Source organism: Rhizobium sp. NLR8a (genome assembly GCF_019685235.1).
In the GTDB taxonomy this organism is placed as follows: domain Bacteria; phylum Pseudomonadota; class Alphaproteobacteria; order Rhizobiales; family Rhizobiaceae; genus Rhizobium.
In genome coordinates, this window is record NZ_JABDWI010000020.1 from 1 (window position 1) to 56,012 (window position 56,012).

The 56,012-nt window shown below is 61.8% G+C and carries 55 protein-coding genes and 1 tRNA gene (1 of these 56 running past the window's edge); 36 read left to right on the forward strand and 20 right to left on the reverse strand.

Annotation, left to right across the window (positions count from 1 at the left end):
* The 4 genes from HJC04_RS29750 to HJC04_RS29765 all read right to left on the reverse strand — a co-directional run.
* Positions 1-214 (reverse strand): porin (locus tag HJC04_RS29750; protein WP_221147729.1); only part of this gene is annotated, 214 nt, incomplete at its 3' end.
* A gap of 567 nt (positions 215-781) precedes the next feature.
* Positions 782-872: transfer RNA gene (locus tag HJC04_RS29755), tRNA-Ser, on the reverse strand.
* A gap of 191 nt (positions 873-1,063) precedes the next feature.
* Positions 1,064-2,281, reverse strand: coding sequence for an NAD(P)/FAD-dependent oxidoreductase (locus tag HJC04_RS29760; RefSeq protein ID WP_210628519.1), 1,218 nt, complete (start codon positions 2,279-2,281; stop codon positions 1,064-1,066).
* Between the two features lie 87 nt (positions 2,282-2,368).
* Positions 2,369-3,484 (reverse strand): Gfo/Idh/MocA family protein, encoded by a 1,116-nt coding sequence (locus HJC04_RS29765; RefSeq protein ID WP_210628520.1) that lies wholly within the window; start codon positions 3,482-3,484, stop codon positions 2,369-2,371.
* Between the two features lie 209 nt (positions 3,485-3,693).
* On the opposite strand from HJC04_RS29765, the gene HJC04_RS29770 reads away from it, so the two are divergent.
* From HJC04_RS29770 to HJC04_RS29805, 8 genes are all read left to right on the forward strand, one after another.
* On the forward strand, positions 3,694-4,569 hold the full coding sequence (locus HJC04_RS29770) for a MurR/RpiR family transcriptional regulator (protein ID WP_210628521.1): 876 nt from the start codon (positions 3,694-3,696) through the stop codon (positions 4,567-4,569).
* 92 nt (positions 4,570-4,661) lie between these two features.
* Positions 4,662-6,596, forward strand: coding sequence for a bifunctional 5-dehydro-2-deoxygluconokinase/5-dehydro-2-deoxyphosphogluconate aldolase (gene iolC / locus HJC04_RS29775; protein WP_221147730.1), 1,935 nt, complete (start codon positions 4,662-4,664; stop codon positions 6,594-6,596).
* Between the two features lie 198 nt (positions 6,597-6,794).
* Positions 6,795-8,645 carry a 3D-(3,5/4)-trihydroxycyclohexane-1,2-dione acylhydrolase (decyclizing) gene (iolD, locus tag HJC04_RS29780; protein ID WP_221147731.1) on the forward strand — a complete coding sequence of 617 codons (1,851 nt, stop codon included), beginning with the start codon at positions 6,795-6,797 and terminating at the stop codon, positions 8,643-8,645.
* A 68-nt stretch (positions 8,646-8,713) separates the two neighbouring features.
* On the forward strand, positions 8,714-9,631 hold the full coding sequence (gene iolE, locus HJC04_RS29785) for a myo-inosose-2 dehydratase (RefSeq protein ID WP_210628524.1): 918 nt from the start codon (positions 8,714-8,716) through the stop codon (positions 9,629-9,631).
* A gap of 238 nt (positions 9,632-9,869) precedes the next feature.
* Positions 9,870-10,667 (forward strand): 5-deoxy-glucuronate isomerase, encoded by a 798-nt coding sequence (iolB, locus tag HJC04_RS29790; RefSeq protein WP_221147732.1) that lies wholly within the window; start codon positions 9,870-9,872, stop codon positions 10,665-10,667.
* An 88-nt stretch (positions 10,668-10,755) separates the two neighbouring features.
* Positions 10,756-10,983: a DUF1127 domain-containing protein gene (locus tag HJC04_RS29795; RefSeq protein ID WP_210628526.1), complete on the forward strand. Its 228-nt coding sequence runs from the start codon at positions 10,756-10,758 to the stop codon at positions 10,981-10,983.
* 72 nt (positions 10,984-11,055) lie between these two features.
* Entirely contained in the window at positions 11,056-11,895 is an 840-nt protein-coding gene (locus tag HJC04_RS29800; RefSeq protein ID WP_210628527.1) for a helix-turn-helix transcriptional regulator, read from the forward strand.
* Positions 11,896-12,002: 107 nt separating this feature from the next.
* Positions 12,003-12,164 (forward strand): hypothetical protein, encoded by a 162-nt coding sequence (locus tag HJC04_RS29805; RefSeq protein WP_210628528.1) that lies wholly within the window; start codon positions 12,003-12,005, stop codon positions 12,162-12,164.
* Between the two features lie 45 nt (positions 12,165-12,209).
* Here HJC04_RS29805 and HJC04_RS29810 read toward each other — a convergent pair whose 3' ends face one another.
* Both HJC04_RS29810 and HJC04_RS29815 read right to left on the reverse strand, forming a co-directional pair.
* Positions 12,210-13,577, reverse strand: coding sequence for an MATE family efflux transporter (locus HJC04_RS29810; protein ID WP_221147733.1), 1,368 nt, complete (start codon positions 13,575-13,577; stop codon positions 12,210-12,212).
* An 86-nt stretch (positions 13,578-13,663) separates the two neighbouring features.
* Positions 13,664-14,098 (reverse strand): glyoxalase superfamily protein, encoded by a 435-nt coding sequence (locus tag HJC04_RS29815; protein WP_210628530.1) that lies wholly within the window; start codon positions 14,096-14,098, stop codon positions 13,664-13,666.
* 105 nt (positions 14,099-14,203) lie between these two features.
* Between HJC04_RS29815 and HJC04_RS29820 the strand changes: the two genes are divergently transcribed.
* Both HJC04_RS29820 and HJC04_RS29825 read left to right on the forward strand, forming a co-directional pair.
* The gene (locus HJC04_RS29820) at positions 14,204-14,425 is read left to right on the forward strand and encodes a hypothetical protein (protein ID WP_221147734.1); all 222 of its coding nucleotides are present in this window, start codon (positions 14,204-14,206) and stop codon (positions 14,423-14,425) included.
* A 27-nt stretch (positions 14,426-14,452) separates the two neighbouring features.
* Positions 14,453-14,785: a hypothetical protein gene (locus HJC04_RS29825; protein WP_210628532.1), complete on the forward strand. Its 333-nt coding sequence runs from the start codon at positions 14,453-14,455 to the stop codon at positions 14,783-14,785.
* On the opposite strand, the gene HJC04_RS32000 is transcribed toward HJC04_RS29825, so the two are convergent.
* Positions 14,736-14,984 carry a hypothetical protein gene (locus HJC04_RS32000; protein WP_247241666.1) on the reverse strand — a complete coding sequence of 83 codons (249 nt, stop codon included), beginning with the start codon at positions 14,982-14,984 and terminating at the stop codon, positions 14,736-14,738. The genes HJC04_RS29825 and HJC04_RS32000 overlap by 50 nt on opposite strands.
* Positions 14,985-15,073: 89 nt before the next feature.
* Between HJC04_RS32000 and HJC04_RS29830 the strand changes: the two genes are divergently transcribed.
* Entirely contained in the window at positions 15,074-15,940 is an 867-nt protein-coding gene (locus tag HJC04_RS29830; RefSeq protein WP_221147735.1) for a LysR family transcriptional regulator, read from the forward strand.
* 53 nt (positions 15,941-15,993) lie between these two features.
* Here the strand turns inward: HJC04_RS29830 and HJC04_RS29835 are convergent, their stop codons facing one another.
* Positions 15,994-16,440: a host attachment protein gene (locus tag HJC04_RS29835; protein ID WP_210628534.1), complete on the reverse strand. Its 447-nt coding sequence runs from the start codon at positions 16,438-16,440 to the stop codon at positions 15,994-15,996.
* A 415-nt stretch (positions 16,441-16,855) separates the two neighbouring features.
* Between HJC04_RS29835 and HJC04_RS29840 the strand changes: the two genes are divergently transcribed.
* Together HJC04_RS29840 and HJC04_RS29845 are read left to right on the forward strand one after the other, a co-directional pair.
* Entirely contained in the window at positions 16,856-17,281 is a 426-nt protein-coding gene (locus HJC04_RS29840; RefSeq protein ID WP_184453433.1) for a PilZ domain-containing protein, read from the forward strand.
* Positions 17,282-17,451: 170 nt separating this feature from the next.
* Complete coding sequence (locus HJC04_RS29845) at positions 17,452-18,564, forward strand: pyridoxal phosphate-dependent aminotransferase (RefSeq protein WP_221147736.1); 1,113 nt, start codon at positions 17,452-17,454, stop codon at positions 18,562-18,564.
* Positions 18,565-18,626: 62 nt separating this feature from the next.
* Here the strand turns inward: HJC04_RS29845 and HJC04_RS29850 are convergent, their stop codons facing one another.
* Both HJC04_RS29850 and HJC04_RS29855 read right to left on the reverse strand, forming a co-directional pair.
* Complete coding sequence (locus HJC04_RS29850) at positions 18,627-19,064, reverse strand: VOC family protein (RefSeq protein ID WP_221147737.1); 438 nt, start codon at positions 19,062-19,064, stop codon at positions 18,627-18,629.
* Between the two features lie 196 nt (positions 19,065-19,260).
* Positions 19,261-19,530, reverse strand: a complete 270-nt coding sequence (locus HJC04_RS29855; RefSeq protein ID WP_210628537.1) for a sel1 repeat family protein — start codon at positions 19,528-19,530, stop codon at positions 19,261-19,263.
* Between the two features lie 438 nt (positions 19,531-19,968).
* On the opposite strand from HJC04_RS29855, the gene HJC04_RS29860 reads away from it, so the two are divergent.
* The 3 genes from HJC04_RS29860 to HJC04_RS29870 all read left to right on the forward strand — a co-directional run bounded on the left by HJC04_RS29860 (position 19,969) and on the right by HJC04_RS29870 (position 22,289).
* Positions 19,969-20,307: a DUF2147 domain-containing protein gene (locus HJC04_RS29860; protein ID WP_221147738.1), complete on the forward strand. Its 339-nt coding sequence runs from the start codon at positions 19,969-19,971 to the stop codon at positions 20,305-20,307.
* Positions 20,308-20,521: 214 nt separating this feature from the next.
* Positions 20,522-20,701: a hypothetical protein gene (locus HJC04_RS29865; protein ID WP_064809967.1), complete on the forward strand. Its 180-nt coding sequence runs from the start codon at positions 20,522-20,524 to the stop codon at positions 20,699-20,701.
* A gap of 85 nt (positions 20,702-20,786) precedes the next feature.
* The gene (locus HJC04_RS29870; RefSeq protein WP_221147739.1) at positions 20,787-22,289 is read left to right on the forward strand and encodes an AMP nucleosidase; all 1,503 of its coding nucleotides are present in this window, start codon (positions 20,787-20,789) and stop codon (positions 22,287-22,289) included.
* Positions 22,290-22,298: 9 nt separating this feature from the next.
* Here the strand turns inward: HJC04_RS29870 and HJC04_RS29875 are convergent, their stop codons facing one another.
* Complete coding sequence (locus HJC04_RS29875) at positions 22,299-22,514, reverse strand: hypothetical protein (RefSeq protein ID WP_210628540.1); 216 nt, start codon at positions 22,512-22,514, stop codon at positions 22,299-22,301.
* Between the two features lie 156 nt (positions 22,515-22,670).
* Here HJC04_RS29875 and HJC04_RS29880 point away from each other — a divergent pair, with 156 nt between their 5' ends.
* Genes HJC04_RS29880 through HJC04_RS29895 form a run of 4 tightly spaced genes read left to right on the forward strand, consistent with a single transcriptional unit; the run spans position 22,671 to position 25,013 of the window.
* Positions 22,671-23,027: a YciI family protein gene (locus HJC04_RS29880; RefSeq protein ID WP_210628541.1), complete on the forward strand. Its 357-nt coding sequence runs from the start codon at positions 22,671-22,673 to the stop codon at positions 23,025-23,027.
* 10 nt (positions 23,028-23,037) lie between these two features.
* Positions 23,038-23,397, forward strand: a complete 360-nt coding sequence (locus tag HJC04_RS29885) for a YciI family protein (RefSeq protein WP_210628542.1) — start codon at positions 23,038-23,040, stop codon at positions 23,395-23,397.
* Between the two features lie 2 nt (positions 23,398-23,399).
* Complete coding sequence (locus tag HJC04_RS29890; RefSeq protein WP_210628543.1) at positions 23,400-23,759, forward strand: YciI family protein; 360 nt, start codon at positions 23,400-23,402, stop codon at positions 23,757-23,759.
* Positions 23,760-23,771: 12 nt separating this feature from the next.
* Positions 23,772-25,013 carry an RNA polymerase sigma factor gene (locus HJC04_RS29895; RefSeq protein WP_210631664.1) on the forward strand — a complete coding sequence of 414 codons (1,242 nt, stop codon included), beginning with the start codon at positions 23,772-23,774 and terminating at the stop codon, positions 25,011-25,013.
* Here HJC04_RS29895 and HJC04_RS29900 read toward each other — a convergent pair.
* Complete coding sequence (locus HJC04_RS29900; RefSeq protein ID WP_221147740.1) at positions 24,981-25,943, reverse strand: lysylphosphatidylglycerol synthase domain-containing protein; 963 nt, start codon at positions 25,941-25,943, stop codon at positions 24,981-24,983. The two genes, HJC04_RS29895 and HJC04_RS29900, sit on opposite strands and share 33 nt — an antisense overlap.
* A gap of 184 nt (positions 25,944-26,127) precedes the next feature.
* Between HJC04_RS29900 and HJC04_RS29905 the strand changes: the two genes are divergently transcribed.
* The 4 genes from HJC04_RS29905 to HJC04_RS29920 all read left to right on the forward strand — a co-directional run bounded on the left by HJC04_RS29905 (position 26,128) and on the right by HJC04_RS29920 (position 31,773).
* A complete protein-coding gene (locus tag HJC04_RS29905; protein WP_221147741.1) occupies positions 26,128-27,621 on the forward strand; it encodes a glycosyltransferase family 39 protein in 1,494 nt (497 codons plus the stop codon).
* A 138-nt stretch (positions 27,622-27,759) separates the two neighbouring features.
* On the forward strand, positions 27,760-28,776 hold the full coding sequence (locus HJC04_RS29910; RefSeq protein WP_221147742.1) for a glycosyltransferase family 2 protein: 1,017 nt from the start codon (positions 27,760-27,762) through the stop codon (positions 28,774-28,776).
* Between the two features lie 12 nt (positions 28,777-28,788).
* Complete coding sequence (locus tag HJC04_RS29915) at positions 28,789-30,288, forward strand: glycosyltransferase family 39 protein (RefSeq protein ID WP_221147752.1); 1,500 nt, start codon at positions 28,789-28,791, stop codon at positions 30,286-30,288.
* On the forward strand, positions 30,289-31,773 hold the full coding sequence (locus HJC04_RS29920; RefSeq protein WP_221147743.1) for a glycosyltransferase family 39 protein: 1,485 nt from the start codon (positions 30,289-30,291) through the stop codon (positions 31,771-31,773).
* A 6-nt stretch (positions 31,774-31,779) separates the two neighbouring features.
* On the opposite strand, the gene HJC04_RS29925 is transcribed toward HJC04_RS29920, so the two are convergent.
* Complete coding sequence (locus tag HJC04_RS29925; protein WP_221147744.1) at positions 31,780-33,147, reverse strand: aspartate aminotransferase family protein; 1,368 nt, start codon at positions 33,145-33,147, stop codon at positions 31,780-31,782.
* 83 nt (positions 33,148-33,230) lie between these two features.
* Here HJC04_RS29925 and HJC04_RS29930 point away from each other — a divergent pair, with 83 nt between their 5' ends.
* Positions 33,231-34,583, forward strand: a complete 1,353-nt coding sequence (locus HJC04_RS29930) for a glutamine synthetase family protein (protein WP_210631666.1) — start codon at positions 33,231-33,233, stop codon at positions 34,581-34,583.
* A gap of 17 nt (positions 34,584-34,600) precedes the next feature.
* Here the strand turns inward: HJC04_RS29930 and HJC04_RS29935 are convergent, their stop codons facing one another.
* The gene (locus HJC04_RS29935; RefSeq protein WP_210628549.1) at positions 34,601-35,545 is read right to left on the reverse strand and encodes a diacylglycerol kinase family protein; all 945 of its coding nucleotides are present in this window, start codon (positions 35,543-35,545) and stop codon (positions 34,601-34,603) included.
* Between the two features lie 303 nt (positions 35,546-35,848).
* On the opposite strand from HJC04_RS29935, the gene HJC04_RS29940 reads away from it, so the two are divergent.
* Positions 35,849-37,075, forward strand: coding sequence for an MFS transporter (locus HJC04_RS29940; RefSeq protein ID WP_221147745.1), 1,227 nt, complete (start codon positions 35,849-35,851; stop codon positions 37,073-37,075).
* Positions 37,076-37,337: 262 nt separating this feature from the next.
* Complete coding sequence (gene mgtE / locus HJC04_RS29945) at positions 37,338-38,711, forward strand: magnesium transporter (protein WP_210628551.1); 1,374 nt, start codon at positions 37,338-37,340, stop codon at positions 38,709-38,711.
* Positions 38,712-38,923: 212 nt separating this feature from the next.
* Here mgtE and HJC04_RS29950 read toward each other — a convergent pair whose 3' ends face one another.
* Complete coding sequence (locus HJC04_RS29950; protein WP_210628552.1) at positions 38,924-39,397, reverse strand: Lrp/AsnC family transcriptional regulator; 474 nt, start codon at positions 39,395-39,397, stop codon at positions 38,924-38,926.
* 145 nt (positions 39,398-39,542) lie between these two features.
* Between HJC04_RS29950 and HJC04_RS29955 the strand changes: the two genes are divergently transcribed.
* Positions 39,543-40,445, forward strand: a complete 903-nt coding sequence (locus HJC04_RS29955; protein WP_210628553.1) for a DMT family transporter — start codon at positions 39,543-39,545, stop codon at positions 40,443-40,445.
* A gap of 75 nt (positions 40,446-40,520) precedes the next feature.
* Here the strand turns inward: HJC04_RS29955 and HJC04_RS29960 are convergent, their stop codons facing one another.
* Entirely contained in the window at positions 40,521-41,135 is a 615-nt protein-coding gene (locus HJC04_RS29960; protein WP_210628554.1) for a L,D-transpeptidase, read from the reverse strand.
* Between the two features lie 136 nt (positions 41,136-41,271).
* A complete protein-coding gene (locus HJC04_RS29965) occupies positions 41,272-42,936 on the reverse strand; it encodes an electron transfer flavoprotein-ubiquinone oxidoreductase (RefSeq protein ID WP_221147746.1) in 1,665 nt (554 codons plus the stop codon).
* Positions 42,937-43,178: 242 nt separating this feature from the next.
* Here HJC04_RS29965 and HJC04_RS29970 point away from each other — a divergent pair, with 242 nt between their 5' ends.
* On the forward strand, positions 43,179-43,967 hold the full coding sequence (locus HJC04_RS29970; protein WP_210628556.1) for an SDR family oxidoreductase: 789 nt from the start codon (positions 43,179-43,181) through the stop codon (positions 43,965-43,967).
* A 6-nt stretch (positions 43,968-43,973) separates the two neighbouring features.
* Here HJC04_RS29970 and HJC04_RS29975 read toward each other — a convergent pair whose 3' ends face one another.
* Positions 43,974-44,855, reverse strand: coding sequence for a phosphotransferase family protein (locus tag HJC04_RS29975; protein ID WP_210628557.1), 882 nt, complete (start codon positions 44,853-44,855; stop codon positions 43,974-43,976).
* A 273-nt stretch (positions 44,856-45,128) separates the two neighbouring features.
* On the opposite strand from HJC04_RS29975, the gene HJC04_RS29980 reads away from it, so the two are divergent.
* The 6 genes from HJC04_RS29980 (at position 45,129) to HJC04_RS30005 (ending at position 52,590) form a co-directional block, all read left to right on the forward strand.
* Positions 45,129-46,448, forward strand: coding sequence for an efflux RND transporter periplasmic adaptor subunit (locus tag HJC04_RS29980; RefSeq protein ID WP_210628558.1), 1,320 nt, complete (start codon positions 45,129-45,131; stop codon positions 46,446-46,448).
* Positions 46,445-49,567: an efflux RND transporter permease subunit gene (locus HJC04_RS29985; RefSeq protein ID WP_221147747.1), complete on the forward strand. Its 3,123-nt coding sequence runs from the start codon at positions 46,445-46,447 to the stop codon at positions 49,565-49,567. The genes HJC04_RS29980 and HJC04_RS29985 overlap by 4 nt, the downstream gene beginning before the upstream one ends.
* A 206-nt stretch (positions 49,568-49,773) precedes the next feature.
* Positions 49,774-51,066 (forward strand): Hsp70 family protein, encoded by a 1,293-nt coding sequence (locus HJC04_RS29990; protein ID WP_221147748.1) that lies wholly within the window; start codon positions 49,774-49,776, stop codon positions 51,064-51,066.
* 68 nt (positions 51,067-51,134) lie between these two features.
* A complete protein-coding gene (locus HJC04_RS29995; RefSeq protein ID WP_210628561.1) occupies positions 51,135-52,028 on the forward strand; it encodes a uracil-DNA glycosylase family protein in 894 nt (297 codons plus the stop codon).
* A 132-nt stretch (positions 52,029-52,160) separates the two neighbouring features.
* Positions 52,161-52,352, forward strand: a complete 192-nt coding sequence (locus HJC04_RS30000) for a hypothetical protein (RefSeq protein ID WP_168294200.1) — start codon at positions 52,161-52,163, stop codon at positions 52,350-52,352.
* Positions 52,353-52,443: 91 nt separating this feature from the next.
* A complete protein-coding gene (locus HJC04_RS30005; RefSeq protein ID WP_210628562.1) occupies positions 52,444-52,590 on the forward strand; it encodes a hypothetical protein in 147 nt (48 codons plus the stop codon).
* On the opposite strand, the gene HJC04_RS30010 is transcribed toward HJC04_RS30005, so the two are convergent.
* Both HJC04_RS30010 and HJC04_RS30015 read right to left on the reverse strand, forming a co-directional pair.
* Positions 52,570-53,463 (reverse strand): hypothetical protein, encoded by an 894-nt coding sequence (locus tag HJC04_RS30010; RefSeq protein WP_221147749.1) that lies wholly within the window; start codon positions 53,461-53,463, stop codon positions 52,570-52,572. The genes HJC04_RS30005 and HJC04_RS30010 overlap by 21 nt on opposite strands.
* A 230-nt stretch (positions 53,464-53,693) precedes the next feature.
* Positions 53,694-54,632 (reverse strand): DMT family transporter, encoded by a 939-nt coding sequence (locus HJC04_RS30015; RefSeq protein ID WP_210628564.1) that lies wholly within the window; start codon positions 54,630-54,632, stop codon positions 53,694-53,696.
* 415 nt (positions 54,633-55,047) lie between these two features.
* On the opposite strand from HJC04_RS30015, the gene pepN reads away from it, so the two are divergent.
* Positions 55,048-56,012 carry the beginning of an aminopeptidase N gene (pepN, locus tag HJC04_RS30020; RefSeq protein WP_221147750.1) on the forward strand. 1,684 nt of this gene lie beyond the right edge of the window, so 965 of the gene's 2,649 nt are visible here — the first part of the coding sequence; the start codon lies at positions 55,048-55,050; its stop codon lies off the right edge, out of view.

The window sequence follows — 56,012 nt, forward strand, 5'->3', positions numbered from 1 at the left end:
GATCACCAACGTCGACCTGGAAACGGATGTAGCCTTCGATCTTGAGGCAAGTTTCGGTGCCGGGGATGTAGAAGTAGCCGGTGCCGTAAGCGTCGCAGACGCGAACATATTCAACCGGTTCCGGCTCGGCAGCAACAATAGCGTCAGCAGCCTGAGCACCGGAAACTACTGCGAGAGCAGCAGCGGAGCCGAGAAGAAGGCTCTTGATGTTCATAAATGACCTCCAATTCAAAGTTTCGATCGGGTTTGGGATCTTTCGCTGAGCAGCGTTCCCTGCCCCATCCCCGTGTTTCAAGAAGTGGACGATCCGTCGCCCTTGCTTCCGAGGGTGAAAATACAAGACGGCGACCGTCACGCAATCACCAACTTACTCGAATGGGTGGTTTGCGGGAGCCTTCCCGACATTCTGTTGCCGAAAGGACACAAGTCGGGCAACCGGCCCCGATTTCCTTTATGCTTTGTTAAGAAAAGCCTGGTTTTGCGGCTGCTTAGCGGAAATCGACAAAGAACTGGACAAGCGCCTTCCGACGCATTCGCGACACCTTTTCGACAAGATCCGGCAGTTACGGGAGAGATGGCAGCTCCCGAAAGCGTAACCGCACGTTCACGGATCCGCTATCGGCGCTGCCTGAGGCAGAAGAGCAAAACGTGATTCCCGCCGACGATTCTCTCTCGTCGAGACGAAACGATTCTCCTGCGCGCGACTTGGGGGCGATAGCCGACTAAGCGGCCGTGATTCGCCAACAGAAGATAAGACTTGGATGCGTTGCGGAAATCGAAATGGCGGAGAAGATGGGATTCGAACCCACGATACGCTTTTGACGTATACTCCCTTAGCAGGGGAGCGCCTTCGACCACTCGGCCACCTCTCCGGTGCCGCCTAACTAGGGTGAGCGGTCTGTGAATGCAAGGGTTTTTTGAGTTTTCACCAGAAGAAATGCAGCGGCGGCCTTTCGGCTTTTTACGGCCAGACGAGAAAAATCGCTCGTCTGCGCCCGCCTCCAAAAGCTCGGCCGATCGATCCTTCAGGCGCACACGCCTTGCGGCGCGCGCGCTCGCGGACTCAGCTCAATAGGCTCTTCAGATCGGCTGAGGGGTCGGCGAGGATCGCTCGATTGGGGTTAGTGCCAGATTCCAGCAGTTTTTTGCCGGTCACATAGGCCTTCGCGTCATTGATCGCGTCGACAGCGATCAGCCGGCCTTCCCTGAAGTACCAGATCGAGTGAGCCCCTTCGCGGGCGCCCGGACGCAAAAGCGTGTCGTCATAGCCGAGATTGAAGCCGGCGATCTGCAGCTTGACGTCGTACTGGTCGGACCAGAACCACGGTTTCGGCTCATAGGGCTCGTCGCCACCAGCGATGACGGCTGCCGCAGCTTCAGCCTGGTCGACAGCGTTCTGCACCGATTCGAGCCTGATGCGCCCACCCTGCCATGGAAGTGCGGCGCAATCGCCGGCCGCAAAAATCGCCGGATCGGAGGTGCGGGCGAATTCATCGACAAGGATGCCATTGGCGACTTCGAGACCGGCTTCCTTGGCAAGCTGATCGTTCGGCACGACGCCGATGCCAACGACGACGAAATCGACATCGATGACCGAGTCGTCGGAAAGGGCGGCGCCGGAGACGCGGCCATTCTTGCCGATCAAATGCTTCAGGCCGGTCTTCTCGCGGATCACCACGTCGTGGCTCTCGTGAATGGCGCGCATGAGGTCGGCCGTTTCCTTCGCCGCGACACGCTGCAGGATACGATCGGCCATTTCGATGACCGTGACCTCGAGGCCACGATGGCGGGCGACGGCCGCAGCCTCGAGGCCGATGTAACCGCCGCCGATGATGAGGACGCGACGACCCGGGCGCATTTCATCGGCCAGCAGATCGGCGTCGCGCTTGTCGCGGGCGACATAGACGCCTTCGAGATCACCGCCGATTGCTGCCGGCAGCCGGCGCGGCGTCGAGCCGGTGGCGAGCACCAGCGTACCATAGTCGAGAACGGAGCCGTCCTGCAGCAGAACTTGCTTGCTGTCCCGCTCGATCTGTTCGGCCCAGGTCGAAAGGCGAAGATCGACGTCGTTGTCGGCATACCAGTGTTCCGGGCGGAACAGCAGGCGATCGAAGCTCATTTCGCCGAGCAGATATTTCTTCGAAAGCGGCGGGCGCTGATAGGGGGCTACATCTTCGGCGCCGATGAGCGTGATCGGGCGCGTATCCTTCAAAGCACGCAGTTTGGCCGCCAAGGCGAAACCCGCCTGTCCCGCGCCGATGATCACCACTCTATCCGTCACGATCTCACTCCTGAAACTAGGCTCGACACTTACGCCAAGGCCTATCCCCTGCCCTATGCGCCGTCAACGGAAAGCGGCTTCTTACATTCAGCCGATTTCGATCCAGCGACGCTCGTGGAAGGACTGTGCCATGGCATGCACCGACTTTTCTATCCTGAGACCGTCTTTAAATGTCACGATCGACGACGGCTCGCCTGATATTGCCCGGATCAGCTCGCGGCACTCGATGATCTTCAGATCGTTGAAGCCGAGGCCATGGCCAGGAGCCGGGATGAAGCGATCATAGGGCCGATGGGCAGGCGCCGCCAGTATCTTGCGAAAGCCCTGCTCCGAACCCGGCCCTTCTGCCTGATAGAGTTCGAACTCGTTCATGCGCTCCTGGTCGTAGAGGATCGAGCCTTTCGAGCCGTAAATCTGCAGGGCGATGCGCCCCTTGCGACCCCAGGCGGCGCGATTCGCCATCAACACAGCGGAGATGCCGCCGCCGAAGCGCATCAGCACGTTGGCGGCATCGTGATTTTCGACGGCGCGGCGGCCACCCTCGCTGAGCGGACGGTCGGCATAGGGCTTCACCATATCCGTTATGACGGCCTCGACATGGCCGAAAAGATACCAGAGCAACGACAGCGGGTGCACGGCGAAATCGTCAAGTGCACCATAGCCGGCGGAAAGCTCGCTTTTCCAATAGAAGAAGACGTCGGGATCAGCCATGAAATCCTCGTCCATTTCGACGCGGACATGGTTGACCGTACCGATGGCGCCGTCGCCGACAAGCTTCCTGATGTGCCGCATGACGGGATTCTGAATGTAATTATAGCCGAGAGCGGCAATCTTGCCGGACCGCTCCGCCGTCGCCAGCATGCGCTCGGCATCGGCATAGGCGGGCGCCATCGGCTTCTCACACCAGACATGTTTGCCGGCTTCCAGGGCAGCGACCGCCATTTGGGCATGGAACTGATTGGGCGTGGTGACGGAAACGACGTCGACCTCGGGATCGGCGATCAGCGCCCGCCAGTCTGCCGTTGCCTTTTCGAAGCCGAACTCACCGGCACGGGCCTCGGCAAGCCCGGCATTGGCTTCAGCCAGGTGCACGAGCCGCGGACGCTCGACATCGCCGAACACGGTCTTCACCGCATTCCAGGCCAGTGCATGGCACTTGCCCATATAACCGGTGCCGATCAAACCGATGCCAAGTGGCTTCATTTTCCATCTCCTCCAGAAGTGTGCGCGGATTTTTGGAATATCTGGATCATTTTGGCAAGAGACCGTTGGCAGGCATATGGCCTTCATTCTATCGGTGCGATTGTACAAAACCCTTCAATTACAGGCGATTAAAAACAATTAGGCGCGCCGTTCGAAATCGTCTATGCTCGGCAATATGGAATATTTGTTTCATCCCGTGAGCCGCAAGCATGGATAATGATCCCCAAAGGCACGCGCGCGTGCCGCGCGATTTCGAAAGCCTGCGCAGCACCATCATCGAGCGCAAGGCGAACATGCCTAAGCGGCTGGCGCAGGTCGCCGCCTTCGCGCTCGGCAATCCCGATGAAATCGCCTTTGGCACGACGGCGAGCATCGCGGCCGCCTCCGACGTCCAGCCCTCGACGCTGGTACGCCTCGCGCATCATCTCGGTTATGGAGGCTTTTCCGATCTGCAGAGCATCTTCCGCGAACGGCTGCGCGACCGGACGCTGAGCTATGAAGAGCGGCTCGTCACGCTGGAGCAAACGAGCGGCGACGACGAAGACGCCAATCTGCTCTCCGGCTTCATTGCGGCGGCCAGCCAATCGGTCAACCGGCTGGCGGCGACGGTGCAGAGCGATACGTTCACGAAGGCAGTCAATCTCCTTGCCGGCGCCGACACGATCTATCTGATCGCCAAACGGCGCTCCTACCCGCTGACGGCGCACATGACCTACGCTTTTTCCAAGCTCAATATCCGCCATCAGATCGTCGCCTCGCCGAACGGAGTCGACCCTGAGATGGTGCAGTTCGCAACACCCAGGGATGCGGCGATCGCGGCGAGCTTTTCGCCTTACGCGGCCGACAGCCTCAGCCAGAGCCAGGAACTTGCCGACCGTGGCGTCCCCGTCATCGCCATTACCGATTCGGCCTTCTCGCCCCTCGCTGCCTGCGCCACGCACTGGTTCGAAGTGGCGGAGGCCGATTTTGCCGGCTTCCGCTCGCTGTCGGCCTCGATGGCGCTGACCATGGCGCTGCCGGTCGCCATCGCCGAACGGCGTCGAAAACGTCAGCATTCAAAAGCTGTAAAAGCCAAAATGGAATAAACATTCCGAATTGACAAAATATCGGAACCGATGTTTCATTATTAAATATTCGCAGGCACTGGAAGCCGCGCAAAATCTAGCGGGAGGACATCATGATACAATCGAATCCGGGATTACAGCCGGAGCCGGCGCTTGATGTAATCACCATCGGCCGCTCCTCGGTCGATCTTTACGGCCAGCAGATCGGTTCGCGACTGGAGGATATCGCCTCTTTCGCCAAATCCGTCGGGGGCTGCCCGTCCAATATCGCCATCGGCACGGCGCGGCTCGGCCTCAAGTCCGGGCTCATCACCCGCGTCGGCGACGAGCAGATGGGACGCTTCATCCGTGAGCAGGCGGCGCGGGAAGGTGTGGCGACGGACGGCATCGTCACCGACAAGGAACGGCTGACAGCGCTGGTGCTGCTTGCGGTCGAGGCCGAAGGCGTGTCGCCGATGATCTTCTATCGCTCCGACTGCGCCGACATGGCGCTCGAGGAAGGCGATATCGACGAGAATTTCATCAAGTCGTCGCGCGCCGTTCTCGTTTCCGGCACGCATTTTTCGCGGCCCAACACCGAGGCCGCGCAGCGCAAGGCGATCCGCATCGCCAAGGAGAACGGCCGCAAGGTGATCTTCGACATCGACTACCGGCCGAATCTCTGGGGCCTTGCCGGCCATGCGGAAGGCTTCGAGCGCTACGTGAAGTCCGACCGCGTCTCTTCGAAGATGAAGGAGACGCTGCCGGATTGCGATCTCATCGTCGGCACCGAAGAAGAAATCCTCATCGCGTCGGGCGCGGACGACGTACTCGGCGCGCTGAAGGAGATCCGACGGCTGACGCCGGCGACCATCGTGCTCAAGCGCGGCGCGATGGGCTGCATCGTTTATGACGGGCCGATCGCCGACGACCTCGAAGCCGGCATCGTCGGCCAGGGCTTCCCGATCGAGGTGTACAACGTGCTCGGCGCCGGCGACGCCTTCATGTCCGGCTTCCTGCGCGGCTTCCTGCGCGATGAGCCGCTGAAGACCTGCGCCACCTGGGCCAATGCCTGCGGCGCCTTCGCCGTCTCCCGACTGCTCTGCTCGCCCGAATATCCGACCTGGGCGGAACTCGACTTCTTCCTGAAGACCGGCAGCAAACATCGGGCGCTGCGCAAGGACGAGGCGATCAACCATATCCATTGGGCATCGACCCGGCGCGGCGAAATCCCGCTTCTGATGGCGCTGGCGATCGACCACCGCTCGCAGCTTGTCAGCGTCGCCGATGAACTCGGCGTCGGCCACGACAAGATCGTCGCCTTCAAGCGGCTCGCCGTCGAAGCCGCCGCTCGCGTTTCGAACGGCCGCGAGGGCTACGGCATGCTGATCGATGAACGTTTCGGCCGCGACGCATTCTTCGATGCGGCGACGAAGAATTTCTCCTGGATTGGCCGGCCTGTCGAACTGCCGGGCTCGAAGCCGCTGCGCTTCGAATTCAGCCAGGATATCGGCTCGCAGCTTGTCGAATGGCCGCTCGACCATTGCATCAAGTGCCTGTGCTTCTACCACCCCGACGATCCGGCCGAATTGAAGACGGAGCAGCAGGAGAAGCTGCGCACGCTTTTCGAGGCCGCGCGCAAAGTCGGTCGCGAGCTGCTGGTGGAAATCATCGCCGGCAAGAACGGCCCGCTCGCCGACGATACGATCGCCACCGCGCTGGAGGAACTCTACGCGCTCGGCATCAAGCCGGACTGGTGGAAGCTGGAGCCGCAGGCTTCCGGCGAAGCCTGGAAGAAGATCGATGCGGTGATCGCCAAAAATGATCCATGGTGCCGTGGTATCGTGCTTCTCGGGCTCGAAGCGCCCGCAGAGGAACTGATCTCCTGTTTCGAGGCGACGCTGGCGGCTCCCTCGGTGAAGGGCTTCGCCGTCGGCCGGACGATCTTTGCCGATCCGGCGCGCGCCTGGCTCTCCGGCGAAATAAACGACGAGGCGGCAATCGCCGACATGGCCAGCCGTTTCCGGCAATTGACAGAGGCCTGGCTTCAGACGCGCGGGCTTCACTGAGAATTAGACCCCTCCCCAACCCCTCCCCACGAGGGGGAGGGACTTAACTTGAGGAATCGCTTCACGCCACAAACGAGCTCTCTTGCGGACGCAACGTTGCGGTGAAATGCGGCGAGCCCCCACGAGTTAGCCCCTCCCTTGTGGGAAGGGGTTGGGGAGGGGAAACCAGACAAAAAGTTAAAAGTTCGGGAGGCCCCGATGGGCAAGACGATACGGTTGACGATGGCGCAGGCCATCGCGCATTTCCTGAAAGTACAGATGACTGTTGTCGACGGCAAAAAGGTGCCGATCTTCGGCGGCGTCTGGGCGATCTTCGGCCACGGCAACGTCGCCGGCATCGGCGAGGCTCTCTATCAGGTGCGCGGGGAATTGACGACCTACCGCGCTCATAACGAACAGGGCATGGCGCATGCCGCGATCGCCTATGCCAAGGCAAATTTCCGCACGCGCTTCATGGCCTGCACGACCTCGATCGGCCCCGGCGCGCTGAACATGGTGACGGCCGCGGGTGTCGCCCATGTCAACCGCATTCCCGTTCTCTTCCTGCCTGGCGACGTCTTCGCCAACCGCGCGCCGGATCCGGTGCTGCAGCAGATCGAGGATTTCGGCGACGGCACCGTGTCGGCCAATGATGCCTTCCGCCCGGTTTCGCGTTACTTCGACCGGATCACCCGGCCGGAGCAGATCATCACCGCGCTAAAGCGGGCCATGCAGGTGCTGACCGATCCGCTCGATTGCGGCCCGGTGACGCTGTCGCTCTGCCAGGACGTTCAGGCCGAGGCCTTCGATTATCCGGAAAGCCTGTTCGAAGAAAAAGTCTGGACGACCCGCCGGCCGCAGCCGGATGCCGACGAACTGGCAAATGCCATCGCCCTTATCAAGGCATCAGAGAAGCCGGTGATCGTTGCCGGCGGCGGCGTGCTCTATTCGCAGGCAACGAAGGAACTCGCGGCCTTTGCCGAAAGCCACGCCATTCCCGTCGTCGTCACTCAGGCCGGCAAGTCGTCGATCAACGAGACCCATCCGCTGGCGCTCGGCTCGGTCGGCGTCACCGGCACATCGGCGGCGAACGCGATCGCCGAAGAGACGGATCTCGTCATCGCCGTCGGCACGCGCTGCCAGGATTTCACGACCGGCTCCTGGGCGCTCTTCAAGAACGACAACGTGAAGATGGTCGGCCTCAACATCGCCGCCTATGACGCGGTGAAGCACGACAGCCACCCTGTGGTGGCCGATGCCCGCGAAGGGCTGAAGGCGCTTTCGGCAGGGCTTTCCGGCTGGAAGGCGCCGGCAGCGCTTAGCGAGAAGGCAGTTGCGGAAAAGAAACTCTGGATGGAGGCTGCCACCAAGGCGATGGCGGCGACCAACACCGCCCTGCCCTCCGATGCGCAGGTGATCGGCGCGGTGGCGCGCACTCTCGGCGGCGAGAACACGACAGTGCTTTGCGCCGCAGGCGGTCTGCCCGGCGAGTTGCACAAGCTCTGGCCGGCGACGGCGCCCGGCAGTTATCATATGGAATACGGCTTCTCCTGCATGGGCTACGAGATCGCCGGCGGGCTCGGCGCCAAGATGGCGCGCCCCGAACGGGATGTCGTCGTCATGGTCGGCGACGGTTCCTACATGATGATGAACTCCGAGATCGCGACCTCGGTCATGCTCGGCCTCAAGATCAATATCGTCATGCTCGACAATCGCGGTTATGGTTGCATCAACCGGTTGCAAATGGGGACCGGTGGCGCCAACTTCAACAATCTGCTGAAGGACTCCTATCACGAGGTGATGCCGGAGATCGATTTCCGCGCGCATGCCGAAAGCATGGGCGCCATCGCCGTCAAGGTCAGCTCCATCGCCGAACTCGAGCAGGCGATCGTCGATTCGAGGAAGAATGATCGTACGTCCGTCTTCGTCATCGACACTGATCCCTTGATCACCACTGAGGCCGGCGGCCATTGGTGGGATGTCGCGGTGCCGGAAGTCAGCCCGCGCGAAGAAGTCAACAAGGCGCGCAGGGGTTATGTCGAAGCCCGCGGCTCCCAGCGCATCGGCTGAACAGGTTTAGCCCCATTTTTCCGGAGGAGCGGACCCGCTCCTCCGCAATGTCTTCAAGGAGAATATTGATGAAGGCCAAACTCGGCATGTCGCCCATCGCATGGTGGAACGACGACCTTCCTGAGCTTAGCGACGATGTGTCGCTTGAAGAATGCCTGCGGCAATCGCGCAGTGCCGGTTTCACCGGCATGGAGCAAGGCCGCCGTTTCCCCAGCAACCCGGAGGAGATGCTGCCCATCCTGCGCGCCGCCGACGTGACGCTCTGCGGCGGCTGGTTCTCCGGCACGCTTGTCAATGAGGAGCTTGCCGCCAACAAGGACCGCATCGCGCCGATGATCGAGCTTTTCAAGGCGGTCAATGCGCCCTGCATCGTCTATGGCGAAGTCGGCCGCTCCATACAGGGCGACCGCTCCAAGCCGCTCGCCACCAAGCCGCGCCTCACCGACGACGAGATGAAGGCCTATGCGCGCCGCGTCACCGAATTCGGCGAATGGTGCGCCGAGCAAGGCATGCCGCTCTCTTATCACCACCACATGGCGGCCGTCGTCGAAACCGAGCCGGAGCTTGACGCCTTCATGCGCAATTCGGGCGAAGGTATTCCGCTGCTGCTCGACGCCGGGCATCTGGCCTTTGCCGGCGGCGATGTGCTGCGCGCCATCGACAATCACCACGCCCGCATCAACCACGTCCACGTCAAGGACATTCGCCAATCCGTAGTGGACGGACTCGATCGCAGCCGGCAATCCTTCCTCGACGCCGTAGCGCTCGGCGCCTTCACAGTGCCAGGCGATGGATCACTCGATTTCGGCGCCATCGTCCAGCGCTTCGCCGACCACGGCTATGAAGGCTGGTTCGTCGTCGAGGCCGAACAGGATCCGCGCAAGGCGCCGCCGCAGAAGATGGCCGAGATCGGCCATGCCGAACTAATGCGCGTGATGACGGCGGCTGGTTATACGGTGGAAACGGAAGGTTTCCCGAAGCGGTAACGGAAAGAAGGCCCCTCCCCACCGGTGATGGGTTGAACGAACTGCCGGAGCAAGGAGCCCCCTCATCCGCCCTTCGGGCACCTTTGCCGGGGTTGAGCCACGGGGCTCAACCCGTCCTTCGCCCCCCAGCGGAGAGGGGGAAACGAGGCAGCGCGGCATACACCTTCTCCCCTCGGGGAGAAGGTGCCGGGAGCCGGATGAGGGGGCTGCGCCCATCAACATACGAGGAGAAACACCAATGCCAAACCTCAAGGTGAAACCATCAGGCACGCATGGCTGCGTCACGCATGTCACCCCGGAAAGCGCCGGCTGGACCTATGTCGGGTTCGATCTGCACCGGATCAAACCGGGCGAGACTGTTTCGGGAGAGACCGGCGAGCGCGAGGTGTGCCTGGTCTGGGTCAGCGGCAAAGGCAAGGCTTCGGCCGGCGCGAAGGATTTCGGGACGCTCGGCGATCGGATGAACCCCTTCGACGGGGCTCCGCACGCGCTTTATATCCCGATGGGTTCGAATTGGTCGGTCACGGCGGAAACTGATCTGGAACTCGCCGTCTGCTCGGCGCCCGGCGGCGGCGATTATCAGGCGAAGGCGATCCCGCCCGGTACGCATCCGCAGGTGACGCGCGGCAAGGGCACGAATGTGCGCTACGTCAACAACATCATGCCTGAGGACGATAATTCGGCGCATTCCCTGCTCGTCGTCGAGGTGATCACGCCAGGTGGCCACACCTCCTCCTATCCGCCGCACAAGCACGATCAGGACGACCTGCCGAACGAGAGCTTCCTGGAAGAGACTTACTACCATCGCCTCAATCCACCGCAGGGTTTCGGTTTCCAGCGCGTCTACACCGACGACCGCTCGCTCGACGAGGCCATGGCGATCGAGGACGGCGACGTGACACTGGTGCCGAAGGGTTATCACCCCTGCGCGGCAACGCATGGCTATGATCTCTATTATCTCAATGTCATGGCTGGGCCGAAGCGGATCTGGAAATTCCACAATGCCGCCGAGCACGAATGGCTGCTGACGGTATAAAGGCCGCGTTCGATCGCTAAATAATCTGACAGCGCCAAACCGTCGATGATGGTTCACTGCCTCCATCCAATGAGGATGGAGGATCATCATGCATAGCTCGAATTTCACGATACCGGCCCGCAATATCCGCTCTTCGCGGCTCATCCGGCCCGGCCTTCTCTCTGCAGTCGGCACGGCGGTCCGCTGGCTGGGGCGCAAGATCGGCGAACGGCGCAACTACAATGCGCTGATGGAACTTTCCGACGCTCAGTTGAAGGATGTCGGCCTCTCCCGGGGGCAGACAGAAAGCGACGTGCACGTTTACAGCCGCTACTGAAACATCAAACTCACTGTGTTACTGTGCCCCTGTGCAGCCTTGTCGGGCTGCCTGCCTGAACCGGATGATACGATGTTGCAGTTTTCAACAGCACTGCTCCTGAAAACGAAGACCGTCACCATTCGTGACGTCGTCTGCAATGGCGAGTGCCGCCACAAGAGCGACGAGGAATGTGCTCACAAGACAAGCCTCGTCTATCCCTATCGCGGCGTCTTCATGCGCCATGTCGGCCGCACGGATACGGTGGCTGAAGCCAATCAGGTGTTGTTCTTCAATGCCGCTCAGGGCTATCGGATCAGTCATCCGATCGCGGGCGGCGATGCCTGTATCGACCTGTCGATCGACGAATCCATGCTGGAAGAGCTGGCGCCGAAGGAGCAGGCGCAGCCCGGCCCGGCCTTTTCCTTCCGCCGCCAGCGCCGGCGGATCGACCCGCGCGCGCAGGCGCTGGTCGCCCTGCTGCGTCACGGTCTTAGGCGCAACGTCGCCGAAACACTCGAGGCGGAAACGCTGGCCCTGACGCTGGTTCGCCGCTCGCTCGGCGAGCGCACGTCGCACGCCGCCGGCGCCAGCCTCGGCCGGCAGAAACTCGTCGACCGGGCAAAGCTGGTGCTTTCCTCCGATCTCGCGCGACGCTGGACGCTTGCGGAAATCGCCTCGGAAGTCGGCGTTTCCCCTGTTTACCTCACCCAGGTCTTCCAGCAGGTCGAGGCCACGCCGCTCTATCGCTATCAGCTGAGGCTGCGGCTTGCCCGGGCGCTCGATCTGCTCGGCCAGTATGACGATCTGACCTCACTCGGCCTCGATCTCGGTTTTTCCAGCCACAGTCATTTCAGCGCCTCTTTCAAACAGGCCTTCGGTCAGACTCCGGCCGAATTTCAGCGCTCGGCGCAACTGCGGCGCCGACCGTAGAGCTTTTCCGAGTTGATCATCGCTAAAGTTTTCGACAGCGATGACGCGGTCTTCGATGCTCTTATGGCGCTGTCCCGATCCAGGGACGATCAATGGAGGATTACCCGATGAAGAAGACCACATGTGCTGCCTGCGACTGCGAACTCGGCGCCGAGATCATCACCGTCAAGCTCGGCGGCAGGACCGTCGAAGTCTGCTGCCAGGAATGCGCCGAGGCACTGAACGAGGCGGAAGCGTCGACGTCGGCCGCTCAGAGCGGCAACGAATAGGGGCAATCGCCGGAGGCCGCGCTGGGAAGGCGCGGCCTCCGCCTCTCAGGCGGGCAGAAGCCCGTATCGCCAGCCGCGGCGTCTGGCATTCTCAGACAGCACCAGCAAGGCAAGCACCACCATGCCTGCCTCGGCAAAGACAGGCACCATCCAGATTCCCTGCTCGCCGAAGACGAAGGGCAGCAGGAAGGTGAGAGGCAGGGTGAGAAGATAGGGTCGCGACAGACCGAAGATCGCCGCGCGCGGCGCATCCCCGATCGACTGAAAATAGGACGACAGGATCAGCATCTGCCCGAAGAGAAAATAGGCGCCGATCGTCCAGGGCAGAATTCGCCTGACCTCGGCGATAATGGCGGGATCGCCAACGAAAACGGCGCCGATGCGACCGGCCAGCAATTCCACCGTGATCTCCACCAGGCTGCAATAGACGAGTGCCGAGAGCATGGCGATCTGCAGGCTTCGGCCGACGCGCAACCCAAGGCCGGCGCCGTGATTGTTGCCGGCGATCGTCTGCAGTGTGATGCTGAGGCCAAGCAGCGGCAGATAGGTGAAGGTCAGGATGCGGGTGATAATGCCGTAGGCGGCAAGGGTGGCGGTATACTCACGCGTGCTCCAGAGCGAGACGTTGACCAGAATCGCGGCCGAGGCAAGCGATATGCCGATGAAACCGAGGCTCATCGGCGCGCCCAAGGCGACGATGCCGCGCCACTCGACAAGGGCGAATGCGGGAGAAGGCCTGAGTGTCGCCGGCCGGCGCCAGCGATAGACGAGCACGGCCACGAGACAGATGAACTGCGAGGCGATGGAGCCTGCGGCCGAACCGACCACGCCCCAATGCATCACTGCCATGAACAGCCAGTTGGCGAGGATGTTAAGCAGTGAGGCCGAAAGTGTGACCACCGTCATGAACCCGATCCTGCCTTCACAGCGCAGCCCGTCGAGATGCAGCGACAGGAAGAAACTCACCGGCGTCGAGGCGATCATCGCGCCCATGAAGAGCATGGCGCCGTCGGCTACGGCGGTGTTGCCGGCGGCGCCGGCATCGATGATCCGCCCGCCGAGGGTCCAGTAGACCATGATGAGAATCACGATGACGGCGAGCGCCAGCGTATGGGCGCCGGAAAATACCCGACGCGCGCCCTGGCGATCGCCGGCACCGAGCCGACGGGCGAGGATGCTTCCCATGCCGTTCGAGACGAGCGATTGCAGGGCGACCAGCAGCATAAGCCCCGGGAAGATCAGGCTGACGGCTGAGAGGGCGTCGGGGCCGACATAGGCCCCCAGGAAATAGGCGTCGACGACAGCAAACAGGCCGTTGACAGTGGTGATCGCGACGATCGGCGCCGCAGTTCTGATGAATACGCCCGGCAGCCAGCCGGTGAGGAAGGCATTGTCATTGGAAGGATCGGCCATGGAGAAATCCCTGCGATATCGGGCGACATCCGCTGCGGCTTGAACAAGCGCATGCATGCGGACAGCCTGGAAAGGATGAGGAGCGATCAGAGATCGAGCACCAAATGAGGCACGCCGTTCGAGGTCTTCCTGGGGGAGACGCCGTCGGCATCGATCTGTGCACTCACGCGTCGACGAAAGGCTGAAAAGCTCTCGAAGGTGACCACGTCAACCGCTACATCGAAATGGATGCTGATTCGGTGGAGGCCGCCCGGCAGAGCCGAAAGCGAGAGAATTTCGCCCGTGAACGGCTGATTGAGATAGCGGCCGCGAATATGGGCGCCGACGAAGAGCGGCGTCTTCGTAGCCGCATTGGGTTTTGCCGCCAGAGCCGCAAGCGTATTCCAGTCACGCGCGCCGTGCTGGCGGGCGATCATTTCCAAGGCCGCACCGTGGGTCAGCGCGGTGCCGCGATCGTTCATCGCCTGGCGCAAGCGCTTAGCCTGGGCCTTCAGTTCTTCAATGCCGGGATAGGTCGTCATGGAGTGAGCCTTCGCAAGGCATGCTCTTCGACTGCAAATGGGAGCTCGCATTGCCGTCAGTCAGCATGCACAAGGGGCCGTGACCATGATCACGAGGGCTTCACCATGGATTTTCATCCGCGAGCGGCCGGTGCCTCGAACCGGGGCTTTGTATGCGCGATCGCCGTCGGCATGTCAAGAATGGCGCGACTGCCCGCAGAATTGCGCGAATTTGGAGCAGACCTGGCCGGAATCGATGCGATTTCCAGCGATTCTCAGCAACAGCCTTCAATCTTAACGACGATCTTCAGCAATCGTCAGCACTCTTGCATTATTCTCTGCTTATGATGAGCGGAGGCTAAAAGGGCCTTTCAGATGCACCTCGACACAGAACACCCCAAGCCGGAACGTGCCTACAGGGAGTTTCACCTCGACAGGCCCGGCAATATCATCTTCGTCGGCCATCACCTCAGCACCGGAACCCAGGTGCGCTGCCTGATTCGCACGATCACGCTTGCCGGCGCGGTGCTCGAAGTCAGTCCGAGCCTCGAGATGCCGAGCCATTTCTTTCTCGAAATACTCGGCATCCATGACGAGATCGGCGCCACCGTGGTCAAACGCGAAGAAGAACTGGTGACGATCAGCTTCAACATGCTGCTCAATCCGGAATTCCTGCACCACGTGCTGCGATTGAGCTTCGAAAACTGAGGCCGCCTCCAATCGCCGCCCGATCGGGGCGCGGCCTCCTCGTCTCGCCCCTTCTTGCTGAGAGATGCGCGATGATCGGTATGATCCAGAGAAGTCCGCGCCATTCCGGGCCATCGAGCGGATCGGCCATGGGATCGCGGCGCATCCGGTAATTGCGGGACGCGACTTCGTTGAAGAGAACTACCCAGTTGAGAAGCATTGCCTATCCTCCATCTATTGCTGGAGTAGTTGAGCTAAGCCTTCACGCCTTCGCTATGTAGAGGCATGGAGGAAAGGGGGTTTTCATCCATGAAAGAGGCGAGCTGGGACGATCTGCAGCTTTTCTTCCATGTCGCGACCGGCGGCGGGCTTTCGGCGGCGGCGGCGCGGACGGGGCTCAGTGCGCCGACGATCGGCCGGCGCATGCTGGGGCTCGAACGGCTGACCGGCCGGTCGCTGTTCAACCGCGGCCCCACAGGCTACCTGCTTGCCAAGGACGGCCAGGAGTTGCTCGATCGCGTCCGGCTGATGCAGGATGCGGCGCGGGCGATCTCCGACTGGCGCGGTGAAGTGCTGACGCTGCCGATTGTGTCGACGGTCGTCGACAGCTGGACGTCGCGCTTCATCGCCGACCACCTGGCCAGCGTCTGGACGCCGAAAGACTGCTTTCGCATGTGCTATAAGACTTGTGACGCGAGCGTCGATTTCACCTATCGCGAGGCGCATATCGCCATTCGCCACAGCCGGCCGGATGGCGGCAACGTCGCGATCCGCCGTTCAGTCAAGGTAGCGCATGCGGTTTACCAGGCAGCCGATTATGACGAGAGCAATTGTAACTGGATCTCGCTCGGAACAGATATCGCCATAACACCGGCGGACAAGTGGACTTTCGAACAGCCGGATTATTGGATCACCAGCTGGACGAACACGCCGCATATGCTCTTTTACCTGATCCGAGGGGGCGCCGGCCGCGGCGTGTTGCCCTGTTTCATCGGCGACGAGGAGCGCAAGCTCGTCCGAGCTGGGCCTGTCATCGATGCATTGACCTACGAGGTGTGGATCGTCGCGCATGACGACGAGCGGCAAAGGCCGGAAGTCAGGACGGTCATCGATCGCCTGGCCACACTGTTTGCCGATCATGAGGATCTCTTTGCCGGAGAGAGACCGTTGGTCTGAAGCGAACAAGAACGCGGGCCAGCGGGCCCGCGTTTGCTCACCGGTTGGTTTCATCACGCGGCGAGATGCCGCTCGATATCGTCGATCGGCAGATTGGTATAGTCTTTCGCCAATTCCGCCAATATAGCCGCCTGCGTCCCGGCGCTCAGCGCCGGCCGCAGGGTGCCGAGCGCCTTCGGCGGCGCGATGAGGACGATACGGCGCGCATCCTTTGCCTGCGTCAGCTCGTCCATTCGCTCAGCCACATGTTTCAGAAATTGCGCTTCGGCCTGCTCCTGCCAGCTGGTCTCTTCGACAGCGCTGCGGCTCCATCCATCAGCGGCATGGCTGCGGCCAGGCTTGTCGCTGCCGAGCTCACGATCGGGCTCGTTCGGCTGCGTCAGCGTTTCCAACACCGTCAGGCTCATCAGCTGGGCATCGCCGGCATTCTGCATGATCAGCGCCTTGGCTCCATTGCAGACTACGACCCATGATTTCCCGGGGATTCTGATGTCGGTCATCTTCAACTCCTCGCTGTCGTCATCGAAGCGCCTTGCTTCATCGATCGAAAGCGCGTCGCGATCTTTCAGATTCGCTCCTTGCGCTTTCGGTTTTTGTTTTTACGCATGTCGTTATCGCAAACCGCTGACACTTTTGCGCGACATGCTTTAGGCAGAACGCCCGACCATTGAAAGAGTTCGAGAAAACTGCGCCGAAATCGGTCGGGGAACAATCCGTAATGCATTTTGGCGGGAGAGCCTGCGTTCCGATTCTGAACATTCGGCGTACCGCATGGAAACAAAATTTGAACTCGTTAAAATTGTCTTTTTATATTTGACGAATGTGCAAAACATTCATGTGACCGTGGCTGAAGCAAGATCAGCTTGCTCCAGAGCAAGAACCCCCAATTGTGCCCTGCCTGACGGAGAATGTAAGATGACTATGCTCCGCGCCACACACCTTGCAACGGTCAAATCCGCCATTTACGACCTGCGCTGGGAAGAGTTCAACGTCAAGCGCCCGGCCCGTATCGTCGCCGTCCGGCCGTGCCTCACCGGAGTCTCGATGCGAAGCGCCGAGATCATCGACATATCGCAGGGCGGTGCGACGTTCATCGTCTCGACCACCGCCGGTCTGCCGAAACATTATTATCTCAACATTCTCGGACTAGCCTATCGGATCGGCTGTGCCGAGGTCTACCGCAATAAGGAACGCATCGGCGTGAGGTTCATCAACCTCCTGGACCCCGAGGTTCTGCGCCGCGTCGTGCGCGCCGATTTCCTTGTCGGCAATATGGAAGCGATCGACGCCCGGCGTGCGCCGATGTTTCGGGAGACAAGGCCGGCGGCCAGTCTCGCATAAGTCGTCGATCGAAGGCGAAATTTGGCGGCGATTCAAAGCGCTACGCCGTCCCTGCCGCGTTTGAACAGGCGCGCCGGGCTGCTGTGGTTGCGGAATAATCTTGCTTGCCTTGGCCGTGCCCGGGCCTATTGTTGCGCCTGATCTCAACATGTCCGGGAAACCGCTTTCGCATGTCCGCCTTCTCGCGCTTCACGCCCCTCATCAGCGCCCTGCCCTCCACAGTTCCCTTCGTCGGCCCTGAGGCCATCGAACGCCAGCGCGGACGTGCCGTTCTGGCGCGCATCGGCGCCAATGAGAACGGCTTCGGCCCGGCCCCTTCCGTGCTTGCCGCGATGCGCGAAGAGGCACGCGACATCTGGAAATACAACGACCCGGAAAATTTCGCGCTGCGGGAAGCGCTTGGCGCGCATCTCGGTGTGACGTCCGCCAATATCGCCATCGCCGGCGGCATTGACGAATTGCTCGGCCAGATCGTCCGGCTGGTGATAGAGCCGGGGGCGTCCGTTGTTACCTCGCTCGGCGCCTATCCGACATTCAATTTCCATGTCGCCGGTTTTGGCGGCCGCCTGGTGACCGTCCCCTACGCAAACGACCGCGAGGATCTCGACGGGCTGCTCGATGCCGTCAGGCGCGAGAAAGCGCCCCTCGTCTATTTCGCCAATCCCGACAATCCGATGGGAAGCTGGTGGGACGCCGACAGCATCGTCGCTTTCGCCCGGGCGCTGCCCGAGACCACGATGATGGTGCTGGACGAAGCCTACAGCGAAACGGGGCCGGCAAATTCGCTGCCGTCGATCGCTTCGCTCATCAATCTGCCGAACATCGTCCGCACCCGCACCTTTTCCAAGGCCTATGGGCTTGCCGGCTCACGCACCGGCTACGTGATCTCGACCTCAGGCACGGCACAGGCCTTCGACAAGATCCGCAATCATTTCGGCATGAATCGGCTGGCGACCGCCGCAGCGTTGGCCGCGCTCAAGGACCAGGCCTATCTGGCCGAAGTGATCGGGAAGATCCATGCTGCGCGGGAGCGGATCGGCCGCATTGCCCGGGCGAACGGTCTTGAGCCGCTGGCGTCGGCGACGAACTTCGTGGCGATCGATACCGGCCACGACGGCGCCTATGCGCGGGCGATCGTCGATGGCCTTATCGAGCATGGCGTCTTCATCCGCATGCCGGGTGTCGCGCCGCTCAATCGCTGCATCCGCGTCAGCGTCGGGCCTGAGGCTGATATGGCGCTGTTCGAGGAAGCGCTGCCGCAGGTCTTGAAGACACTCGCCTGAGCTGTCATTCCTGTCCGCTCGCCGACATCGGTCGGTCTTCGCCATTTGTCTGGGTGTTGCGTTCAGCTGAGTTCCTGGGCGAGGCCGATCAGAATCCCCTCAGGTCCGCGGATGTAGCAGAGCCGATATGCATCCTTATACTGAACGACCTCTCCTACGAGCTGCGCGCCGCGCCTGCGGAGCTTTTCAAGCGTCTCATCGATGTCATCCACTGCGAACATGACGCGGAGGTAGCCGAGGGCGTTGACCGGTGCGTTCCGGTGATCTGCGATGACAGGCGGGGCCAGGAAGCGGGAGAGCTCGAGCCGGCTGTGGCCATCCGGCGTGCGCATCATGGCAATCTCGACGCGCTGATCGCCCAGTCCGGTGATACGTCCGGCCCATTCGCCTTCGACCGTGGCCCTCCCTTCGAATTCGAGGCCGAGTTCGCCAAAGAAATCAATCGCCTCTCCGAGGTCTTCGACGGCGATTCCCACGTTGTCCATTCGCTTGAGCGCCATGTTTTGATCTCCAAGGTGTCGTTGCAATCGACCAGGTCTTGCCTCGTCTAACGAAGGACGTCCGAGGCACGCCAATACCGACAGCTTGGAAAACATCTGTTAAAGCGCCGTGCGTCCTTTTGGACAGGCGGCGCTCCAACACGTCGAGCTGACGTATCGTTCCGTCTGAAACGGCTTCAGATTTTCGGTCGATGCGTCAGTGCACCGTCATCCATTCGCGGGCAGCGCGCAGTGCTTCCACGAGCTGCATCTTGTTCATGGCGGCGGCCACGTCGGCGCGAAGCTCGGCGGCGCGGTCGTTGCCCTTGATCGCGGCGATGTTCAACCACTTGTGGGCGGCAATGAGATCGACGGCGCAGCCGCGGCCGGTCGCATACATCAGACCCATTTCGCAGAAGACATCGGCGCTGTTGTTGTCGCCGCCCATGGTGGCCGTTTCAGCATTGTGCATTTCAAAGCGTGCCATCGGTTTTATCCCTGTTAGCCTGTTTACGACTTACCCTGTTTTACCTTCGGGCCCTGCCGTCTATCGCGGCTTTGCGGCCCTTCCGGTCCGGCGGGCTTGCCCCGCTCGTCTGATGACTTGACTATGCCAAATGGCTTTCAAAAAACGCCTAAAATGCATGATTAATTTGAGACAAACAAACTGCAAACGCTTGGTAAAATTGGGTTTTTGTTAAACATCGGATTCCCTGTGATCTAGGCCTTTTCGCTCAAATTTTACAAAAGATTCAGATTTGGAAATAAACAGATCGTTCATCATGAAATCAGCAGGCGACGGGTTTAAAAGTTCTATGGTCGGCCTTCGGCTGCATTCAGCGGCGAACGGACAGCCGGCTCTATTTACCTTTACGTTCGCGTCAGTTATTTTCGCGACCGGTCAGAAGACATCAGGGAGGAAAAGATGATCCGCAGTCTCGTTCTTGCCGGCGCTATCGCCGTGATCGCGGGGACAGCCTATGCCGAGGAACCTATCGTCGGCAATTGGAAGACGGCCTCCGGCGAAACGGCGGTGATTGCCGCCTGCGGCGGGAGCTTTTGCGTGACGCTGAAAACCGGCAAATATACCGGCCGCAAGATCGGCACATTTGCCGGGACCGGCGGCAGCTATGCCGGCGAGATCACCGACCCAGCCGCCGACAAGACCTATAGCGGCTCAGGAAAGATTTCCGGCAATTCACTGAAGATGCAGGGCTGCGTGATGAAGATCCTCTGCAAGACGCAGACCTGGACACGGCTCTGACTCGATAAGGCCGACGCAACAATCATCCAAAAACGTAATCATGCCGGCCGAAATGCCGGTATGCCTCGACGTCTTCCAGGCTTGCCGATCCTCATTGCAATCGCCAGACCCCGCCCCGCAAGCTGAACGGCGGATGAACCGGCATCTCAGCACTCGTTCAGCCGAGGTGTGGCAAAACTCATGTCACGGTTAAGTTGCGTATTGGGGGTCCGGGATGAACTTCTATATTCTGGCAAGACGTTTCACAATCATCACTCTGTTCGCGGCGATCTTCGCCGTCACATTTTCGGCGGTCGTCGTGCACAATGGCGGCGGCGGCACGCAGTCGCATTTCGGCGCGAGCTATACCTGCCTGGAGAGAAGCGGAACTTTCTGCGCACCGACGGTGCGGTGACTGACATCAGACTCTTAAGAGAAAAAATCGGATTCCGCCGGCGCGGCGTCGTTTGCTTGTCAAAGACAACTCTCTATAATGCGTCATGAACAAACGAATCTCCCCCCTGTCGCCCCTCGACATTTCCTCTCCGCCCCCTTTCCAGCCCGAGAGTTTCGATGATCCCGCCAAGGCCGTCGAGACGCTGACAGCGCTTTACGAACGCAATACGGCGTTCCTGATCAAAAACTTCGCCGAGCTTGCCCAAGGCGCTCCGATCGCCTCGCGCTACCGCGCCTTCTATCCGCAGGTCAGCATCGAGACGACGAGCTTCGGCCATGTCGACTCGCGCCTCTCCTACGGCCACGTGACGGCGCCAGGCATCTACACGACGACGATCACCCGGCCGAAGCTCTTCAAGCATTATCTGAAGCAGCAACTGTCACTGTTGATTAGGAGCCACAATGTTCCGATCGTCGTCTCGGAATCGTCGACGCCGATCCCGCTGCACTTCGCCTTCGGCGAGGGCGCGCATGTGGAAGCATCGGCCTCAGCCTTTGTCGATGTTCCAATGCGCGATATCTTCGACACGCCCGACCTCAACACCACCGACGACGAGATCGCCAACGGCGAATATATCCCGCCGCCGGGCGAGCCCTCGCCGCTTGCGCCATTCACCGCGCAGCGCATCGACTATTCGCTGGCCCGGCTGTCGCATTATACGGCGACGCATGCCGAGCATTTCCAGAATTTCGTGCTGTTTACCAACTACCAGTTCTATATCGACGAATTCTGCAGCTGGGCGCGCAAGCTGATGGCGGAGGGCGGCGACGGTTACACCGCCTTCGTCGAGCCCGGCAACATCGTCACCCTGCCCGGCTCGAGCGCGCCGGAAACGGATGCGACACTTGCCCGCCTGCCGCAGATGCCGGCCTACCATTTGAAGAAGAAGGGTCATGCCGGGATCACCATGATCAATATCGGCGTCGGCCCCTCCAACGCCAAGACGATCACCGACCACGTCGCCGTGCTGCGCCCGCATGCCTGGCTGATGCTCGGCCATTGCGCCGGCCTGCGCAACAGCCAGCGGCTAGGCGATTACGTTCTCGCCCATGCCTATATGCGCGAGGACCATGTTCTCGACGACGACCTGCCGGTCTGGGTGCCGATTCCCGCGCTCGCCGAAGTGCAGGTGGCACTGGAAGCGGCCGTGGCCGAAATCACCGGTTACGAGGGTTTCGAGTTGAAGCGCATCATGCGCACCGGCACCGTCGGCACGATCGACAACCGCAACTGGGAACTGCGCGATCAGCGCGGGCCGGTGAAGCGGCTTTCCCAAGCGCGCGCGATCGCGCTCGACATGGAATCGGCAACGATCGCCGCCAACGGCTTCCGCTTCCGCGTGCCCTACGGCACGCTGCTCTGCGTCTCCGACAAGCCGCTACACGGCGAGTTGAAGCTGCCTGGTATGGCGACGGCCTTTTACCGCACGCAGGTGAACCAGCATTTGCAGATCGGTATCCGTGCCGTCCAGAAGCTTGCGGCCATGCCGCCGGAAGCGCTGCATTCGCGCAAACTGCGCAGCTTCTTCGAGACGGCCTTCCAATAGGCCTTTTCTTCACCGGCCGGTCGCAACAGGCGCCGAACTCTGCGCAAGCATTTGCGGTCTGCCGGCGGCAATGTTCAGCCCTGCAATCAACAGGGTGAAGGCGACGAAGACAAAAGCGACGCGCAGAAGGGCCTTCAGCCCACCGCTTTCATCGAATGCCAGCCCGCGCTTCTCATGGCGGCGCGCCCATATCTGGCTTGCCAGCGCGATTTCAAGAATACTCATTGCCATTCTCCTCGACAGGTTTCAACGAAGCCTTGTCGAGCGCTATCTTGCGATTTCGACAGGTGACCGGCACAAAAGATTTGTCCTGACGCTGTCGAAATGCCCGCACCCCATTCGTCCAGAGGTATTGAAACCCTGCAAGGAGGCTGCCCCGCGATGAAATATCTCTGCCAAGTCTGGTTCGATGGCGCGATACTCGACGCCATGACCAAAGAGGAGAAGGCCGAACTCGACGCAAATTCACTGCACTACGACAGGGACCTCGTCGAAAGCGGGCACATGATCGTCGCCCAGGCGCTGCAGCCGCCAACCTCGGCGGTGACGGTTCGGGTGCGCAGCGGCGAGACGTCGGTGACGGATGGCCCATTCGCCGAGACTAAGGAAGCGCTCGGCGGCTTCATTCTGATTGAGGCGAAGGACCTTAACGACGCGATCCGCGTTGCCGCCGGCATTCCACTCGCCAAACTGGGCGCGATCGAGGTGCGGCCAATCCACGAATTCGCAGCTCAATGAGGACAAACCGATGAAATTTCTATGCCAGATCTGGTTCGACACCGAAAAAAGCAAGCTGGTCCCTCAGACCGAATGGGATGCGCTCACACAGGAGTGCATCATCAGCGACAATCGCTGGCGCGAGAGCGGCCATCTGCAGGTGGCGCTCGCCTTGCATGAACCGTCAACAGCGATCACGGTCCGCCTGCGCAATGGCGAAGTCTCGGCGACCGATGGCCCATTTGCCGAAATCAAGGAGCATCTCGGCGGTTTTGTGCTGATCGAGGCAGAAAATATCGAGGAGGCGAAGACGATCGCGTCGAGCTTTCCGATCCTCAAATATTCCTCAATCGAAGTGCGCCCGACTTACGCCATCCAGGATGGGAAATAGCCATGCGTTATATCTGCATGATTTATAACAGCGCCGACACGGATGGCAGGCTGACGCCTGATGAAACCGGTGAACTCATCAAAGCGCATTTCGCTTTCGATGAGGAGCTTCGCCGCGATGGCATCCTGATCCATTCCGATGCCTTGGAGATGCCTGACCAGGCGACGGTGCTGCGCGTTCGAAACAATACGCTCTCCGCCACCGATGGGCCCTATGTCGAGACGAAGGAACACCTCGCCGGCTTCTACGTCATCGAGGCGCCAGATCTCGTAAAGGCGAAAGAGATTGCCGGACGGATCCCTTCGGCGCGTTTCGGCGCGGTCGAGCTCAGGCCCGTGCGGACCCTCACCGCGCCGCAGTGAGGAGGAGCGCCTCTGGAGAGCGTGATCGAAGAGATTTATCGAACCCAGTCGCGCCGGGTGCTGGCGACGCTGATCCGCCTGCTCGGGGATTTCGATCGGGCGGAGGAAGCGCTTCAGGATGCCTTTGCCGCGGCCGCCCGGACATGGCCGACGGATGGCATCCCCGCTAACCCGTTCGCTTGGCTCGTCTCGACCGGACGTTTCAAGGCGATCGACACCATTCGGCGGCGAGCGCGATTCGATGCCTCGCAGCAGCACATCGAGGACAGCCTCTACAGCGTCGACGAAACGGAGATCGGCGATATGGAAGCGATCGAGGACGACATGCTGCGGCTGATCTTCACCTGCTGTCATCCCGCTATCCCCTCCGATGCCCAGACGGCGATGGCGCTTCGGGAAATCTGCGGATTGAGCACCGAAGAGATCGCCCATGCGTTTCTCGTTTCGGCGCCGACGGTCGCCCAGCGGATCGTGCGCGCCAAGAACAGGATACGGGCCGCGAATATCCCCTACGAAGTGCCGGGCCGCGACGCACTGCCTCAGCGGCTCGATCAGGTGCTGCACGTCATCTATCTCGTCTTTAACGAGGGCTACTCCGCCTCATCAGGCGGGGATGTGGTCCGCGCCGACCTGACCGCCGAGGCGATACGGCTGGCGCGGTTGCTTCTGGCGCTGCTGCCGCATCCTGACGCCCGTGGGCTGCTGGCGCTGATGCTGCTGCAGGATTCCCGCCGCCTGGCACGCAGCAACCAGCAGGGATCGCTGGTGCTGCTCGCCGACCAGGACCGTTCGCTCTGGGACCGTGTGAAAATCGCGGAAGGCCTGGCGCTGCTCGCCGAGGCGATGCGGGCGGCAGAGATCGGCGCCTATACGGTGCAGGCGGCGATCGCTGCCGAGCATGCCAGGGCGCCGACGGCCGATGAGACCGACTGGCGGCGGATCGCCTTCTATTACGATCTGCTGCTGGCGGCGCAGCCATCGCCGATCGCGGAACTCAACCGCGCCGTGGCGATCGCTATGGCGGACGGGCCGGCAAAGGGACTGGATCTGATCGATGCCATTCTGGGCCGCCAGGAGCTCACGGCCTATCACCTCGCCCATTCGGCGCGCGCCGATTTCCTGCGCAGGCTCGGCCGCACCGAAGAGGCGATCGCCGCCTATCAGACGGCGCTGTCGCTTTGTCGGCAGGAGCCGGAGCAGGCATTTCTGCGGAAACGGATTTCAGAGCTTGCCGCGGCGCCCGAGCGGCAGTGAGATCGCGGTGCCTGTCAGCGCCGAAACGATGATCAAGAGATGCGCGTTGACGCTTGCCTGCGCCAGCGCGGCCAGAGCCATCCGCTCACCCGATGCTCCGAGCGCAATGGCACCGGCGGTGATGCCGGCCGGATAGGTGCCGACGCCGCCCGGCGCGTGCACCGGCAGGACAGAGGAGAGTTCACCCCCGAGCGCGCCGCCGAAGCTTGCCGCCATCGGCAGCACGCCCATCAGGCCGAGCGCCCATGCGAGCACGATCACCTTCACCAGCCAGTTGACGATGGTCATCGCCCAGGCGCGCGCAAAGGCGGCGGCATCGAGCGGCAGACCGTTTTCGATTTCGACGACGAATTTCTGCGCCTTTTCCGGCAACAGCCTCGCGGCGACCCGCAGAAGCGGCTTGCGTGCAGCGAAGGCCGCGACCGGCAGCAGCAGGAAGCCTGACCAAAGCGACCACGCGACAAGCGCATCGGCCGCAGCGAGCGCAAAGCCGATACCGGCCGCCGCCAGGAGCGCGTGCAGATCGAGCAGCCGCATGACCAGGAGCGCCGAGGTTCCGCGGGCCAGCGGGATGCCGAACTCGGTGCGCATCAACAACGGAAAGCTGGTCTCGCCGGTGCGGAAGGGCAGCATGATATTCAGGAGATTGTGGATCTGCGTGACGCGGAAGAGGATTGCGAACCGGCCCGCCGTTTCCTTGGGAAAATAATCGTAGATGCGCCAGGTGCGCAGGAAATAGGTGCTCGTCAACGCCACGAGCGCACCGATCACCGGGCCTGCCCCGACATCGGCCCATTGGCTGATGATGACGGGCCAACCCCAGAACCATTGCACGAAGAGCGCATAGGCTGCGACAATTGCGACCGTCAGCGCCGTCATGCGATTGCGCATAAACCAGGATTGCTGGCTTTCAACGATCGAACTCTTCATGTAGTAGGCATTCCTCGCTTGGCGTCGGCATGAGCCTCGGCTCCATTGCCAGGCGTTTTAGGAGAAATGAAGGTTGGGCACAACGGCGGAGTTGAAGCCACGGGCGGCGAGATCGCTTCAAGGCCGACAACCGCGGCGGCAGACCGACAAATCACGGCGCCTTGCCGGCTTGACTTGGAGATCGATGTTGGAGCGCATTACCAGAAACATCAGGAGCGCGAGCATTTTTCTGGCAGTCTATTTCCTGCTGAACATCGTGCTCCGCATCGCATTGCCCCATACGCTCGATCTCGACGAGGCGGAACAATCGTTCTACTCGCAATATCTCTTGGCCGGCTACGGCTCGCAGCCGCCCTTCTACAACTGGATCCAATACGCCATCGTTTCGGTGACCGGGATCACGATGTGGGCGCTCTCGGTTCCGAAGAACATCATCCTCTTCGGCTGTTATCTTTTCTATGGGCTGGCCGCCCGCGAGGTGCTGAAGAGCCGTCTGCTCCCGCCTATCGCCATGCTGAGCCTGATTACCCTGCCACAGGTTGGCCTGATGGCGCAGCGCGAACTGACCCACACCGTTGCCCTGCTGTTTGCGACCTCGCTCTTCCTCTTTGGCTTTTTCCGCACACTTCGTCAGCCGACGATCGGGAGCTATCTCGTCGTCGGCATCGCCACCGGCATCGGCCTCATCTCCAAATACAATTTCGCCATCCTGCCGTTTGCCGCCTTCGTCGCAGTCCTGGTGGACCGAAAGTGGCGCAGCCGGCTGTTGGACTGGCGTCTGCTGCCGGCATTCGCAATCGCCATGCTGATCATTCTGCCGCATGCGCTCTGGCTGCCCGATAACCTCGTCAGCGCTTCGGCCCCGACCATGGAGCGGATGACCGCCGAGCACGAGGCCGCCGCTGGCCTTCCCCGTATCGGACAGGGGCTGTTGTCCCTCGCAATCGCCGTCCTCGGCTTCGTCGCATTGCCGATCGTTCTCTTCGCAGCAGCCTTCCGACTGGATTTCTTCCGTGCGTTTTCCGCGTCCAGTCCGATGATCCGGGTCATCGAGCGGATGATGATCGTCAGCCTGATCGCCTTCGCCGGCGTTGTCGTCTTCGCCGGCGCGAGCGATATCCACGAGCGCTGGCTCGACCCGTGCCTGCTCGTCCTGCTGATTTATCTGCTCCTGAAGCTCGAAACCGCGAGCTTCGATCTTTCCGCCGGCCTGGCACGCTTCCGGCCAGTGGTGCCGGTCTTCATGGTCGTCATCCTGGCGATCCTTCTGCTCAGGATCGTCGCCATGCAATATACCGGCGTTTATACGAGAACGAACGTGCCCTTCTCCGGCTACGTGGCCGAACTGACCGCGACCCGCAAGCCGGTTCTCATCGTGGCGGGAACCAAGTTCGTGGCCGGCAACATGAAGCTGGAATTCCCCGACGTTCCCGTCGTGATCCCATTCTTTCCAGGGCCCGGAGTTCCCGAATATGCGGCTGCGAAGGGTCCTGTGCTCGTTGTCTGGCGCGGAGAAACCGCAAATGACCCCACCATTTCTCCCGACTTTGCCGATGATCTCGTGAAATCGGGTATTCATCTGCAGGAGGTGAAGACGCTGACCCTTCCCTATCTTTTCGGTGACGGCAAACATACGTTCTCGATTGGTTATTCCTGGGTGGAAGGCGGCGCGAAGTAGGGTTGCGGCAAGTCGGCCGATTGCGGGGAAAGCGGCATTGCCCGCTGGCAACGGCCGGACACTTCATGTAGTAGGCTTCCGCAAGCGCGGTGGCGGCAGTAAGATTGCAAGGCCGCCCGGCCTTTTGGAGATGCAAAGTTGCAGACAACGCTAGAGCCCATTCGCGGCACGAATGATCCGGTACAATCGCTCGAGCTGTCGCTGGTCGTGCCCGTTTTCAACGAAGAGGAAAGCGTCGGCCCGCTGGTCGAGCGCATCGTTGCGGCGATGGCCGAGTATCCTCATCACTGGGAACTGATCCTCGTCGACGACGGCAGCACGGATGCGACGCTCGTCAACGCCCGCAAATTCGTCGGACGCGAGGGCCTGGCGCTCAGGATCGTCGAGCTGCAGCGTAATTTCGGCCAGACCGCCGCCATGCAGGCCGGCATCGATACCGCCCGCGGCCGGCTGATCGCGACGATGGACGGCGATCTGCAGAACGACCCGAAGGATATCCCTTCGATGGTCTCCGAGCTGGAGCAGCGCCAACTCGACCTCCTGGTCGGCTGGCGCAAGAACCGCAAGGACGGCCTGTTCCTGCGCAAGATCCCGTCCTGGTGCGCCAACTACCTGATCGGCCGCATCACCGGCGTCAAGCTGCATGATTACGGCTGCAGCCTGAAGATCTACCGTGCCTCGATCATCAAGCAGGTGAAGCTGATGGGCGAAATGCACCGCTTCATCCCGGCGTGGGTCGCCGGCGTTGTTCCGAGCTCGCGGATCGGCGAGATGGCCGTCACCCACCATGCTCGCGAGCACGGCGTTTCAAAGTACGGCATTTCGCGCACCTTCCGCGTCATCCTCGACCTGCTGTCTGTCATGTTCTTCATGCGCTACAAGGCGCGGCCCGGCCACTTCTTCGGCTCGCTCGGTCTCGGTCTTGGCGCGGTTGCCATGTTGATCCTGCTCTATCTCGGCTTCGACAAGTTCATCCTGGGCAACGATATCGGCACCAGACCCATGCTGATGGTCGGGGTCGTTCTCCTCCTTTCGTCGGTGCAGATGATCACCACCGGCATTCTGGCGGAAATGATCGCACGCACCTATTATCGTGACGATGCCTCCCCGAACTACATCGTCCGGCAGATCTTCGACGATCAAAGCCAAGCGTAAGCCGGCAGCATGATGCTGGACCGCGCGACGAGGACGATCAGAACCGCGGCGCTGCTGCTTGCAGCCTATTTTGTGCTGAACATCGCGCTCAGGCTGGCACTCCCGCACGCGCTGGAACTCGATGAGGCCGAGCAGTCCTTCTTCTCGCAATATCTGCTGGCGGGCTACGGCCCGCAGCCGCCCTTCTACAACTGGATGCAATATGCCGTCGTTTCGGTAACCGGCTTGTCGATGGGCGCCCTTATTATCCCGAAGAACATCCTGCTCTTCCTGTGCTACCTCTTTTACGGCCTTGCCGGGCGCGAGGCACTGAAGGACCAGAAGCTTGCCGCCGTCGCGATGATGGCGCTGATCACCCTGCCCCAGGTTTCCTACATGGCGCAGCAGGATCTGACCCACACGACGGCGCTGCTCTTTGCCAGCTCGCTCTTCCTCTACGGCTTCTTCCGCACGCTCGAGCGGCCCGGCATCGGTAGCTACCTCCTGCTCGGGCTTGCCACCGGCATCGGGCTGATCTCGAAATATAATTTTGCGCTGATGCCCGTCGTGGCGCTGATCGCCATCCTGCCCGATGCCGAATGGCGGCGCCGGGCGCTGGACTGGCGTCTGCTGGCGGCAATCGCCGTCGCGCTCGTCATCGTGTTGCCGCACGCGATCTGGCTGCGGAGCAACCTCGAATTCGCCTCTTCCGATACTCTGGTCAAGATGGCCGCCGGCAATGAACCGGTCGGCGCCTTGCGAATCGGCAAGGGTATTCTTGCCTTTGTCGTCGCCATCATCGCCTTTGCAGCACTGCCCGTCGCAATTTTCGCCGCCGCCTTCCGCCGGGACTTCTTCCGGGCGCTCTCAGCCGGAAACCGCTGGACCGGGATGCTGGAGCGAATGATGCTCGCGAGCCTCGCCGGCATTCTTCTGATCGTGCTGTTCACCGGCTCCACCACGGTGCGTGAACGCTGGCTCGACCCATTCCTGCTGGTGCTGCCGATCTATTTCCTGGCAAAGATGCAGGCGGGCGGGCTCGACCTTTCCGCCGGACTGCGCCGCTTCCGGCCTGTCGTGCCGGTGCTGATGGCCTGCGTCCTGGTCGCGCTCGGCTTCCGCGTCGTCGGCGCCGGGCTGATCGGCACCTATAGCAGGCCGAATGTGCCGATGGCCGATCTCGCGCGCGATATGACGCGGCAGGCCGAACCTGTGCTGGTGATCGCCTCGGATACCTATGTCGGCGGCAACATGCGCCTGCAGCTTCCCGACGTGCCCGTGGTGATCCCGGATTTCCCTGCACCCGGTATTCCGGCCTATGCGACGGCAGGCGGGCCGGTGCTCATCGTCTGGCGCGGCAAAAAGACGGCAACGGCCGCGGATGCGGTCATGCCGGAGCGGTTTTCATTGGCGCTGGCGGCGGCAGGTATCGCGCCGCAGGAAGTCGACGCCTTGTCGCTTCCCTATCATTTCGGCCGCCAGGGCGACAATTTCGCTCTCGGTTATGCCTGGGTTCGGCCGGGGGCGAGATAGTTGACCGAGACCAGCCTCCGCGACATCAAATGGATTTTCGTCCTGCTGGCCGCCTATTTCGTCCTTCAGATCGGCGTGCGGCTTGCAACCTCGCATTCGCTCGATCTCGACGAGGCCGAACAGGCCTTCCGCTCGCAATGGCTCGCCGCCGGTTACGGCCCGCAGCCGCCGTTTTACAACTGGCTGCAATATACCGTCTTCCAGTTTACAGGCGTTTCGCTGGCTGCCCTGTCCGTCGTCAAGAACCTCCTGTTATTCAGCTCTTATCTGCTGTACGGCCTGACGGCGCGGCTCGTCCTGCGCGACAAGGCGATGGTGGCGATCGCAACACTCGGTCTGCTGACCATCCCGCAGATGGTTTTTGAGATGCAGCGGGACCTGACGCACACGGTCGCGGTCTTCTTTTCAGCCAGCATCTTCTTCTACGGTTTCATCCGCAGTCTGAAGCAGCCAAGCCTTGCCTCCTATCTGGTCGCCGGTATCGGCATCGGTTTCGGCCTGCTTGCCAAGTATAATTTCGCCATCCTGCCGGCGGCAGCACTAATTGCCGCCCTGGCGGATCAGCGCCTGCGGCCGCGGATTTTCGATTGGCGGCTGGTGTTGACGGCTGTCGTGGCCCTCGTCATTACCCTGCCGCACCTCTTCTGGCTGAAGGACAATCTCGATTTCGCTACAGCACGCACGCTGGAGAAGATGACCGCGAGCGGCCATGCGAGCTATCCCATGCAGGTCGCCATGGGCATCAGCTCGCTCGCTCTCGCCGTCATCAGCTTTGCCGGATTGACGGTGGCGGTCTTCGCCATGGTGTTCGGCAAGCGCCTTCGCCAGGCGTTTACTGCCGGCTCGGAATGGACGCGACTCGTCGAGCGGATGATGCTCGTCTTCCTGACCGGCATTCTGTTTCTGGTCGTCTTCGGCGGTGCGGCCGGCATCAAGGATCGCTGGCTGGTACCGATGTTTTTCATCCTGCCGCTCTATCTCTGCCTGAAGGTCGAGGCCGCGGGCGTTGAGACCGGCAAGGCTTTCCGGCGCTTCATGCTCGTAGTCGCCGTCTTCATGATCGGCGTGCCGGCGATCCTTTACGGCAGCGTCGCGACGGCACGCTTCACCGGTCATTACGAACGATTGAACAGGCCCTATGCCGCGATGCTGGAAAACCTGCGTCAACAGGCGGAACCGGCGGCAATCCTTGCCGGCGATAGCCTTCTTGCCGGCAATGTCAGGCAGGATATTGCCGGGGTACCGGTCCTCTCCGTCGATTATCCCGGCTTCCATCCGGATCTGACCGGCCGCCGACCGCTTCTCCTTGTCTGGCTGATACCGAAGGGAGGCAGCGAAGCGCTGCCTCCTGATATGGCGCAATGGCTCCAGACCAATCTCGGCGCCTCCGCGCCTGAGACATCGGCGATCGACGTGCCCTATTTCTACGGCCGCGGCAGGGACAGCTATCGTTTCGGCTATGCCTGGATCAATCAGCCGGCCTGAGCGAAGTCACGACTTCAGCTCCTTCCAGGCCGCGTCCAACGCCAGCCTGGTAATCCTTGCCATCTCGTCTACCTCCGCGTGGGTGATGACAAGGGGCGGCGAGGCCAGCATGCGGTCGCCGGTGGCGCGCAGCACGAGGCCGTTCGCCAGTGCATGGTTGCGCACCAACGCGCCGATCTGATCGGGCTTGTCGAAGCGAGTGCGCGTGCTCTTGTCGGCAGTGAGCTGCAGGCCGCCCATGAGGCCAATGCTGGCTGCCTCGCCGACAAGATCGTGTTCGGCGAGCGCCGCCCAGGCCTTGCCGAAATAGGGACCGATATCGTCGCGCACCCGCTCGACCAGTCTTTCCTCCTCGATGATGCGCAGATTTTCGAGTGCGGCGGCGGCGCAGACCGGATGGCCGGAATAGGTGAAGCCGTGATTGAAGTCGCCGACCTCATTGATCAGCACGTCGGCGATGCGGTCGCTGACGAGCACGCCGCCGATCGGCAGATAGCCGGAGGAAAGCCCCTTGGCGATCGGTGCGAGATCCGGCTCGACGTCGAAATGCTGGTGGCCGAACCAGGCGCCCAATCGACCGAAACCGCAGATCACCTCGTCGGTCACCAACAGGATATTGCGCGCCTTGCAGATGCGGTCGATCTCCGGCCAATAGGTCTCAGGTGGGATGATGACGCCGGCAGCCCCTTGCACCGGCTCGGCGACGAAGGCGGCGACATTCTCCTCGCCGAGCTCGTCGATCTTCGCTTCCAGCTCGCGTGCGACTTTGAGGCCGAATTCGGCGGGCGAGAGATCGCCGCCCTCGCCGTACCAATAGGGCTGACCGATATGGACAATACCCGGGATCGGCAGGTCGCCCTGCTCGTGCATGTATTTCATGCCGCCGAGGCTGGCACCGGCAACGGTCGAACCGTGATAGCCGTTCTTCCTCGCGATCACGATCTTCTTCGACGGCTTGCCGACGGCGCTCCAATAGACCCGGGCCATGCGAAACCAGGTGTCGTTCGCTTCCGAACCGGAGCTGGTGAAGAAGATATGGTTGAACCGTTCGCCGGCATGGGACGTAACCTTCTCAGCCAGCAGCGTCGCCGACGTCGAGCTCGTGCCGAAGAAGGTGTTGTAATAGGGCAACTCGTTCATCTGCCTTGCGACGGCCTCGGTGATCTCCCGGCGGCCATAGCCGATATTGACGCACCAGAGGCCGGCGAAGCCATCTAGATATTTCCTGCCGCGATCGTCGAAGATGTGGCAGCCCTCGCCGCGCTGGATGATGCGCGCGCCTTCGGCATTCAGCTTTTTCATGTCGGCGAAGGGATGCAGGTGGTGCGCGGCGTCGATCGCCGCAAGGTTCGAGGGTGGGTAAGTATCGAGCATGGCTGGTGAAAGACCCTCGCGGATTGAAAGGCTGTTGTCGATGAGATAGGAGCTTGGCCTTGTCCCGGAGGATTTTCAAGGCAATGGCGAGCGACAGGATGGACGGCAAGGCCTGGGGTGGCGACCCGCGTTTCGAAATCCTGATCGTCGGTATGAATGGCGATCTGCGCGGCAAACAGCTGCCGCCGGGCGCAGAAGACAAGGTCTGGGCCGGAGAGATCCGCCTGCCGACCTCGACGCAATCGCTCGACATCTGGGGCGACGACAATGACGATATCACCGGCCTGTCGCTGACGATCGGCGATCCCGATGGCAAGGTACTCCCCGACCGGCGCAGCCTGGCGCCGATGCCCTGGGCACCCGAGGGCTCGATGCAAGTGCTCGCCAGCATGCATGAATTCGACGGCAGCCCCAGCTTCATGGACCCGCGTGCCATCCTCGCTTCTGTATTGGAGCGCTATGCGGCGCGGGGATTGACGCCTGTGGTGGCGACCGAGCTGGAATTCTACGTGATGTCGGGAGACTGGCGTGAGACCGGTCGCCCCTCCCCGCCCGAAGGCCTCACCTATCGCGGTGAGCCGAACGGTTTCCAGCTTTACGACATGAGCGCCGTCGACGCACTCGACGACTATCTCGGGACGCTGAGGGCCTATGCGAAGGCGCAGGGGCTGCCGGCGGAAGCGACGACGGCGGAGTTCGGTCCCGGCCAGTTCGAGATAAACCTGCTGCACCGCCCCGATGCGCTGGCGGCCGCCGACGACTGCCTCTACCTTAAGCGCATCGCCGAACAGGCGGCGCGCCGGCACGGGCTGAAATCGACCTGCATGGCCAAGCCCTATTCCGACCATGCCGGCTCCGGCCTGCATGTTCATGCAAGCGTCATCGACCGGCAAGGCCGCAACATCCTCGATGCCAAGGGCGGCGAGCCGAAGCGGCTCAAATCGGTTGCTGCCGCGCTGCTCAACAGCATGCGCGAAGCGCAGCTGATCTTCGCCCCCTTCGCCAATTCCTACCGCCGCTTCCAGCCGGGCTCGTTCGCACCCGTCGATCTCACCTGGGGCAGCGGCCATCGCGGCACGGCGATCCGCATACCCGACAAGGACGGGCCGGCCGCCCGTATCGAGCATCGTGTCGCCGGCGCCGATGCCAATCCCTATCTGCTGCTCGCGGCAATCCTCGGCGGCATGCTCACCGGTCTCGAACACGAACTCGACCCCGGCGAGGAGACGACGCCCTCGCATACGCCTGCGAATACCACACGGCTGACGCATGATTTCCTCAGCGCCGTCGAGGCTTTCCGCACCTCGCCGCTCATCACCGATATTTTCGGCGCGCGTTATCAGGCGCTCTATGGCGACACAAAGCGCAAGGAAGCGCTTGCGCATCTGCGCACCGTCTCGGATTTCGACTATCGCACCTATTTGCCGCGGCTCTGAAATTTTCAGCGGCCGGTTTACGCGGCGGGCTCGCGGCGTTCATCGGCATTCACCTGCGCGGCGAGACCCTGTTTGACAAGAACCTTCAACTCGCCCGGATGCAGCCGGATCGAGACGTCGCGTTCGAGCGGCAGCAGCTCGCCGTCCATGACGCAATTGGCCTTGGAGCGCAACTTCGGGAAATGCAGCTGCACCTCGGCCGGGTGCATCACCATGACATCGGCGTTCTCGCGGACCTTGCCGCGCAGCATGTCGACGGCAAGGCGGGCGACACCGAGGGGTTTTAGCGGATTTGCAGTATAAAAGCCGAGTTCGCCGCTTCTCAGATTGTCGGCGTAGAGCAGCGGATTCTCGCCGAAGGGATTGTTGGAGACCGAAATCGCCGACACCCTGCGGCGTTCGCGCATGCCGGCCGCCTGGAACTCGACCTCGAATTCCGGCGGATTGAAGATGACGCCCAAGGCCGCTTTCGTGCTCGCCCGTATTTTGCCCAATCGGGAGCGATAGCTGTAGGCGTTGCGGTAGCGAACCATCCGAGCATGCAGACCGGCGGAAAACTGGTGAATGAAGGGCCGGCCGTTGGCGCTGGCAATATCGACATTATCGATCTCGCCGGAGGCAAGCACATCGAGCGCCTGCCAGATATCGAGTGGCACGCGCAGCGAGCGGGCAAAGAGGTTCATCGTGCCGGCGGGTACGACGCCGAGCGCGACGCCGTTTTTCCAGGCGATCGATGCCGCCGCCGAAATCGTTCCATCGCCGCCGCCGGCCACGATCCCGTCGATATCGTCGCGCTTGGCCGCCCGCTCCATGGCGGGAATGATCTCCTTTCCGGAGAAGACGATGGCGTCGAAATCGTGCCCGGCGTCGCGGAATGCTTCTTCCGCCCTCTTTTCGTAGGCCAGCATGTCGGTGGTCCGGAAGGTGCCACCGTCGCGATTGAAAAAGCCTACAAACTTCATAAGGGCTCCCGTCCCTGGCGCGGAAACAATACTGCCTTTGCTCCTGAGATGGTTGCGGTATCGGCGATTTCAAGCGCGGCCGCTTTTCCTAAGAAGCAGCTGAAATGCAAATATTGCAACCGACATATGCACATAGCAGGACGCTGCACTGCAGAAAACGCACTCGACGCCAGCCGATGCGTCCGGGATAGATAAGGAATATCGGAGATACGTACCTCCGCCTCCCGCCATTCGAATGATCGGCCCACAGCCGCGCTTGCGCCAGCGGCCATCGCCAAGCCAAAACCGCATCGAGGAACTCTCGTGAGTGAGATTACCGTCAATGATTCCATCGACAGCCAGGATGAAGTGCTGCCGTCGGCAACGACCGTGGCGCTGGTGCAACTGGCGCTCGCCTGCGGCGGCTTCGGCATCGGCACCGGCGAATTCGCGATCATGGGGCTCTTGCCCAATGTCGCCGCCACCTTCTCGGTGACGACGCCGCAGGCCGGCTACGTCATCAGCGCCTATGCGCTCGGTGTCGTCGTCGGCGCGCCCGTCATCTCCGTGCTCGCGGCGAAAATGGCACGCCGCACGCTGCTGCTGACACTGATGCTGATCTTTGCCGCCGGCAATATATCAAGCGCCATGGCGCCGACCTTCGAGACTTTCACCCTGCTGCGCTTCGTCAGCGGCCTGCCCCATGGCGCCTATTTCGGCGTGGCGGCGCTTGTCGCCGCCTCGATGGTGCCGGTGCATCGGCGCGCCCGAGCGGTCGGCCGCGTCATGCTCGGCCTGACGGTTGCGACACTTCTCGGCACGCCCTTGACGACATTTTTCGGACAGTCGCTCGACTGGCAGGTAGCGTTTTTCTCCGTCGGCGTGCTCGGCCTGCTGACGGTGACGCTGATCTGGTTCTACGTACCCAAGGACCGGGTTTCCGAAGAAGCGAGTTTCGCACGCGAACTCGGCGCCTTCCGCCGACCGCAGGTCTGGCTGACGCTCGGGATTGCTGCCGTCGGCTATGGCGGTATGTTCGCCATGTTCAGCTATATCGCCTCGACGACGACCGAAGTGGCGATGTTGCCGGAAACGGCCGTTCCGATCATGCTGGTGCTCTTCGGCGTCGGCATGAATGCCGGCAATTTCATCGGCTCGTGGCTCGCCGACAAGTCGCTGCTCGGAACGATCGGCGGCTCGCTCGTCTATAATATCGTCGTGCTGACCACCTTCTCGCTGACCGCCGCCTCCCCCTATATGCTCGGCCTTTCGGTCTTCCTCGTCGGCTGCGGTTTTGCCGCCGGCCCGGCGCTGCAGACGCGGCTGATGGATGTCGCCGCCGATGCGCAGACGCTGGCCGCAGCTTCCAACCATTCCGCCTTCAACATCGCCAATGCGATCGGCGCCTGGCTCGGCGGCCTCGTCATCGCCTCGGGTTACGGCTTTGCGGCCACCGGCTATGTCGGCGCGGCACTCTCCTTCCTCGGCCTCTTCGTCTTCGCAGCCTCAGCCCGCCTGGAGAGCCGCACCCGCAGCACGCAGGCGGCGTGACCGATCTTCGCTGCAACGCGTGCAGGTGCGACATTCTGGCGTTAAGCATTTAGCCGGCTTGACTTTTTCCGCGTTCGGCACCACGTAGCATGCACGTGGACGGCACCTGTCAGCCACGGATTTCAACGGAGTCATCTTAGCGATGCCAAGCGACAGTAGCAGTCGATTGCCTTTGCCGTACGCGGCCGCCCTCGTGCGCTGACCGACTCCTGTCGGCTCGCCCGATCGGACGCTACGGCGGATCGACGGAAAGGCGAGCCTCATGAATATCAATCGCTTCCCTCTTCGGGCAGGCCATGCCGCCCGTGCCTTCATCAACAATAGCCGCGGCGCCACGATCGCCGAACGCGTCGACGCGTTGAACGCGCTCAGCATCCAGGACGCCGGACGGGTGCTGTCCGGCATGCCGCTCGACTATGCTGTCAACATCCTCGATCGGCCGGAGCTTCGCAACGCCGCACAGATCCTGGCGCTGATCAGCGCCGAGGACGCCGCACGGCTGCTGCATGGCATGTCCAACGACCGCGTCGCCGACGTGCTGCTCGAACTCGACGGCGAGACCCGCGCCCGGCTGTTCTCCAGCCTCGACGAGCCGGTGCGCGTCTCTATCCAGCATCTGATGGGCTATCCGCCGCGCACGGCCGGCAGCATCATGACGACGGAATTCGTCAGCGTGCCGGATAGCTGGACCGTTGCCCAGACGCTCGATCATGTGCGCCAGGTCGAACGTTCGCGCGAAACCGTCTACGCTATCTACGTGCTCGACGAGGTCAGCCATGCGCTGATGCACGTGGTGACGCTGCGTCGCCTGATCACCGGCGAGCCGGATGCCTCCATCCTCACGGTCGCTCAAAAAGGCGCTCCGGTTTCGGCCGATCCGCTGATGAAGCAGGAGGACGTCGCCCGGCTGATCCGCAAGCACGACCTGCTCGCCTTGCCTGTCATCGACGAACATGGGCAGGTGCTCGGCATTGTCACCGTCGACGACGTGATCGACACGATGATATCGGACACCACGGAAGCGGCCCAGAGGTTCGGCGGCATGGAGGCGCTCGGCCAGCCCTACATGAAGATCGGCTTTGCCGGCATGATCCGCAAGCGCGCAGGCTGGCTCGCCGCCCTCTTCCTCGGCGAGATGCTGACGGCGAGCGCCATGCAGCACTTCGAAGGCGAGCTGGAAAAGGCCGTCGTGCTGACCCTGTTCATCCCACTGATCATGAGCTCCGGCGGCAATTCCGGTTCGCAGGCGACCTCGCTGATCATCCGCGCCCTTGCACTCGGCGAGCTGAAGCTTTCGGACTGGTGGAAGGTGCTGTTCCGCGAATTGCCGACCGGCATCGTGCTCGGCGCGATCCTCGGCCTCGTCGGCTTCATCCGCATCGTTTTCTGGCAGTCAGCCGGGCTCTATGATTACGGCCCGCATTGGCAGATGGTCGCCATCACGGTGTTTGCCGCCCTGATCGGAATCGTCACCTTCGGCTCGATCTGCGGCTCGATGCTGCCCTTCATGCTGCAGAAGTTGCGGCTCGATCCGGCCAGCGCCTCGGCCCCCTTCGTCGCCACGCTGGTCGACGTCACCGGACTTGTCATCTACTTCTCGGTGGCGCTGCTTATCCTCAGTGGGACGCTGCTGTAGAGCAAAAAGCCCTCATCCTAGCCCTCCCCGTTCTGACGCGGAGAGGGGACGTGCCTTGCGAGAGGCATATGGAGGCTGAGAGGTCGCGACCTATCCCCTTCTCCCCGCGTGCGGGGGAGAAGGTGCCGGCAGGCGGATGAGGGGGCGGGCTCGAGGTCCGAGCAGAGAAAAAAGTATTGTTCGTCAACAAACTGCCAGCAAACCGAGGGAAATTATCTCACCTCTGGCAGCTTCAGCGGCCCATGCGTCTTGATGCTGCGGATGGCGAAGTTCGAGCGGATGTCGCTGACATTCGGCAAGGTCAAGAGCGTGTCCGTCAGAAGTCGTTCATAGGCAGCGAGATCCTCCACCACCACTTCTGCCAGAAAGTCGGCGGTACCCGAAATCAGGAAACACGAGACGATCTCGGGGATGGCGAGCAGCGCCTTCTGCTGCGCCTCGGAATTTTCGCGGCTGTGATGCACCACCTTGAACTCGACGAAGACCGTCAGGCCGAGACCGACCTCCTTGCGGTCGATATCGGCGGTGTAGCCGCGGATGATACCGGAGCGTTCGAGATTACGAATGCGGCGCAGGCAGGGTGACGGTGAGAGATTCACCTTCTCGGCGATCTCGACATTGGTGGCGCGGGCATCCTCCTGCAGGCATTTCAGGATGGCAATATCGAATTTGTCGAGATTTGGCATTTTCGCGATATCCATAGGCATAATTTGGCAGAAGATTGCGTATACCACGATTTTCAAGCCACAGATAGCAAGGACATGCCCCGGCCTCCGGCGCTAATCTCTTCCTCAACCGGACAAGATCCGGATGGAGGAAAGGATTGGAACGATGAGCACGATCGCATTTTCAAACGACAAGTCACCTTCGCAGACGCTCGGTTATGCCGCCGGCAGCATCACCGTCTTGATCTGGGCGACCTGGTTTCTGGCGACCCGCCACAGCGCCGCGACGTCGCTCGGCTCGATCGATATCGGCCTCATCCGCTACGGCATTCCGGCGCTTGCGCTTTCGCCCGTCTGGCTTCGCATCGGTCTGCTGCCGAAGGGCGTGCCGCTCTATCTGCTGGCGGTCATGGTCGCCGGCTGCGGCGCGGTCTTCTTTCTGGTGACGACGCTTGCCATTCACTCCACACCGGCGGCCTCCTCCGGCATCCTGCTCGGCGGCTCGATGCCGCTTGCCACCGCACTGATCGGCATTGTGCTGTTTCGGGAACGGCCGGATGTCACGCGCCTCGCCGGGCTGGCCGCCATAGTCGGCGGGGTCCTGATCCTGCTTGCCCGCAGCCTTGCCGATGCCTCCCTGCCCTGGACAAGCTTTGTCATGCTGCCGGCCGGCGCCGTGCTCTGGGCAAGCTACACCCATGCCTTCCGCCGCTCGGGTCTGACGGCCATTCAGGCGAGCGCACTGATTGCCGTCTGGTCCTTCCTGATCATGGCCGTGCTCGCACTCGTCTTCGGTATCTCGCTGCCGCAGGCCCCGCTTCCGGAAATCGGCCTGCAGGTGTTGAGCCAGGGCATTCTGTCGGGCCTCGTCGCCATGGTCGCCTATGGCACGGCCGTTCGTACCCTCGGCGGAACACAGGCCGCCGCCTTCACGGCGCTGACGCCCGTTCTTGCCACGCTCGGCGGCGGCCTCCTGCTTGGCGAAGCAATTGGCGTTGCCGAAATCAGCGCCGCCGTGATCACCGGCATCGGCGTCGCACTTTCGACGGGGATTGCCGCGCGACGCTGACCGTCAGCCGCGACCGACAATACGAAGCCGCCGACAGCCATTGCTGCGGCGGCTTTTCAGTGTGTTCTCGGTCGTTCAGGCCTGGATGACGACGACCCTGGCGCCGACCTCGACGCGGCTATAGAGGTCGATCACATCGTGGTTCATCATGCGGATACAGCCGCTCGACATGGCGAGACCGATCGATTCCGGCTGATTGGTGCCGTGAATGCGGAAATGCGTGTCGTTGCCGCCGCGATAGAGATACATCGCCCGCGCGCCGAGCGGGTTGTTCGGGCCGCCCGGCATGCCGCCCGCAAGCCTGCGATAGCGTTCCTCGCGGCGCTGCATGTTTTCCGTCGGCGTCCAACTCGGCCACTCGGCCTTGCGCCCGATATAGGCGTTGCCGGCAAATGCCAGTCCCTCGCGGCCGACACCGACGCCATATCGCATCGCCCTGTTGTCACCGAGGACGTAGTAGGCGCGACGCGCCGGCGTGTCGATGACGATCGTGCCCGGCGCATGCGCGCTTTCATAGGCCACTTCCTGGCGGCGAAGTTCCGGCTTGATCTTGTCGATCGGCACCTGCCTCAGCGGAAACTTTTCATCCGGAAGCGCGGCATAATTCGTCTGGCTGTTCAAGCCGGTCGAGGAGCAGCCAGCGACGAAGAGCGGCAAAGCGATCAGAAAACCCCGGCGGGAGATCGTCATGAATGTGTCCTTAGCGCGTCAACAAGATGTCGCAAGCTAAGGAATTTATGGTTAACGAACGGCTAACAGCAGCCGCCGAAAGGCGATCACGAAGACGTCAGCGGTCGAAACAACCGCCGATGTCCGGCGCTCCACCTCACATATTCGGATAGACTGGCCCCTCGCCGCCCTGCGGCGGCACCCAGTTGATGTTCTGGTTGGGGTCCTTGATGTCGCAGGTCTTGCAGTGCACGCAGTTCTGGGCGTTGATGACGAAGGTCTTGTCGCCATCCTTCTCCACCCATTCGTAAACGCCGGCCGGACAGTAGCGGGTCGACGGGCCGGCATAGACGCCGAGTTCGGAGCTCTTCTGCAGCCCCATGTCCTTGACCTGCAGATGCACCGGCTGGTCTTCCTCGTGATTGGTGTTCGACAGGAACACCGACGACAGGCGGTCGAAGGTCAGGACGCCATCCGGCTTGGGATAGGCGATCGGCTGGTGATTGGCGGCCGGCTCCAGCGACTGCGCATCGGTCTTGCCGTGACCAAGCGTACCGAAGAAGGAAAATCCGAACAGCGTGTTGGTCCACATGTCGAGGCCGCCAAGTGCCACGCCAATCGCGGTGCCGAACTTCGACCACAGCGGCTTGACGTTGCGCACCCGCTTCAGATCCTTGCCGATGTCGCCTTTGCGCCATTCATTCTCGATCTCGACAACCTCGTCGTGGCTGCGGCCGGATGCGATCGCCGCCGCCACCCTCTCGGCCGCCAGCATGCCCGACAGCACCGCATTATGGCTGCCCTTGATGCGCGGCACGTTGACGAGGCCGGCCGAACAGCCGATCAGCGCGCCGCCGGGGAAGGAAAGCTTCGGCACCGACTGATAACCGCCCTCGGTGATCGCACGCGCCCCATAGGACAGCCGCTTGCCGCCCTCGAAGGTTCCCCGGATCGCCGGATGCGTCTTGAAGCGCTGGAACTCCTCGAAGGGATAGAGATAGGGGTTTTTGTAATTGAGGTGGACGACGAAGCCGACCGCCACCAGATTGTCTTCGAGGTGGTAGAGGAAGGAACCGCCGCCGGTCTTCATGCCGAGCGGCCAGCCGAAGGAGTGCTGCACCAGGCCCCGCCTGTGATTCTCGGGCTTCACCTGCCAGAGCTCCTTGATGCCGATGCCGAATTTCTGCGGCTCGCGATCCTTCTGCAGATCGAACCTGGCGATCAGCTGCTTGGCGAGCGAACCGCGCACGCCTTCACCGATCAGCGTATATTTGCCGCGCAGCTCCATGCCGCGGGTGTAGTTCGGGCCGGGCTCGCCGTTCTTCTCGATGCCCATGTCGCCGGTGGCGACGCCGATAACCCCACCCTTGTCGTCATAGAGCACTTCGGTTGCGGCAAAGCCCGGATAGATCTCGACGCCGAGCTCCTCCGCCTTGCCGGCCAGCCAGCGACAGACGTTGCCGAGCGACACGATGTAGTTGCCGTGATTGTTCATCAAGGGCGGCATCAACACATTCGGCAGACGGATCGAGCCGGCCGGGCCGAGCACCAGGAAGTGATCTGCGGTCACCTCGGTCTTGAAGGGATGATCGGCTTCCTCGCGCCAGCCGGGCAGCAGCCGGTCGATGCCGACGGGATCGACGACGGCGCCGGACAGGATATGGGCGCCGACCTCCGCGCCCTTTTCCAAGACCACGACCGACAGTTCCGGATCGACCTGCTTCAGCCGGATCGCCGCCGCCAGACCGGCAGGACCGGCGCCGACGATCACAACGTCGAATTCCATGCTCTCGCGTTCGGGCAGCTCAGTCGTCTCGGTCATTCATTCGTCTCCGCTCGGCCAGTGGCCATCATCCCATGGCCACTGTCTTGTCAAAACCGCGACGCATTGTCGAGCCGGGATGCGACAGCCAATCCTCAATTCGCACAAAGACATTTCTGCCGATACGAGAGTTACAATAACGCTTACGTTAACGTCAATTGCGAAACCAGCGAGACCCAACCCTCCCTTTCCTTTTTCGTCGCCCGCGCCTTATACATCCCTCGAAGACATCGGAGAAGATCATGGATCTCGGTATCAAGGGAAAACGGGCGCTCGTTCTCGCCTCCTCGCGCGGGCTTGGCCTCGGCATCGCCGCGGCACTCGCGCGCGAAGGCGCAAACGTGCTGTTGTGCGGGCGCAGTGGCGAACAGCTGGAGGCCAATTGCGCGGCGATCAACAACGAAGGCAATGGCCGGGCCGACTGGATCTGGGCTGATCTTGGCGACGAGCGCTTTGTCGAGACGGCAACGACGGCGGTGAAGGAGAAGTTCGGCGGCCTCGACATCCTCGTCAACAATACCGGCGGACCAACGCCCGGCACGACCGAAGAGATGACGGCCGAAAAGCTCGAAACCTATTTCCTCTCCATGGTCGCGCGGGTGATCACGCTCACCAACGCGCTGCTGCCTGATATGAAGGCGCAAGGCTGGGGCCGCATCCTGACGGTCGCCTCATCAGGCGTGATCGAACCGATCCCCAACCTGGCCCTGTCGAACACGCTGCGCCCGGCGCTTGCCGGCTGGAGCAAGACGCTTGCCTCCGAAGTGGCGAGCTTCGGCATCACCACCAACCTGCTTCTGCCGGGCAGCATCTTGACGAGGCGGCTCGACGATCTTGACGGCGCCGCGGCAAAGCGGACGGGCAAAAGCCTCGAGGAAATTCGCGCCGACAAGGAGGCGCGCATTCCCGTCGGCCGCTATGGCAGGGTCGAGGAATTTGCCGCAACGGCCGCCTTCCTGTGCAGCCAGCCCGCAAGCTACATTACCGGCTCGCTGATCCGCTGCGACGGCGGCGCGGCACGGTCCGTCTAGAGCCGCTCAGGCCGCACGGGCCGCCGCGGCGGCCCAGGTCGCCGCGCTCCGGATCATCTGTTCGACATTGGCCGGATCGTCGGCGAGTTCGGCGAGTTCGGAAAGCCGATGGAAGCCGGTCAGGATCGCAATACGCCGTCGGTCGAGCCTGCGTCCGGTCAGGAATTCATAGGCCGAGACGATGCGCGCGGTCAGATCGGGCGAGATGAAGTTTGAATAGATGAACTCCTGGTGCAATGGACCAAAACCTGAATCGGCGAAATCGTAAATGCCGTTGAGCCTACCCTGCCGATAGTCGAAGGCCATATTCCAGCCGTGACCGTCGAAGAAACCGTAGATGTTGCCGTAGGGATCCGGCGGCAAGGCTTCGAAATCCGAAACAACGGTCTCGGCAAAGCCTTTGATATCAGCCGGCAGCACCGGCAAAGCCTTCGTTCGAACCGCCTCTGGCGATTGCCATGGCTGGATCGCTCCGGCGCCGGCCGCCCGCACGCGATCGGCATCGAGCGCGTGCAGTTCGGCGTAGAAACGCGAGAGATCCTCCGCCAGGCGCTGGCGGTCGCCCTGCCCGAGCGCATCGTAATCTTCGGCAATGAGATGTTGCCCCTCGAGCTTGGCATGGCTGGAGAAGATCGGCGGCCCGTCGTGAATGCGCATGTCGGGCACCGCCATTGACAGCGACGGTCGAACGATGTCGAGCAAGGCGGCTTCCTTCACGAGCGCTCTTTCGGCGCCGATATGGCGGGGAAACTTGAAAATCAGCGTGTCGTCGACGTCGACCGCCATCGAATCCCAGCCCTTTGCCGCGAGCTTGAAAACGGAGCCCGTCAGTTCAGGAAACACGCTTGTGATGAGGGTGCGAAATTCGCTGACGTTCAACTCTGTCATGACGACCTGCCTTTTCTGTTTCCCTGTTCCTTGGGTGCAGGCGAGCAGCATCGGCCCGTCGGGAACTGTCGGCGTGCAGCCGCCGAAGCCGCGCCAAGTGGCACCCGGACTATATTAGTACAATTTGAATATTACGGAACATTCATTACAAAAATTTAAGCCGTTATAACCACTTAGTGATCGCGACACGGGAATTATGTCCTTTTTGCGCCGCAATATAAGCTGCTCAATCAAGCATAAATTCGCACCCTTGCTCAAACCCCGGTCTCGCCCATGAAGAAATTTTGGATCACCGTCAGTTTTGTCGCAATCGCCGCGGTCGGCGTTTGGCAATTCGGGAATCTGGTCCCCTATGCCGCACACATTCCCTACCTCTCGCAGCTCATCAAGCAGCCGGCCGGCGGCAATGGCGGCAGGCAGGCACAGGGCGATCAGACGCAGACCAATCAGGCGCCGACCGACCAGGCCGAGAATGGCGGGCAACACCAGGGTGGCGGGCGCAGACGCGGCGGCGGTCCGACCGTCGTCAAAACAGTCGCTGCGGTGAAAACGACGCTGCCGACGGATGTCACCGCGTCCGGCTGGGCCGATGCCGACGACAATACGACCATGGCCGCACAGGAACAGGGCCTGATCGTCAGCATCAATGCGCAGGATGGAGCCACCGTCAAAGCCGGCGATCTGATCGCCAAGCTCGACGACCGGACGGCGAAGGCGGCGGTCGACAAGGACAATGCGATGATCGTCCGGGATACGGCAACGCTTTCGGAAGCGGAGACGGCCCTGGTTCGCGCACAGGACCTGTTCGACCAGAAGGCCGGCACCCAGCAGAGCCTCGACCAGGCAAGAGCTGCCCGCGACACCGCCACGGCCACAGTCGAGGCTGACAAGGCCACCCTCGCCTCGGATCAAATCATCCTCGAGAATACGGATATCCGGGCGCCCTTCGACGGCCGGCTCGGCGATATTGCCGTCAGCAAGGGCGCCTTCCTCAATGCCGGCTCGGCAATCGTCACCATCGCGAAATACGACCCGATCTATGTGAAATTCCACCTGCAGGAGCGCTATTTGCGCGCCCTGAAGAAGGCGCTGGCAGTCGGTCCGGTTGAAGTCAGCACGGTTCCCGCCTCCGCCAAGGGGCAAGTCCGCAAGGGCGAAATCAGCTTCTACGACAACACGGTCGATACCGCCTCCGGCACGATCTTGGCCAAGGCACAGTTCGAGAATGCCTCCGGTGCGCTCTGGCCCGGCCAATCGGTCAACATCGTCGTGCACTTCAACAACGACGAACAGCAGGTTGTGGTGCCGACGGTTGCCGTCAGTCCCGGCCCCGACGGGTTCTTCGCCTTTGTCACCAAAGACGGCAAATCACATCTGACACCGGTCACCGTCGCCCGCGCCAATGGCGGCTTCACTGCCATCGAATCCGGGCTTCAGGCAGGCGACCATGTCGTGGTCGAAGGCCAGGGTCAGCTCAGCGACCAGCAGACGATCAACGAGCAGTTCGACGACAAGACGCTTGACGTCGCGTCTGCCGAAGCGACTCGGCAACCGCAGCAGTCCGAGACGATCGCGGTGGGAGCGCAGCAATGATCCCGAATTTCTGTATCCAGCGCCCCGTCGCGACGACGCTGCTTGCCATCGGCGTCATTCTGGCCGGTCTTGCCGGCTACCGGCTCGTGCCGGTTGCAGCCCTGCCGCAGGTCGATTTTCCGACGATCAACGTGTCGGCGCAGCTGAGCGGCGCCTCGCCGCAGACGATGGCAACCTCCGTTGCCACGCCGCTGATCAAGCAGTTCGAGACCATTCCCGGGATCAGCGAAATCAGCGCCTCGAGCTCGCTCGGCAGCACCAGCATCGTGCTGCAGTTCGATCTCAACCGCGATATCGATGCGGCCGCTGCCGACGTGCAGGCGGCGATCTCACACGCGACCCGGCAGCTGCCCGACAACCTGACGACACCACCGAGCTATCGCAAGACCAACCCCGCCGATGCGCCTGTGATGCTGCTTTCCGTGCAGAGCAACACCATGCCCCGCAGCAAGCTCGATGAGATCGCCGAGGACATCATCTCGCCATCGCTTTCGACGCTGCCCGGCGTTGCCCAGGTGAGCGTCTATGGGGCGCAGACCTACGCCGTGCGCGTCGAAGTCGACCCCAACAAGCTGCTCACCCGCGGCATCGGCATCGATACCGTCAACAAGGCGCTTGCTGCCGCCAACAGCCAGCAGCCTGTCGGCACGCTGCAGAATAATTCGCAGAGCATGACCATCACCGCGAACACGCAGCGCACCAATGCCGAACAATTCCGATCGCTCGTCATTGCCAATCCGAACGGTGCGCCGATCCATCTCGGCGACGTCGCCGATGTGCAGGATGGGGTCGAGAACCAGTATACCGGCAGCTGGTATGATGGCCAGCGCGGCATCATCCTCGCCATTCAGCGTCAGCCCGATGCCAACACGGTCGATGTCGTCGATGCGATCAACGCCAAGCTGCCGCAACTGCACGCCGAAATTCCGTCTTCGATGACGACCGTGGTCATGAACGACGCTGCAAAACCAATTCGCGCCGCCATCGCCGATGTGAAGTTCACGCTGTTCCTGACCATCGGCCTCGTGGTTTTCGTCATCTACCTCTTCACCGGCCATGCGACGGCGACGATCATTCCGGGGCTTGCCGTTCCGCTGTCGCTGATCTCGACCTTCGGGATGATGTATTTGCTCGGCTACAGCATCGACAATATCTCGCTGTTGGGGCTGACGCTCGCGGTGGGTCTGGTGGTGGACGATGCGATCGTCATGCTCGAAAACATCCTGCGTCACGTCGAAGAAGGCATGCCGGTGCGCGAAGCGGCGATCAAGGGGGCGGGCGAAGTCAGCTACACCATCATTTCCATGTCGGTTTCGCTGATCGCCGTCTTCATCCCGATTCTCTTGATGGGCGGCGTCGTCGGCCGCGTGTTCAACGAATTCGGCATGGTGGTCGCCATCGCCATCATCTCGTCGGCGATCGTCTCGCTGACGGTGACGCCGATGCTCGGCTCGCGTCTTTCCAACAATCACAGCCGGCCGCCGCTCCTCATTCGCCTCTTCGATGCCGGCTTCGAGCGGACGCTCAACGGCTACGACAGGGCAGTCGGCTGGTGCCTTCGCCATCGTCTGACGATCCTCGGCGTGTTCCTGGGCTCGGTGGCGCTGACGGTCTATTTCTTCATGACGCTGCCGACGAGCTTCTTCCCGCAGGAGGATATCGGCCGCCTGTCGATCAGCACGCAGGCCCGGCAGGACATTTCCTATTCCGCCATGGAGGCGCTGCAGCAGCAGGCGGCAGCCGCCGTCAAGGCGAACCCGGCGGTCAACCACGTGATGTCGACGATCGGCGGCAATCCAAACAGACCGCAGAACAATGGCTCGATGTTCGTCGAACTCAAGGACAAGAAGGAGCGCCCGCCGCTTGATCAGACATTGCGTGAGCTGCGCACTGCGATCAACAAGATCCCCGGATTGCAGGCCTTCGTGACGCCGAACCAGAGCCTGCGCTTCGGCGGCCGCCAGACCGCCAGCCAATATCAGCTGGTCATTCAGGCGCTGAGCGCCGACCAGACCAACCTCTGGGCCGGCAAGATCCAGGCGGCGATGCGTGTTGACCGCGGGCTGTTTACCGATGTGACATCGGATGCCCAGAACAACGCCCTGCAAGCCAATATCGTCATCGATACCGAGCGGGCGGCGGCCTATGGGATTGACAATGATACGCTGCGCACGACGCTGCAGGAGTCCTTCAGCGGATATGCAGCGGCGGAGATCCAGTCGACCGGCGACAGCTACGACGTCATCGTCGAATACGACACCAGCAAACCCTGGGACGACCAGAAGCTGTCGGAGATTCGCATCGCCTCGTCCAATGGCAGTCTGGTGCCGCTTTCGAACTTCGCGCACGTGCAGCGCACCACCGGCCCCGTGACGATCAACCAGACGGGCCAGCTCGTCTCGACCACCGTTTCCTTCAACCTGCCGGAAGGGGTTTCGCTCAGCGACGCGACGGCAGCGATCGACCAGATCAAGAAGGAGATCGGCCTGCCGGCCGATGTCTTCACCTCCTATGGCGGCACGGCCGAGATCTTCGCACAGTCGCAAGGCAATACGCCGTATCTGATCCTGGCGGCGGTGCTGACCATCTATGTCGTGCTCGGCGTCCTCTATGAAAGCTTCATCCATCCGCTGACCATCCTGTCCGGCCTGCCCGCGGCGGCGTTCGGTGCGCTGCTGGCGCTTGACATCATGGGGTTCGACCTGTCGATCATCGCCCTCATCGGCCTGTTGATGCTGATCGGCATTGTCAAGAAAAACGCGATCATGATGATCGACGTGGCGGTGGAGACCATGCGCACGACGGGGGAAAAGGCGACGGCGGCGATCCACGAGGCCTGCGTACGACGCTTCCGGCCGATCATGATGACGACGTTCTGCGCCCTGCTCGGCGCCCTGCCGATCGCGCTCGGCACCGGCGCCAGCTCGGAGCTGCGCCAGCCGCTCGGCATCGCCGTGGTCGGCGGCCTCGTCGTATCGCAGCTGCTGACGCTGTTCATCACCCCCGTCATCTTCGTCGAGATGGACCGGTTCGGAAACTTCCTCGGCCGGTTGGTGGGCGGCCGGAAGAGGGTCGAGGAACCAGTGCTGCAGGAGACAAGGGCGCTGGCCGCCGAGTAAGGCGTTCTGGCGATGCCGGGCCTTGCTGGTCCGCCTCCTGCCGCCGATCGGCGAAGAAGCGGACATGGCAGAGCGCCTCGATCTTCAATCCACTTGAATGTGTCACGCCCCTGTGGCATCAACCGCCCTCCTTGATCCGGGCGTCCTTACGCCCTTGCGGAGCGCTGCTCCGTCTCCAACAACAATCGGCATGAAGAGGTGCGGGCATGGCTCAGGCGCTGGGTTTCGACTTCGGCACGACGAATACGGTTCTCGCCATGGCGGATGGCGGAGCAACGGGCTCGATGACGTTCACAAGCGCGGCCGGGACGGCCGACAGCATGCGGACGGCACTTTCCTTCATGAAGGACGCCCAGCTCGGCGCCTCGGCGCTGAAGGTGGAGGCGGGCCATGCGGCGATCCGGCAATTCATCGACAATCCCGGCGAATGCCGGTTCCTGCAGTCGATCAAGACCTTTGCGGCAAGCGCGCTGTTCCAGGGCACGCTGATCTTCGCCAAGCGGCACAATTTCGAGGACCTGATGGAGGTCTTCGTGCGGCGCCTTCGCAACTATGCCGGCGACAGCTGGCCCTCGGATGTCAGCCGCATCGTCACCGGCCGTCCGGTGCATTTCGCCGGCGCCAGCCCCGATCCGGCGCTCGCGACCGAACGCTACAACGAGGCGCTGTCGCGTTTCGGCTTTCCCGAAATCCACTATGTCTACGAACCGGTCGCCGCCGCCTTCTATTTCGCGCAGAACCTGAAGCAGGATGCGACGGTGCTGGTCGCCGATTTCGGCGGCGGCACGACCGACTATTCGCTAATCCGCTTCGAAACCGTCACCGGAAGGCTGACGGCAATGCCGATCGGCCATTCCGGTGTCGGCGTCGCCGGCGATCATTTCGATTATCGAATGATCGACAACATTGTCGCACCGCTGATCGGAAAGGGCAGCCACTTCAAGAGCTTCGACAAGATTCTCGAGGTGCCGTCCAACTACTATTCCAGCTTCGGCCGCTGGAACCAGCTGTCGATCTTCAAGACCACGCGCGAATTCGAGGATCTGAAGAAACTGGTGCGCACCAGCCTGGAGCCGGAAAAGCTCGAAATTTTCATCGACCTCATCGACCATGACGAAGGCTATCCACTCTACCAGGCGGTGTCGGCGACGAAGATGGCACTCTCGGCTGCCGACGAGGCGCCTTTCGACTTCGCGCCGCTTGGCCGCGGCGGACAGCGCAGCGTCAAGCGCCGCGACTTCGAAGGCTGGATCGCCGAGGATCTCGCCCGCATCGAAGGCGCACTCGACGAGGTGCTCGTCAAGACCGAGACGAAGCCTGCTGACATCGACAAGGTATTCCTGACCGGCGGCACCTCCTTCGTGCCGGCGGTGCGCCGCATCTTCACCGAGCGGTTTGAGCGTGACCGGATCGAAAGCGGCGGCGAGCTGTTGTCGATCGCCCACGGACTGGCGCTGATCGGCGAACGCGACGACATCGCACAATGGACTGTGCAATAAAGTCGGCGAGCGCGGCCAATGTGCCGCCCGCCCTTTCAATGCCACGATCTCTTCGCTAGATTTGCCGCATGATCTCCGCCAACGACCTTTCGCCCGCCGAGCTTGCAGCGCTTCTGCATTTCCATGCGGATGCCGGCGTGGAATGGCTGCTGGAAGAAGAGGCGGTCGACCGCTTCGCCGAATTCGAGGCGATGAAGTCCGCGCGCCGTCCGGCGGCGCAGGCGCAGCAGGAAAGGCCCATTGCTGAGGAACGTCCTCTCCCTGGGCATCGCCAGACATCGCCTCGTCCGACTGCAGCGGCGCATCCAGCGCAGGTCTCCGGGCCGCAGCCGGCGATCCCGGACGGCGAGGCCGTGCAGCAGGCGCGTTTCGTCGCCGAAGCTGCTCGGTCGCTCAGCGAGTTGAAGACCGCGATCGAAGCCTTCAACGGTTGCAATCTCAAGCACAGCGCCCGCTCGACCATTTTTGCCAGCGGCGACGCCGAAAGCGGCATCATGGTGATCGGCTCGGCGCCGAGCGCCGAAGACGACCGCGAAGGCCTGCCCTTCTCGGGTAAGTCCGGCCAGTTGTTCGACAAGATGCTGGCGGCGATCGGGCTGAACCGCTCGAGCGTTCTGCTGACGCAGGTCATCCCCTGGCGCCCGCCGGGCAACCGGGCGGCATCGGCGGCCGAGATCGACATCTGCCGGCCCTTCATCGAACGACAGATCGCGCTCATCGAACCGCAGGCGATTCTGCTGCTCGGCAATTTCGCGGCGCGATTCTTCTTCGGGGAAAACGACACGATTCACGGCCTGCGGGGCCGCTGGAAGGACATCGTCATCGCGGATCGTGCCATTCCGGCCATCGCCAGCCTGCATCCCCAGGATCTGTTGACCGCGCCAGTCAACAAGCGGCTGGCCTGGAACGATCTTCTCGCTTTTCAGGCGAAACTCATTTCCCTCTCCTTGCTCAGAAATTAGCCGAAGTTGAATAATTTATGAAGCGCGCCATGCATTTTTCGCATGGCTGCACCGCGTCAGCATGCCTTGCAGAATCCATGTTGCACTGCAATATAAACCTGTGTCTTGGGAGGAATCACAGGAACCAAGGCCATGAACAAAAGATATCGTCCTATCCATTCCGGGTTTGAAACCCTTCGCCTTGCCGGCGACCAGCTTCGCTCCACACATGGCTACAGCCGCTTCGGCTTCGCCACGAACGAACAGATGATTGCCCGCGGCACCGGCATCAACAGCCGCACGGCGCGCCCGAATGCCATTTTCTCGGACTTCCAGCAATACTGAGCGCAATCGCTACAGGCCGCGTCTCTCCAGACGAGCGGCTCGTCCTGTAGCACTCTGAATTTGCTGCATTTTCATGTCAGAATCATCCACCATGTCAACGATCCTGTTATCGCTTCTGCGCAACATCGAAACATTCGAGCATATCCGCGCCGCGGTCTGCGCCGCGCGCGAATATGAGCGCGAGCTGTCGCTAAAGCCAGCCGATGCCGCCTCGGGCTCAGGAGCGATCGTGTTGTGATCCCTCCGTCGGCGCGTCGATCTGGGCCTTCGCCCATTCGAAGGCCTCGTCGACATAGGCGAACTTGACGGCCTGCCAGGCGCAATATTCTTCGACGAAATCCCGCGATATCCAAAGGCGCGTCTTGCGCGGCTCGTCGAGCCAGCCGACGCAGCCGCGCTGCGCCGCCTTTGCCAAGAGCCGCTGCAGGTGCGTGCGCGACATCATGAAATCGGCGGCGAGCGCGCGGGTTTCGACGCGGCCGACGAGAAACCTGTCGGACTCGGTGTTCTCCGCATCCATCCGGCTTATGAAGTTGTCGACGACGAGGCCGCCCGCTTCCGTCCAGAGAAACTGCGCCACCCGCTCCGGCGGCTCCCGCCAGGCGGCATCTTCCAGGCAATGGCGGGCAATGCGCGGCTGAACGAGCTTCATCAATGCTGGATTTGCCTGGAAAAAGGCCGCCCTTTCGCCGCTGTCGAGCAGGTCGAGGGCGGCCAGATTGGCGTGGATCCAGCCAAACATCGCCTGGTGGCTGACATTGGCCGGTTCGAAATGTCGTGGCCGGCGCCGCTCGTCACCAGGCGTGTGGGTGATGAAGCGGTAGGTATAAAGTTCTTCGATGAAGGCGAGCACGGTGTTACGGCTCGCCACCTTGTGTGCGGTGATGCGGCCGGTCAGCCGAACGGCGGTGAAACCCGACGTCGGGTCGCGCGGATCATATTCCAGGTGGAGGGCATAGGCGGTCTGAGTCAGGAGCCAGCGCTGATGGGAGGCGAGCAGTCGCGCCAGACGTGGACCGGCGTCGAACATGCCGCGCGTCTGCCCAGCCAGAAAGCGGATGCTCATCAAAAAGGAGCAGTTCCCCGCCAATTGCTCCGCCGTGAACGCCATTATGCTTTTCTCCATCTCCGCTCGCACACAGCGTTCGGAGCAGTAATATCAAAAGCCGTAAAGCGGCTCATTCAGACATGCATAGCGTTGAATAAATGATAGTTTCTCATGTTCAACAACCACATTCCGCAGGTCGACGCCATCCCAAGAATTCGCCATTCTTTTCGCTCACCGGAAGCAAGCCTCGCGCGATGTCGATCGACGCGCTGAAATCTTGCCGGCCGTGAGCCTCAGGCTTGCGGCGTCGTCGCCTTGCGCGCCTCGCGCTGTTCGATGCCCAGCTGATGCTCGCGATAGATGATGAAGATACCGGCGGCAACGACGATGACGGTACCGATCAGCATGGTGACAGTTGGCACGTCGCCGAAGACGAAGTAGCCGACGATACCGCCGAGCAGGATCGAGGTATATTCGAACGGCGCGATGGTGGAGACATCCGCGTGGCGATAGCTTTCCGTCAGCAGAATCTGAGCGACGCCGCCGCAAAAGCCGGCAGCGATCAGATAAAGCGCCGACGGCCATGGCAGGACGAGCCAGCCGAAAGGAAGGGAAGCCAGCGAGAAGACCGACGCGGTAAGCGAAAAATACAGCACGATCGTCGCGGTCTTCTCCTCCTCGACGAGACGACGCACCTGGATCATCGCCATGCCGCCGAGAACGGCCGAGAGCAGCACGCAAAGCGCGCCGAGGGCCTGTTCGGCTTGCATGCCGCCGTCACGCAACAGCGTCAGCTTCGGCCAGGAGACGATGGCGACGCCAACAATGCCGACGAGGACGGCGCTCCAGCGATAGATGCGCACGGTTTCGCCGAGAAAAACCGCGGCGAAGACAACGGCGACGAGCGGCAAGGCGTAGCCGAGCGCGATCGCCTCCGGCAGCGGCAGATGCAGCAGGCCGTAAAAACCAAAAGCCATCGACAGGATGCCGATCGTGCCCCGCTTCAGGTGGCCGACCGGGTTGGCCGTGTGGAAGGCCGCGCGTAGCTGGCCGATATAGGCGAGATAGGCCATGATCGGGAAGAGCGCGAAGAAGGACCTGCAGAAGGTGACCTGGCCCGGCGGGATATCCGGGCCGGCCAGCTTGATGAAGGTCTGCATGGCCAGGAAGACCACGACCGATGAGACTTTCAGCGCAATGCCTCTCATCGGGTTTCTGAAAACCGAGTGCATGATCCTGGCTCTGATGCTGACTTAACAGGAACGGGGAGACGCGTCCGACTCGGGGACGCGGCGAGTGACGTCTGTCATCGTAGCTAAAGAAAATCGAGTTGGGCGAAAATTTATCGCTTTTCGCATCCAATCCGGCCGGTCAGGCGAAATACCACCAAGCGAATTGCGGCGGCCTCGACTGGCCGCATCGTGCAGCCGACGCAGAGCGGCGCTGCGGCGCTCGATCCGGTATAGCGTTTCGGCCGACAGCCACGTTCATCCGCTTCCAATAGATATTTTGCCTGCGAACTTCGCGTTCGCGGGCAATTTGCTTTAACTTTAGTTCAGACTTTAATGTAATCATGCCCGGCAATTTAGGCAGAGTGCGCCCGCCTCTGTATCCGCGGTTGTCAAATAACGGTCTTCAGGAAACACCATGCGAACAGATAACGGCCAGGTCATTCACCTGGCAGATTACCGTCCCACCGACTTCGTGCTGGAACGCGTGGACCTGACATTCGAACTTGATCCGACGGAGACGAAGGTCGAAGCGCGTCTCATCTTTCATCGTCGTCCGGGCGCCGACATTGCGGCGCCGATCGTGCTCGACGGCGACGAGCTGACACTGGCGGGGCTGCTGTTCGACCAGGTGGAGCTTGACCCTTCACGTTATGACGCGACGCCGGAAAGCCTGACGGTCCGCGACCTGCCGGAGAGCGCTCCCTTCGAGCTGACGATCACCACGATCATCAATCCTGAAGCCAATACCCAGCTGATGGGCCTCTATCGCACCGGTGGCATCTACTGCACGCAGTGCGAGGCGGAAGGCTTCCGCCGCATCACCTATTTCCCCGACCGGCCCGACGTGCTTGCACCGTTCACGGTCAACATCATCGCCGACAAGGACGCCAACCCGTTGCTGCTGTCGAACGGCAACTTTCTCGGCGGCGCCGGCTACGGCCCCGGCAAGCATTTCGCCGCCTGGTTCGACCCGCATCCGAAGCCAAGCTATCTCTTCGCCCTCGTTGCCGGCGATCTCGGCGTCGTCGAAGACACCTTCACCACCATGTCTGGCCGCGAAGTGGTGCTGAAGATCTATGTCGAACACGGCAAGGAGTCCCGCGCAGCTTATGCGATGGATGCGCTGAAGCGCTCGATGAAGTGGGACGAAGAGCGGTTCGGGCGCGAATATGATCTCGACATCTTCATGATCGTCGCTGTCTCCGACTTCAACATGGGGGCAATGGAGAACAAGGGTCTCAACGTCTTCAACGACAGATATGTCCTTGCCGATCCCGAGACCGCGACCGATGCCGACTACGCCAATATCGAAGCGGTCATCGCGCATGAATATTTCCACAACTGGACCGGCAACCGCATCACCTGCCGCGACTGGTTCCA

Excerpts from the sequence above, each read along its gene's own strand:
- HJC04_RS29765 (WP_210628520.1), bottom strand. The coding sequence starts at position 3,484 with ATGAAGCCACTTGGCATCGGTTTGATCGGCACCGGTTATATGGGCAAG.
- iolD (WP_221147731.1), top strand. The coding sequence starts at position 6,795 with ATGGGCAAGACGATACGGTTGACGATGGCGCAGGCCATCGCGCATTTC.
- HJC04_RS29870 (WP_221147739.1), top strand. The coding sequence starts at position 20,787 with ATGAACAAACGAATCTCCCCCCTGTCGCCCCTCGACATTTCCTCTCCG.
- HJC04_RS29970 (WP_210628556.1), top strand. The coding sequence starts at position 43,179 with ATGGATCTCGGTATCAAGGGAAAACGGGCGCTCGTTCTCGCCTCCTCG.
- HJC04_RS29850 (WP_221147737.1), bottom strand. The coding sequence starts at position 19,064 with ATGGCGCTCAAGCGAATGGACAACGTGGGAATCGCCGTCGAAGACCTC.
- HJC04_RS29845 (WP_221147736.1), top strand. The coding sequence starts at position 17,452 with ATGTCCGCCTTCTCGCGCTTCACGCCCCTCATCAGCGCCCTGCCCTCC.
- HJC04_RS29885 (WP_210628542.1), top strand. The coding sequence starts at position 23,038 with ATGAAATTTCTATGCCAGATCTGGTTCGACACCGAAAAAAGCAAGCTG.
- HJC04_RS29880 (WP_210628541.1), top strand. The coding sequence starts at position 22,671 with ATGAAATATCTCTGCCAAGTCTGGTTCGATGGCGCGATACTCGACGCC.
- HJC04_RS29890 (WP_210628543.1), top strand. The coding sequence starts at position 23,400 with ATGCGTTATATCTGCATGATTTATAACAGCGCCGACACGGATGGCAGG.
- HJC04_RS29935 (WP_210628549.1), bottom strand. The coding sequence starts at position 35,545 with ATGAAGTTTGTAGGCTTTTTCAATCGCGACGGTGGCACCTTCCGGACC.
- HJC04_RS29980 (WP_210628558.1), top strand. The coding sequence starts at position 45,129 with ATGAAGAAATTTTGGATCACCGTCAGTTTTGTCGCAATCGCCGCGGTC.
- HJC04_RS29995 (WP_210628561.1), top strand. The coding sequence starts at position 51,135 with ATGATCTCCGCCAACGACCTTTCGCCCGCCGAGCTTGCAGCGCTTCTG.
- HJC04_RS29800 (WP_210628527.1), top strand. The coding sequence starts at position 11,056 with ATGTTGCAGTTTTCAACAGCACTGCTCCTGAAAACGAAGACCGTCACC.
- HJC04_RS29955 (WP_210628553.1), top strand. The coding sequence starts at position 39,543 with ATGAGCACGATCGCATTTTCAAACGACAAGTCACCTTCGCAGACGCTC.
- iolB (WP_221147732.1), top strand. The coding sequence starts at position 9,870 with ATGCCAAACCTCAAGGTGAAACCATCAGGCACGCATGGCTGCGTCACG.
- HJC04_RS29815 (WP_210628530.1), bottom strand. The coding sequence starts at position 14,098 with ATGACGACCTATCCCGGCATTGAAGAACTGAAGGCCCAGGCTAAGCGC.
- iolE (WP_210628524.1), top strand. The coding sequence starts at position 8,714 with ATGAAGGCCAAACTCGGCATGTCGCCCATCGCATGGTGGAACGACGAC.
- HJC04_RS29905 (WP_221147741.1), top strand. The coding sequence starts at position 26,128 with ATGTTGGAGCGCATTACCAGAAACATCAGGAGCGCGAGCATTTTTCTG.
- HJC04_RS30010 (WP_221147749.1), bottom strand. The coding sequence starts at position 53,463 with ATGGCGTTCACGGCGGAGCAATTGGCGGGGAACTGCTCCTTTTTGATG.
- HJC04_RS29855 (WP_210628537.1), bottom strand. The coding sequence starts at position 19,530 with ATGGCACGCTTTGAAATGCACAATGCTGAAACGGCCACCATGGGCGGC.
- HJC04_RS29960 (WP_210628554.1), bottom strand. The coding sequence starts at position 41,135 with ATGACGATCTCCCGCCGGGGTTTTCTGATCGCTTTGCCGCTCTTCGTC.
- HJC04_RS29795 (WP_210628526.1), top strand. The coding sequence starts at position 10,756 with ATGCATAGCTCGAATTTCACGATACCGGCCCGCAATATCCGCTCTTCG.
- HJC04_RS29950 (WP_210628552.1), bottom strand. The coding sequence starts at position 39,397 with ATGCCAAATCTCGACAAATTCGATATTGCCATCCTGAAATGCCTGCAG.
- HJC04_RS30005 (WP_210628562.1), top strand. The coding sequence starts at position 52,444 with ATGTCAACGATCCTGTTATCGCTTCTGCGCAACATCGAAACATTCGAG.
- HJC04_RS29965 (WP_221147746.1), bottom strand. The coding sequence starts at position 42,936 with ATGACCGAGACGACTGAGCTGCCCGAACGCGAGAGCATGGAATTCGAC.
- HJC04_RS29820 (WP_221147734.1), top strand. The coding sequence starts at position 14,204 with ATGGATTTTCATCCGCGAGCGGCCGGTGCCTCGAACCGGGGCTTTGTA.
- HJC04_RS29805 (WP_210628528.1), top strand. The coding sequence starts at position 12,003 with ATGAAGAAGACCACATGTGCTGCCTGCGACTGCGAACTCGGCGCCGAG.
- HJC04_RS29865 (WP_064809967.1), top strand. The coding sequence starts at position 20,522 with ATGAACTTCTATATTCTGGCAAGACGTTTCACAATCATCACTCTGTTC.
- HJC04_RS29840 (WP_184453433.1), top strand. The coding sequence starts at position 16,856 with ATGACTATGCTCCGCGCCACACACCTTGCAACGGTCAAATCCGCCATT.
- mgtE (WP_210628551.1), top strand. The coding sequence starts at position 37,338 with ATGAATATCAATCGCTTCCCTCTTCGGGCAGGCCATGCCGCCCGTGCC.
- HJC04_RS29925 (WP_221147744.1), bottom strand. The coding sequence starts at position 33,147 with ATGCTCGATACTTACCCACCCTCGAACCTTGCGGCGATCGACGCCGCG.
- HJC04_RS32000 (WP_247241666.1), bottom strand. The coding sequence starts at position 14,984 with ATGCTTCTCAACTGGGTAGTTCTCTTCAACGAAGTCGCGTCCCGCAAT.
- HJC04_RS29990 (WP_221147748.1), top strand. The coding sequence starts at position 49,774 with ATGGCTCAGGCGCTGGGTTTCGACTTCGGCACGACGAATACGGTTCTC.
- HJC04_RS29975 (WP_210628557.1), bottom strand. The coding sequence starts at position 44,855 with ATGACAGAGTTGAACGTCAGCGAATTTCGCACCCTCATCACAAGCGTG.
- HJC04_RS29900 (WP_221147740.1), bottom strand. The coding sequence starts at position 25,943 with ATGAAGAGTTCGATCGTTGAAAGCCAGCAATCCTGGTTTATGCGCAAT.
- iolC (WP_221147730.1), top strand. The coding sequence starts at position 4,662 with ATGATACAATCGAATCCGGGATTACAGCCGGAGCCGGCGCTTGATGTA.
- HJC04_RS29825 (WP_210628532.1), top strand. The coding sequence starts at position 14,453 with ATGCACCTCGACACAGAACACCCCAAGCCGGAACGTGCCTACAGGGAG.
- HJC04_RS30015 (WP_210628564.1), bottom strand. The coding sequence starts at position 54,632 with ATGCACTCGGTTTTCAGAAACCCGATGAGAGGCATTGCGCTGAAAGTC.
- HJC04_RS29875 (WP_210628540.1), bottom strand. The coding sequence starts at position 22,514 with ATGAGTATTCTTGAAATCGCGCTGGCAAGCCAGATATGGGCGCGCCGC.
- HJC04_RS29810 (WP_221147733.1), bottom strand. The coding sequence starts at position 13,577 with ATGGCCGATCCTTCCAATGACAATGCCTTCCTCACCGGCTGGCTGCCG.
- HJC04_RS29770 (WP_210628521.1), top strand. The coding sequence starts at position 3,694 with ATGGATAATGATCCCCAAAGGCACGCGCGCGTGCCGCGCGATTTCGAA.
- HJC04_RS29915 (WP_221147752.1), top strand. The coding sequence starts at position 28,789 with ATGCTGGACCGCGCGACGAGGACGATCAGAACCGCGGCGCTGCTGCTT.
- HJC04_RS29860 (WP_221147738.1), top strand. The coding sequence starts at position 19,969 with ATGATCCGCAGTCTCGTTCTTGCCGGCGCTATCGCCGTGATCGCGGGG.
- HJC04_RS29835 (WP_210628534.1), bottom strand. The coding sequence starts at position 16,440 with ATGACCGACATCAGAATCCCCGGGAAATCATGGGTCGTAGTCTGCAAT.
- HJC04_RS29930 (WP_210631666.1), top strand. The coding sequence starts at position 33,231 with ATGGCGAGCGACAGGATGGACGGCAAGGCCTGGGGTGGCGACCCGCGT.
- HJC04_RS29985 (WP_221147747.1), top strand. The coding sequence starts at position 46,445 with ATGATCCCGAATTTCTGTATCCAGCGCCCCGTCGCGACGACGCTGCTT.
- HJC04_RS29830 (WP_221147735.1), top strand. The coding sequence starts at position 15,074 with ATGAAAGAGGCGAGCTGGGACGATCTGCAGCTTTTCTTCCATGTCGCG.
- HJC04_RS30000 (WP_168294200.1), top strand. The coding sequence starts at position 52,161 with ATGAACAAAAGATATCGTCCTATCCATTCCGGGTTTGAAACCCTTCGC.